Annotated in this window: 44 protein-coding genes (2 of these 44 cut by a window edge); 15 read left to right on the forward strand and 29 right to left on the reverse strand. The window is 63.3% G+C overall.

Annotated features, from left to right (window positions below; all coding sequences use genetic code 11):
* Nucleotides 1–842, forward strand: the 3' portion of a protein-coding gene (locus NKJ46_RS16275) for a GGDEF domain-containing protein (RefSeq protein ID WP_352665953.1). It extends 454 nt beyond the left edge of the window; the window shows 842 of its 1,296 coding nt (coding positions 455–1,296); its start codon lies beyond the left edge, outside the window; it ends in the stop codon at nucleotides 840–842.
* A 27-nt stretch (nucleotides 843–869) separates the two neighbouring features.
* Here NKJ46_RS16275 and NKJ46_RS16280 read toward each other — a convergent pair whose 3' ends face one another.
* The 4 genes from NKJ46_RS16280 to NKJ46_RS16295 all read right to left on the reverse strand — a co-directional run bounded on the left by NKJ46_RS16280 (nucleotide 870) and on the right by NKJ46_RS16295 (nucleotide 4,040).
* Nucleotides 870–1,484, reverse strand: a complete 615-nt coding sequence (locus NKJ46_RS16280; protein ID WP_352564433.1) for a hypothetical protein — start codon at nucleotides 1,482–1,484, stop codon at nucleotides 870–872.
* A gap of 73 nt (nucleotides 1,485–1,557) precedes the next feature.
* On the reverse strand, nucleotides 1,558–2,571 hold the full coding sequence (locus NKJ46_RS16285; protein ID WP_352564431.1) for a ribonuclease T2 family protein: 1,014 nt from the start codon (nucleotides 2,569–2,571) through the stop codon (nucleotides 1,558–1,560).
* A 120-nt stretch (nucleotides 2,572–2,691) separates the two neighbouring features.
* Complete coding sequence (locus tag NKJ46_RS16290; protein ID WP_352665954.1) at nucleotides 2,692–3,141, reverse strand: MarR family winged helix-turn-helix transcriptional regulator; 450 nt, start codon at nucleotides 3,139–3,141, stop codon at nucleotides 2,692–2,694.
* Nucleotides 3,138–4,040, reverse strand: a complete 903-nt coding sequence (locus tag NKJ46_RS16295; RefSeq protein WP_352564428.1) for an alpha/beta fold hydrolase — start codon at nucleotides 4,038–4,040, stop codon at nucleotides 3,138–3,140. Before NKJ46_RS16295 ends, NKJ46_RS16290 begins: the two co-directional genes overlap by 4 nt.
* Nucleotides 4,041–4,186: 146 nt before the next feature.
* On the opposite strand from NKJ46_RS16295, the gene NKJ46_RS16300 reads away from it, so the two are divergent.
* From NKJ46_RS16300 to NKJ46_RS16310, 3 genes are all read left to right on the forward strand, one after another.
* Nucleotides 4,187–5,122, forward strand: a complete 936-nt coding sequence (locus NKJ46_RS16300; RefSeq protein ID WP_352564426.1) for an alpha/beta fold hydrolase — start codon at nucleotides 4,187–4,189, stop codon at nucleotides 5,120–5,122.
* Nucleotides 5,123–5,200: 78 nt separating this feature from the next.
* Nucleotides 5,201–6,376 carry a CaiB/BaiF CoA transferase family protein gene (locus NKJ46_RS16305; protein WP_352505567.1) on the forward strand — a complete coding sequence of 392 codons (1,176 nt, stop codon included), beginning with the start codon at nucleotides 5,201–5,203 and terminating at the stop codon, nucleotides 6,374–6,376.
* Complete coding sequence (locus tag NKJ46_RS16310) at nucleotides 6,373–8,022, forward strand: thiamine pyrophosphate-binding protein (protein ID WP_352564425.1); 1,650 nt, start codon at nucleotides 6,373–6,375, stop codon at nucleotides 8,020–8,022. Before NKJ46_RS16305 ends, NKJ46_RS16310 begins: the two co-directional genes overlap by 4 nt.
* Before the next feature lie 49 nt (nucleotides 8,023–8,071).
* On the opposite strand, the gene NKJ46_RS16315 is transcribed toward NKJ46_RS16310, so the two are convergent.
* The 5 genes from NKJ46_RS16315 to NKJ46_RS16335 all read right to left on the reverse strand — a co-directional run bounded on the left by NKJ46_RS16315 (nucleotide 8,072) and on the right by NKJ46_RS16335 (nucleotide 12,934).
* Nucleotides 8,072–8,515, reverse strand: a complete 444-nt coding sequence (locus tag NKJ46_RS16315) for a CHRD domain-containing protein (protein WP_352564540.1) — start codon at nucleotides 8,513–8,515, stop codon at nucleotides 8,072–8,074.
* Between the two features lie 152 nt (nucleotides 8,516–8,667).
* Nucleotides 8,668–9,639, reverse strand: a complete 972-nt coding sequence (locus NKJ46_RS16320) for an ABC transporter substrate-binding protein (protein WP_352564423.1) — start codon at nucleotides 9,637–9,639, stop codon at nucleotides 8,668–8,670.
* Nucleotides 9,640–9,679: 40 nt separating this feature from the next.
* Nucleotides 9,680–10,816 carry an ABC transporter permease gene (locus tag NKJ46_RS16325; RefSeq protein WP_352564421.1) on the reverse strand — a complete coding sequence of 379 codons (1,137 nt, stop codon included), beginning with the start codon at nucleotides 10,814–10,816 and terminating at the stop codon, nucleotides 9,680–9,682.
* Nucleotides 10,813–11,691, reverse strand: a complete 879-nt coding sequence (locus NKJ46_RS16330; RefSeq protein ID WP_352665955.1) for an ABC transporter permease — start codon at nucleotides 11,689–11,691, stop codon at nucleotides 10,813–10,815. Before NKJ46_RS16330 ends, NKJ46_RS16325 begins: the two co-directional genes overlap by 4 nt.
* Before the next feature lie 451 nt (nucleotides 11,692–12,142).
* A complete protein-coding gene (locus NKJ46_RS16335; RefSeq protein WP_352564417.1) occupies nucleotides 12,143–12,934 on the reverse strand; it encodes an ABC transporter ATP-binding protein in 792 nt (263 codons plus the stop codon).
* Nucleotides 12,935–13,092: 158 nt separating this feature from the next.
* Between NKJ46_RS16335 and NKJ46_RS16340 the strand changes: the two genes are divergently transcribed.
* Nucleotides 13,093–13,497: a cupin domain-containing protein gene (locus tag NKJ46_RS16340; protein WP_023720850.1), complete on the forward strand. Its 405-nt coding sequence runs from the start codon at nucleotides 13,093–13,095 to the stop codon at nucleotides 13,495–13,497.
* Between the two features lie 35 nt (nucleotides 13,498–13,532).
* Here NKJ46_RS16340 and NKJ46_RS16345 read toward each other — a convergent pair whose 3' ends face one another.
* From NKJ46_RS16345 to aptA, 5 genes are all read right to left on the reverse strand, one after another.
* Nucleotides 13,533–13,895 (reverse strand): hypothetical protein, encoded by a 363-nt coding sequence (locus NKJ46_RS16345; RefSeq protein WP_352564415.1) that lies wholly within the window; start codon nucleotides 13,893–13,895, stop codon nucleotides 13,533–13,535.
* Nucleotides 13,896–13,900: 5 nt separating this feature from the next.
* Nucleotides 13,901–15,352 (reverse strand): dihydropyrimidinase, encoded by a 1,452-nt coding sequence (hydA, locus tag NKJ46_RS16350; RefSeq protein WP_352564413.1) that lies wholly within the window; start codon nucleotides 15,350–15,352, stop codon nucleotides 13,901–13,903.
* Nucleotides 15,353–15,416: 64 nt separating this feature from the next.
* Nucleotides 15,417–16,667 (reverse strand): Zn-dependent hydrolase, encoded by a 1,251-nt coding sequence (locus tag NKJ46_RS16355; protein WP_352564411.1) that lies wholly within the window; start codon nucleotides 16,665–16,667, stop codon nucleotides 15,417–15,419.
* Nucleotides 16,668–16,670: 3 nt separating this feature from the next.
* Complete coding sequence (locus tag NKJ46_RS16360) at nucleotides 16,671–17,117, reverse strand: endonuclease domain-containing protein (RefSeq protein ID WP_352564410.1); 447 nt, start codon at nucleotides 17,115–17,117, stop codon at nucleotides 16,671–16,673.
* Between the two features lie 109 nt (nucleotides 17,118–17,226).
* A complete protein-coding gene (gene aptA, locus NKJ46_RS16365; protein ID WP_352465212.1) occupies nucleotides 17,227–18,555 on the reverse strand; it encodes an omega-aminotransferase AptA in 1,329 nt (442 codons plus the stop codon).
* 243 nt (nucleotides 18,556–18,798) lie between these two features.
* Between aptA and NKJ46_RS16370 the strand changes: the two genes are divergently transcribed.
* Nucleotides 18,799–19,440, forward strand: a complete 642-nt coding sequence (locus NKJ46_RS16370) for a TetR family transcriptional regulator C-terminal domain-containing protein (RefSeq protein ID WP_352564406.1) — start codon at nucleotides 18,799–18,801, stop codon at nucleotides 19,438–19,440.
* A 65-nt stretch (nucleotides 19,441–19,505) separates the two neighbouring features.
* Here the strand turns inward: NKJ46_RS16370 and NKJ46_RS16375 are convergent, their stop codons facing one another.
* The gene (locus tag NKJ46_RS16375) at nucleotides 19,506–20,378 is read right to left on the reverse strand and encodes a helix-turn-helix transcriptional regulator (RefSeq protein WP_352665956.1); all 873 of its coding nucleotides are present in this window, start codon (nucleotides 20,376–20,378) and stop codon (nucleotides 19,506–19,508) included.
* Between the two features lie 105 nt (nucleotides 20,379–20,483).
* On the opposite strand from NKJ46_RS16375, the gene NKJ46_RS16380 reads away from it, so the two are divergent.
* Both NKJ46_RS16380 and NKJ46_RS16385 read left to right on the forward strand, forming a co-directional pair.
* Nucleotides 20,484–21,335, forward strand: a complete 852-nt coding sequence (locus NKJ46_RS16380; RefSeq protein ID WP_352564403.1) for an SDR family NAD(P)-dependent oxidoreductase — start codon at nucleotides 20,484–20,486, stop codon at nucleotides 21,333–21,335.
* A complete protein-coding gene (locus tag NKJ46_RS16385; protein WP_352564402.1) occupies nucleotides 21,332–22,054 on the forward strand; it encodes an SDR family oxidoreductase in 723 nt (240 codons plus the stop codon). Before NKJ46_RS16380 ends, NKJ46_RS16385 begins: the two co-directional genes overlap by 4 nt.
* Nucleotides 22,055–22,082: 28 nt before the next feature.
* Here NKJ46_RS16385 and NKJ46_RS16390 read toward each other — a convergent pair whose 3' ends face one another.
* The 5 genes from NKJ46_RS16390 to NKJ46_RS16410 all read right to left on the reverse strand — a co-directional run bounded on the left by NKJ46_RS16390 (nucleotide 22,083) and on the right by NKJ46_RS16410 (nucleotide 26,294).
* Entirely contained in the window at nucleotides 22,083–22,460 is a 378-nt protein-coding gene (locus tag NKJ46_RS16390; RefSeq protein ID WP_352564400.1) for a DoxX family protein, read from the reverse strand.
* A 61-nt stretch (nucleotides 22,461–22,521) separates the two neighbouring features.
* The gene (locus NKJ46_RS16395; RefSeq protein ID WP_352564399.1) at nucleotides 22,522–22,980 is read right to left on the reverse strand and encodes a carboxymuconolactone decarboxylase family protein; all 459 of its coding nucleotides are present in this window, start codon (nucleotides 22,978–22,980) and stop codon (nucleotides 22,522–22,524) included.
* 13 nt (nucleotides 22,981–22,993) lie between these two features.
* On the reverse strand, nucleotides 22,994–23,512 hold the full coding sequence (locus NKJ46_RS16400) for an RrF2 family transcriptional regulator (protein WP_352564397.1): 519 nt from the start codon (nucleotides 23,510–23,512) through the stop codon (nucleotides 22,994–22,996).
* 101 nt (nucleotides 23,513–23,613) lie between these two features.
* A complete protein-coding gene (gene preA, locus NKJ46_RS16405) occupies nucleotides 23,614–24,927 on the reverse strand; it encodes an NAD-dependent dihydropyrimidine dehydrogenase subunit PreA (protein WP_352564395.1) in 1,314 nt (437 codons plus the stop codon).
* A gap of 2 nt (nucleotides 24,928–24,929) precedes the next feature.
* Nucleotides 24,930–26,294 (reverse strand): NAD(P)-dependent oxidoreductase, encoded by a 1,365-nt coding sequence (locus NKJ46_RS16410; RefSeq protein ID WP_352564393.1) that lies wholly within the window; start codon nucleotides 26,292–26,294, stop codon nucleotides 24,930–24,932.
* A gap of 387 nt (nucleotides 26,295–26,681) precedes the next feature.
* Here NKJ46_RS16410 and NKJ46_RS16415 point away from each other — a divergent pair, with 387 nt between their 5' ends.
* Nucleotides 26,682–27,458, forward strand: a complete 777-nt coding sequence (locus NKJ46_RS16415) for a VOC family protein (RefSeq protein WP_352564391.1) — start codon at nucleotides 26,682–26,684, stop codon at nucleotides 27,456–27,458.
* A gap of 117 nt (nucleotides 27,459–27,575) precedes the next feature.
* Here the strand turns inward: NKJ46_RS16415 and NKJ46_RS16420 are convergent, their stop codons facing one another.
* Nucleotides 27,576–28,082: a hypothetical protein gene (locus NKJ46_RS16420; protein WP_352564538.1), complete on the reverse strand. Its 507-nt coding sequence runs from the start codon at nucleotides 28,080–28,082 to the stop codon at nucleotides 27,576–27,578.
* A gap of 180 nt (nucleotides 28,083–28,262) precedes the next feature.
* Here NKJ46_RS16420 and NKJ46_RS16425 point away from each other — a divergent pair, with 180 nt between their 5' ends.
* Nucleotides 28,263–28,655, forward strand: a complete 393-nt coding sequence (locus tag NKJ46_RS16425; protein WP_352564389.1) for a DoxX family protein — start codon at nucleotides 28,263–28,265, stop codon at nucleotides 28,653–28,655.
* A gap of 15 nt (nucleotides 28,656–28,670) precedes the next feature.
* On the opposite strand, the gene NKJ46_RS16430 is transcribed toward NKJ46_RS16425, so the two are convergent.
* Both NKJ46_RS16430 and NKJ46_RS16435 read right to left on the reverse strand, forming a co-directional pair.
* Nucleotides 28,671–31,112 carry a GcvT family protein gene (locus NKJ46_RS16430; protein WP_352665957.1) on the reverse strand — a complete coding sequence of 814 codons (2,442 nt, stop codon included), beginning with the start codon at nucleotides 31,110–31,112 and terminating at the stop codon, nucleotides 28,671–28,673.
* 83 nt (nucleotides 31,113–31,195) lie between these two features.
* Entirely contained in the window at nucleotides 31,196–32,734 is a 1,539-nt protein-coding gene (locus NKJ46_RS16435; protein WP_352564385.1) for a trimethylamine methyltransferase family protein, read from the reverse strand.
* 219 nt (nucleotides 32,735–32,953) lie between these two features.
* On the opposite strand from NKJ46_RS16435, the gene NKJ46_RS16440 reads away from it, so the two are divergent.
* Nucleotides 32,954–33,544, forward strand: coding sequence for a transglycosylase SLT domain-containing protein (locus NKJ46_RS16440; protein WP_352564384.1), 591 nt, complete (start codon nucleotides 32,954–32,956; stop codon nucleotides 33,542–33,544).
* 15 nt (nucleotides 33,545–33,559) lie between these two features.
* Here NKJ46_RS16440 and NKJ46_RS16445 read toward each other — a convergent pair whose 3' ends face one another.
* From NKJ46_RS16445 to NKJ46_RS16470, 6 genes are all read right to left on the reverse strand, one after another.
* Nucleotides 33,560–35,983 carry a dipeptide ABC transporter ATP-binding protein gene (locus tag NKJ46_RS16445; RefSeq protein ID WP_352564382.1) on the reverse strand — a complete coding sequence of 808 codons (2,424 nt, stop codon included), beginning with the start codon at nucleotides 35,981–35,983 and terminating at the stop codon, nucleotides 33,560–33,562.
* Nucleotides 35,984–36,047: 64 nt separating this feature from the next.
* A complete protein-coding gene (locus NKJ46_RS16450; protein WP_352564380.1) occupies nucleotides 36,048–37,205 on the reverse strand; it encodes an ABC transporter permease in 1,158 nt (385 codons plus the stop codon).
* A gap of 11 nt (nucleotides 37,206–37,216) precedes the next feature.
* Complete coding sequence (locus NKJ46_RS16455) at nucleotides 37,217–38,251, reverse strand: ABC transporter permease (protein WP_352564378.1); 1,035 nt, start codon at nucleotides 38,249–38,251, stop codon at nucleotides 37,217–37,219.
* A gap of 221 nt (nucleotides 38,252–38,472) precedes the next feature.
* Nucleotides 38,473–40,125: an ABC transporter substrate-binding protein gene (locus NKJ46_RS16460; RefSeq protein ID WP_352491081.1), complete on the reverse strand. Its 1,653-nt coding sequence runs from the start codon at nucleotides 40,123–40,125 to the stop codon at nucleotides 38,473–38,475.
* Nucleotides 40,126–40,385: 260 nt separating this feature from the next.
* Entirely contained in the window at nucleotides 40,386–46,436 is a 6,051-nt protein-coding gene (locus NKJ46_RS16465) for a translocation/assembly module TamB domain-containing protein (RefSeq protein ID WP_352665958.1), read from the reverse strand.
* Nucleotides 46,436–48,361 (reverse strand): autotransporter assembly complex protein TamA, encoded by a 1,926-nt coding sequence (locus NKJ46_RS16470; protein ID WP_352564374.1) that lies wholly within the window; start codon nucleotides 48,359–48,361, stop codon nucleotides 46,436–46,438. The genes NKJ46_RS16465 and NKJ46_RS16470 overlap by 1 nt, the downstream gene beginning before the upstream one ends.
* A gap of 273 nt (nucleotides 48,362–48,634) precedes the next feature.
* Between NKJ46_RS16470 and NKJ46_RS16475 the strand changes: the two genes are divergently transcribed.
* From NKJ46_RS16475 to NKJ46_RS16490, 4 genes are all read left to right on the forward strand, one after another.
* On the forward strand, nucleotides 48,635–54,115 hold the full coding sequence (locus NKJ46_RS16475) for an alpha-2-macroglobulin family protein (protein ID WP_352564373.1): 5,481 nt from the start codon (nucleotides 48,635–48,637) through the stop codon (nucleotides 54,113–54,115).
* A gap of 217 nt (nucleotides 54,116–54,332) precedes the next feature.
* Nucleotides 54,333–56,423 carry a penicillin-binding protein 1C gene (gene pbpC, locus NKJ46_RS16480; RefSeq protein ID WP_352564371.1) on the forward strand — a complete coding sequence of 697 codons (2,091 nt, stop codon included), beginning with the start codon at nucleotides 54,333–54,335 and terminating at the stop codon, nucleotides 56,421–56,423.
* Nucleotides 56,424–56,597: 174 nt separating this feature from the next.
* A complete protein-coding gene (locus tag NKJ46_RS16485) occupies nucleotides 56,598–57,383 on the forward strand; it encodes a M15 family metallopeptidase (RefSeq protein ID WP_352665959.1) in 786 nt (261 codons plus the stop codon).
* Between the two features lie 216 nt (nucleotides 57,384–57,599).
* Nucleotides 57,600–57,671 carry the 5' end (the start) of a sulfate ABC transporter substrate-binding protein gene (locus NKJ46_RS16490; RefSeq protein ID WP_352665960.1) on the forward strand. The gene runs 957 nt beyond the window's last position, so the window shows 72 of its 1,029 coding nt (coding positions 1–72); the start codon lies at nucleotides 57,600–57,602; its stop codon lies off the right edge, out of view.

The raw sequence follows: 57,671 nt of genomic DNA on the forward strand, positions 1-57,671 counted from the left end.
ATGAAAAGCTCGGCAAATATCTGCGCAAGGCGCTTTTCACCCGAATCCTAGTCTCCGTCGCCTGCGTGCTCACCTTCGATCAGGCAGGTTTTTTCACGGCGCTGCATTTCGTCACCGGTGCGCCGGTGGCGGTGTTCTTCGGCGGCTGGTTCGCCAAGATGGCAGCGGCCCTGATCTACAGCACCATGCTGGTCGCCTATATCAGGTGGTTCGAGGCACGGCAGGTGCCGGCGCCGCGTGGGCTTTCCGACATTTTCGACACGCTGACCTATCGCGAGCGCTATGAAGCGCTGGTCGAGCACGTCGGTCGCGACGGCCTCACCGGCCTGCTGCAAAGGGGTCGCTTCGACAGCGAAGGCGAGGCCTCCGTGGCAACCAGCCTGCGGACCGCCAGGCCGCTCAGCCTGCTGATCATCGATGTCGACCACTTCAAATCGATCAATGACCGCTTCGGCCATGCCGAGGGCGACAAGGTGCTGAAAGCCCTGGCGATTTTGCTTGGCGAACTTGTCGGGACCGAAGATCAACTGTTCAGGATCGGCGGCGAGGAATTCGCCATCCTCGGCTGGCGTCCGCAGCCGCTCGCCAGGCTGCTGGGCGAAACCGTCAGGCAAGCGGTCAAGACGTCCGCAAGCACCAGCCGGTTCGACATCACCGTCAGCGCCGGCATCTCGACGGTCAGCGAGACCACCCGTTGCCTTGCCGATCTCTTCGCGCTCGCCGACCAGCGTCTCTACAAGGCCAAATCGACGGGGCGCGATCGCGTTGTCGGCGAACCGGGCGGCAGCGAAGCAGACGGCCGCAACACATGGACTAGGCCGGAGCGCAGCGCCGGCGCGTAACGCTACTCTGGCCTTTGCTTGGGGCAATCAGGATTGTTTGCGCCGCTGCCATCCGCCGATCGCAACCGAAACCGCCACCAGCGCGATCGCCAGCCATTTCAACGCGGTAATAATCGGGCCGGCTTCGATATCGTAGGCGATGAACAGAAGGATGCCCGGCACCAACAGGCCGCAGAGCACGAGCGTGATCCGGTTGATCTGCCATGACACTTTTGCCGCAAGCGCCTGGTCGCCGGGCACGGCGACAAGCGCGGCCCGCATTGCCTTCGGCGCGACCAGCGCGGCCGAAAGACGCAGCGAAATCGGCAGGCCGATGCCGATGATCAGGAAGGCGCATGCCGCCAGGAGCAGCGAAAACTTGAGCGCACTGGTTTCGGCCGGTACCGGGAACAGCAGCGCCGCCAGCGGCAGGAAGACACAGAAGATCCCGAGCGCGGCAATGGCGATGAAGATCGCCGCGTTGACCAGCGTGAACAATTGGTACGTGCCGCCGCCGACGGGTTTGGCGAGCGTGGTCATGCGCACCCACTCGACTTCGGAGTAGGAAAAGCCCGGCCATTCCATATGGCCGTCGCGGATCGCCGTCATGCCCTTGGCCCAGAACGCCAGCCGCGCCAGCGCGCCGCTCGTCATGCCACTCATCGCCACCCCCTGCGAATGATACCCGCGGGATCATACCATCCCCGGCGCAAAGCGACAGTCGCGTTCGGCCTGTTTACTGGAACCCGACGGCATCGACCGTGCCCTTCGGGCAGCCGGCCTTGGTTGTCGGCGCCGAGGCAAGCAGCAGGGTACCGAGCGAAGCGTTCGAGGCGATCGGGCCGGTCAGGCCGAGCGTCAGCTCGCCGATCAGCCGCCTGCCGTTCGAAGGATCGATCACGCAGGACACGCGGACCCGGTCGCCCGCGCCTTTGCCGAACGCGCTGTCGAAGGTGCTGCGGATCTGATCGGACGTAAGCTGCTTGCCGATGCTTCTGGTGAAGAGATCGCGCACCGGCGAAGCATTCACCGCGCGCATCAGGTTCAAGGCGTCGGCGAAATACTCCTGCTGGCTCTTGCCGTAGCAGGTGCCGTGCTTGATCCATTCATGCCTTTCGAGGGCGGATGCGGTGCCCGGCATCACCTGGTCGAGTTCCGCTCGCGTATTCGGGTCCAGCGTGACCGGCGGCAAATCCCGCCAGTGCGCTGGATCGTCGTTCGCCTTGTCGCTTGCCGCGACCTGGCAATAGAAATTTCCGTTCGGCTGCGGCCACAACCCATGCAAGGTGAAGTGGGTCGCATCGAAACCGGCGGCGGTCTGCGCCCGGCATTCGGTCTTGCTGGATTTGGTCTCGCAGAAAGCCGGCTGCCAGCTCAGCGCGAAGACATATTCCGGCTTTCCGGACGCCGATGGCTTGTTCGGCTCGGCAGGTGCCGGTGCAGCCGGCATCGCCGACGCATTGCCACCCGAAACATGGCCGCAACTGATCTTGACCCAGCGGCGCTCCGGATCGGCGCCCGGCACCCGAATGAGATAGTGCGTGGGCGCGTCCTTGTTGCCGGCCAGCAGATCGTAGCTCTGGCCAGCCGCAGTCGATATGTTGCCGGGGTTCTTGCCGCTCTTGATCGCCTGCGTTGCCGGACAGGCGGAATCGGCGACGAAAGAGCCGGTCATCTTCACATCGGCCCGCGCCGCGCTTGCGCCAGCAAACGCAAGAAACACCGCCCCCCATATCGCCCAAATCCGCATTCCGGCACTCCTCGTGATTCACGCGGCAAGCTAGAAACTTGCGACATGTCAGAATTACGATTTCTTTCGCCGGCCGTAAAAACAATCGCCAGCGCATTGAGACGGCTCTCGCGTAGTCGATCAGGATCCGCCCGCCTCCACCCGTTCTGTCAGGGTGCGCAGCAGATCAAGCGAGGCTTTCAGCGCGTCGGCGTCCATACCCTCCGAAACGCGGTTCGCCCAAACATGCTGGCGTGTGCCGATATTCTTGACCGCTGCCCAGCCGGTATCGGTTATCGACAACAGCTTGGCGCGGCGATGCGCCGGGTTGTCGGCATAGGCAGCAAGCCCCTCCGCAGCCAGTATGTCGGCCAGCCGCTGTACGCTCTGACGGGCGAGGCCCATGTCGCGGGCGATGTCGGCCACGGATTTCGGCTCCTTCAAAACCGCACCCAAAACCTGCCAGCGCGCTGCCGTCAGCCCGGTTGGAGCGGCCAGCCGGTCGGCCGCATCCAGAAAACTGCCGTTCAGCCTGAACACGGCAAGCACCAGATCGGTGAGCACATTTGCGGCTTCGGTCCTGGTCGTCATTTCTGGCCGGCCTCGATGGTCGCGACGAAATTGTTGACGGCTTCGGCTACGACCTCGGGCTTGTCGAGCATCACCCAATGGCCGCTGCCCGCCACGATCTGGCGCGGAATGTCCGTGCGCAGCCGGTAGAGCGCGACTGGAGTGTCACTAGCCTCGGTAGCCAATACGAACATCGGCCCGCGATACGCATTGAGTGCCGGCTCCGAGTTCCATTCGGCCAGTGCCTTGCCGACACCTGCCCTCGCCGCCGGATCGACCACTGCCGCATCGGCCAGAACACGCTGGCGAACAGCCGCGTTAGGGCCGGCAATCGACGTGTAGTAGGCGTTCAGGACATCGCGGCCTTGCGGACCGGCCAGATCGCGGACAAAGCCGTCACGAATCGCCTGCGGCAGCGCACGAGGATCGGTCGCCGGGTCGACGAGCAAGACACCGGCGACCCGGTCGGCATGGCTGGCGGCATAAGCGAGCGCCACGCCACCACCGCCGCTGTGCGCGACAATGAGAAACCGCTTCAGGCCAAACGCGTCGGCCACGGCGCCGACATCCATTGCACGGCCGTCATAGCCATAGTCACCGTCCTGCGCCGGCGCGGAGGCGCCATGGCCGCGAAAATCGAAGGCTACCGCCTCGCGGCCTTCGACGGAGAGCTGCATCACCCGGTCCCAGTGGGAAGCGCGGCTGCAATCTCCATGCAGGAACATGATCGGCAGGCCATTGCCGGCGTTGATCCTATAAGTGGCAAGCTGGCCTTGCGGGCCCGGAACGGTGGACGTCATCATGGTGATCTCCCTGGTTTCCTGACTGAACGCAGCAATCCCTGGCAGCAGGGTGGCCGTCGTAAAGGCGAAGGCCGCCAGCAAGATTGCACGCCGCGAAATGGCCCCGGTGGTTTTCATAGTCATATCCCCAATCTGCTGCTGACCATTTGACAGCATGCTGTCATGCAATCACATTGACAGCATGCTGTCAACTGCGGCCGAATGGGCACCGTCCCTTGACGTCGATCGCTGCGTCGCCCAACAGTCGCCGACGGGAGCGAGACATGCCATTTGACGAGCAGAGGATGCTGGCATCGCCGACCGGCGCCGAGCTCAACCTTTATGTGAAACACGCCATCGGCCAACCGCGCGCAGTCATCCAGATCAATCACGGACTGGCCGAGCACGCCGCGCGCTATGCCCGCTTCGCCGCTTTCCTCGGCGAGCGCGGCTACCAGGTCTACGCGCACGACCACCGTGGCCATGGCGCCACCAAGGCGCCGGACGCGCCACCCGGCAGGTTCGCCGATGCGGATGGCGGCGCCAAGGTCATCGCCGATGTCGCCGCCGTCCACGATCTGATCGCCACGGAACGGCCCGGCCTGCCGGTCATCGTCTTCGGCCATTCCTTGGGCGCGTCGGTCGCACTGAACTTTGTTCTCCGCCACTCGGCGCGCATCCACGCCGCCGCGATCTGGAACGGCAATTTCTCGGCCGGACTGCTCGGCCAAATCGCGCTGGGCATGCTTGGTTGGGAAAAGTTCCGGCTTGGCTCAGACGTGCCGTCGCGCCTGCTGCCCCGGCTGACGTTCCGGGCCTGGGGCAAGGCCGTGCCCAATCACCGGACGCCGTTCGACTGGCTGTCGCGCGATGCCATAGAAGTCGAGAAATACATCGCCGACCCGCTTTGCGGCTGGGATGCGTCGGTGTCGATGTGGCAGGACATCGTCAAGATGACGCTGCATTGCGGCAGCGACAGCAATTTTTCCGGCGTGCGGCGCGACCTGTCCGTCAACCTGGTCGGAGGCGAGCACGATCCGGCCTCGGACGGCGGCAAGGCGGTCAGCCATCTTGCCGGCCGAATGCACATGATGGGCTTTTCGAATCTCGTGTCAAAGGTTTACGCCAAAACCCGCCACGAAAGCCTGAACGAGATCAACCGAGACATCATCATGGAGGATTTTGCCGCCTGGGCCGACCGCGTGCTGAGGGCACAGTGATACTGGCCCATTGCAAGGGCCGTGACAGCGGCGCGCGGGATTGATAGAGGCTGCGCTTTCGATCAACCACGGTGATCCATGACTGAGCCTCCGCTCAAAGGCATCCGCGTCATCGAACTCGCACGTATCCTCGCCGGGCCATGGGCCGGGCAGCTGCTTGCCGACCTCGGCGCCGACGTGATCAAGGTCGAAAGCCCGGACGGCGGCGACGACACCCGCAAATGGGGACCGCCCTTTGTCATCGGCCATGACGGCGAGAACCTTTCGGCCGCTTATTACCATTCCTGCAACCGCGGCAAGCGCTCCATCGCCATCGACTTCTCGACGCCCGAGGGCGCCGAGACGGTGCGCCGGCTGGTCGCGACATCGGACGTGCTGATCGAAAACTTCAAGGTCGGCGGGCTTAAGAAATACGGCCTCGACTATGACAGCCTGAGGAAAATCAACCCACGGCTGATCTATTGCTCGATCACCGGTTTTGGCCAGTCGGGACCGTATGCGCCGCGTGCCGGCTATGATTTCATCATCCAGGGCATGGCCGGCATGATGTCGATCACCGGCGAAGCCGGCCGCGAACCGCAGAAGGCCGGCGTCGCTATTTCAGATGTTTTCACCGGGCTTTATTCGGTCATCGCCATCCAGGCGGCGCTTCGCCATGCCGAGAAGACCGGCGAAGGCCAGCATATCGACATGGCGCTCTACGACACCCAGATCTCGACGCTCGGCAACCAGAACCTCAACTATCTCGTCTCCGGACAGTCGCCGGTGCAGATGGGCAATGCGCATATGAACATCGCGCCCTACGAAGTGGTGCCGGTGAAGAATGGCCACATCATCCTGGCGGTCGGCAATGACGGCCAGTTCGCAAAGTTCTGCGCTGCCGTCGGCCTCGACGAGCTGGCGTCGAACCCTGACTTCGCCACCAATCCCGCCCGCGTCGCCAACCGGGCAAAGTTGCGCGAGCACATGATCGAGGCGCTGAAAGCCTTCGATCGCGACCCGCTGCTGGCCAGGCTCGAAGCCGCCGGAGTGCCGGCCAGCCCGATCAACAACATCGGCCAGATGTTTGCCGACCCCCAGACCATCGCGCGAGGCATGCGGCTCGACCTCGATGACGGCCATGGCAATCTCTTGCCCTCGGTCCGGGCGCCGATGGTCATGTCCGGCACGCCACTGGTCTATGAGCGCCCGTCGCCGCGTCTCGGCGAACACACCGAAGAAATCCTTGCCGAACTGGAGAGGTCAGGAAAATGAAGACCGGCGGACAACTCATCGTCGATGCGCTCGAAGCCAACGGAACGGACCATATCTATTGCGTACCTGGCGAATCCTATCTGGCGGTGCTCGACGCGCTGCATGATTCGCCGATCCGCACTATCGTCTGCCGCCAGGAGGGCGGCGCCGCAATGATGGCCGACTGCCATGGCCGCCTGACCGGCAGGCCCGGCATCTGCTTCGTCACCCGCGGCCCCGGCGCCACCAATGCCTCGGCCGGCATCCACATCGCCATGCAGGATTCGGTCCCCCTCATCCTGTTCATCGGCCAGGTCGCCAGCCACGCCAAGGGGCGCGAGGCCTTCCAGGAGGTCGACTACGTCAGGTTCTTCGGCGATATCGCCAAATGGGTGGTCGAGATCGACGACGCCGCACGCATCCCCGAATTCGTCACACGCGCTTTTTCGGTGGCGACCTCCGGCCGCCCGGGCCCGGTCGTCATCTCGCTGCCCGAGGACATACTGACCAGCCTCGCCGAGGCACCGGAAGCCCAGCATTACACCCCTGTCGAGACGCGGCCTGGCGAAGCCGACCTCGACGCGCTGGACGTGTTGCTCAACAAGGCAAAGCGGCCCTTCGTCATCCTTGGCGGCACGCGCTGGGACGCGCAGGCCGTTGCACAGATGCGGACGATAGCCGAAGCCTGGTCGCTGCCGGTCGGCTGTTCCTTCCGCCGCCAGATGCTGTTCGACCATCTCCACCCGAACTATGCCGGCGATGTCGGCATCGGCATCAATCCCAAAGTAGCAACCGCCATCAAGCAGGCCGACCTTGTACTGCTCATCGGCGGCCGCATGGGCGAGATGCCGTCATCCGACTACACGCTGTTGAAGAGCCCCTACCCCGACCAGACGCTGGTCCATATCCATGCCGACGCCGGCGAGCTCGGCCGCGTCTACCGGCCGGCGCTGGCGATCAATGCCTCGCCTGCCGCTTTCGTCGAAGCCTTTGCCAAACGCAAGCCGGCCGCAACGCCGGTGTGGGCGGCGGAGGCAGCGAAGCTGCACGCCGCCTATCTCGACTGGTCGACGCCTCCGGAGAGCGGCCCCGGCGCCGTGCAGATGGGGCCGATCATGAATTATCTCGAAACGATGCTGCCGGACGACGCCATCCTCACCAACGGTGCCGGCAACTACGCCACCTGGGTACATCGTTACCATCGCTTCCGGCATTTCGGCACGCAGGCAGCACCCACATCCGGCTCGATGGGTTACGGCACGCCGGCGGCGGTCGCCGCCAAGCAGCTTTTCCCCGACCGCGACGTGATTGCCTTCGCCGGCGACGGCTGTTTCCTGATGAACGGCCAGGAATTCGCCACCGCCGTGCAATACGGGCTGCCGATCATCGTCATCGTCGTCAACAATGGCATCTACGGCACCATCCGCATGCATCAGGAGCGCGAATATCCCGGCCGTGTCGTCGCCACGGATTTGACGAATCCGGATTTCGCCGCTCTTGCCCGCGCTTACGGCGGCCATGGCGAGACGGTGGAAAAGACCGCCGACTTCGCCGCGGCCTTCGAGCGAGCGCGGGCCAGCGGCAAGCCGTCGATCATCGAGATCAGGCTCGACCCCGAGGCGATTACGCCGATGCGGACAATGACCCAGATACGGGAAAAGTCATGATCCGGTAGAGGGGCGGTCGCCCGCCCCTCTATCGGCAGAATGACCGGCGCTACATCGCCTTCTCGATTTGACCCCGGATCTCACCGTCGGCGTGGGCCGCGGTGTGGATATTGACGTAATATTTGCCAGCCTCCAGGTCGGTGGCCTGGGCATCGGTCAATGTCGCCGAACCCTTGATCGGGCTCTTCAGCTTGCCTTCGAACGGCACCACCGGGTCGGCGTTTTCACCCTTTGCCGCCGGGCCGTGAATGTGTGCGGCCTTCGCCGGTCCGCTGAGACCGGAATATCTCACGGTCCAGCTAAGTTTCTTGGTGGCGGTGTTGAACCTGAGCGTGGCGGTGCCCTTGCCCTTCGTGGTGACGGGCGGGTTCTGTTGAGCACCATCGAGCGTCGCCGTCATCTTTATAGTTTCGGCCAAGGCCGGTGAAGCAGAGAAGATGGCTGCAGAAATGGCCAGCGCCGAAAGCATCGGCGTGAAGGACTGGATGCGCATGGAAAACCTCCGTTGTGACACCCTTGAGGCGGATGCACTGGCACAACGATTTTGCGAGCGGATGTTTCCGCCGGTAACGTTCATTTTACATCCCACTAAAAGGGGCGGTCGCCCGCCCCTTTTCGTCTTCCAACAGAGCCTGCTTGATAGCTCTATTTGATGGCCTTGTCGGTGATCGCCGTCGTGTAGGCGCCGGTAGGCTCCTTGCTGATGATCTTCTGGTCAAGCAGCGCCTTGGCGGTGCGCTCGTAGGTCGCCGGATCGAGCTTGCCATCGGCATTGTCGATCAGCTTGGCGACTTCGCCCATCATCCGCTTCTGGTGGTTCTCGTCCTGGCCGCCATTGTCCATGACGATGCCGGCCGCCTCGTCGGAATTGTCGACGGCGTATTTCCAACCCTTCATCGAAGCGCGCACAAAACGCACCATCTTGTCCTCGAAGGCCGTATCCTTGAGCTTGTCCTCCAATGCATAGAGCCCGTCTTCGAGCAGATCATTGCCCATGGCGGAATAGTTGAAGACGGTCAGCTCTTCCGGCTTGTAGCCGGCGTCGATGAGCTGCCAGTATTCGTTGTAGGTCATGACCGAAATGCAATCCGCCTGCTTCTGGATCAGCGGCTGCACGTCAAAGCTCTGCTTGAGCACGGTGACGCCGTCCGGCCCGCCATCGGTCTTGAGGCCAAGCTTGTTCATCCAGGCATAGAACGGATACTCGTTGCCGAAGAACCAGACGCCGAGAGTGTGGCCCTTGAAGTCGGCTTCGGTCTTGATCGGGCCGTCCTTCGGGCAGACCAGCTCCATGCCGGCCTTCTTGAACGGCTGGGCGATGTTGACCAGCGGCACGCCCTTCTCGCGCGCAGCCAGCGCACCGCCCATCCAGTCGACGATGACGTCGGCGCCGCCGCCGGCAATAACCTGCTCCGGTGCAATGTCCGGGCCGCCGGGCTTGATGTCGACGTCGAGGCCCTCGGCTTCATAGAAACCCTTGGCCTTGGCGACATAATAGCCGGCGAACTGTGCCTGGGTGACCCATTTCAGCTGCAGCGTCACCTTGTCTGCGGCCATCGCCTGGAACGCGGCAAGCGACATCGCGCCGGCCAGCATCGAAACAACAAGTCTTTTCATGTTTTTACCCTCTGAAGTTAGCGCCCTAAACCCACCGCCCCTATCCACCACGGACAGAGGGATGCCAAAACGTGATTGCTCTCTCGAAAAGAGCGACCACGCCATAAAAGACCGAACCCGCAAGTGCTGCAACTGCGATTTCCGCCCACACCATGTCGATGTTCATCCGCCCGACTTCCGTCGAAATGCGGAATCCCATGCCGACCACCGGCGTGCCGAAGAACTCGGCGACGATGGCGCCGATCAGCGCCAGCGTCGAATTGATCTTCAACGCATTGAAGATGAAGGGTGCCGCCGCCGGCAGCCGCAGCTTGAACAGCGTCTGCCAGTAGCTCGAGGCATAGGTGCGCATCAGGTCGCGCTCCATATGGCCGGAGGCGGCAAGCCCGGCGACGGTGTTCACCAGCATCGGGAAGAAGGTCATGATGATGACCACCGCTGCCTTCGACTGCCAGTCGAAGCCGAACCACATGACCATGATCGGCGCGACACCGATGATCGGCAGCGCCGACACCATATTGCCGATCGGCAGAAGCCCGCGCCGCAGGAACGGCACGCGGTCGGCGGCGATGGCAACGAGGAAGCCGGCGCCGCTGCCCACCACATAGCCGAAGATGACCGCCTTGAAGATGGTCTGCCTGACATCGGCCCCCAGCACCGGCAGCGAGCCGACGATGCGTGCACCGATGGCGCTTGGCGGCGGCAACAGGATGAAGGGAATGCCGGCACCACGCGTCACCGCTTCCCAGATGATCAGGATCCAGGCGCCGAAGATGGCCGGTATGATCAGGCGCAGGGCGGTTGACGCCCAGCGCGAAATCGGGCGAAACGACGACAAGACCGTTACGCAGCGCCAGGCCAAAAACCACGCCGCGACGAGCAGCAGATAGAAGGATGCGCGAGCGCTGCCCTCATTGCCGGTTATGCCGGCGAGCAGCATCCACGCTGCGCCATGCGCGCCAAGGAACAGCAACACCACCCCTATCATCGGTGGAAAGTTGTCGGCCTCGATTGCCACGAGCAGCAAAATGAAAATCAAAACCGTAGTCGCCATGCCGTAACCGGGCGTAGCACTGACGAGCGGCCAAAGAAGCAGCGCGCCGACAAGCAGGACAAGCGCGGCATAACCTTGCCAGGATCGGGGGGTGATTGAGGAAAGGCTCAGGAGCGAGCTCATGCCGGCCTCCCGCCCATGGCGCGGTCGACTAGGCGCCCGGCAATGCCGACCAGCATAACCAGCAGCGCCGCCACCACGGAGCCGGCAACCAGAGCCGACCAGATGTCGATGGTCTGGCTGTAATAGGCGCCGGCGAGCAGTTTGGCGCCGATGCCGGCGACGGCACCGGTCGGCAGCTCGCCGACGATGGCGCCAACCAGGCTGGCGGCCACAGCCACCTTCATCGAGGTGAACAGGAACGGCACCGAAGCCGGCACCCGCAATTTCCAGAAGGTCTGCGAGGGGCTGGCATTATAGGTGTGCATCAGGTCGAGATGGGTGAGCTCGGGCGAGCGAAGCCCCTTCACCATGCCAACCGCCACAGGGAAGAACGACAGATAGGTCGAGATCAGCGCCTTCGGGATAAGCCCGGTGATGTCGACCGCCGCCAGCACGACAATGATCATCGGCGCCACCGCCAGGATCGGAATGGTCTGCGAGGCGATGATCCACGGCATCAGGCTGCGGTCGAGCGTCGCCACATGCACGATGCCGACGGCGATGACGATGCCGAGCGCTGTGCCGAAGGCAAAGCCGAGCAGCGTCGACGACAGCGTTACCCAGGCATTGTAGACCAGGCTCCGGCTTGAGGTGACACTGCGCAAAAAGGTGTTTTCGAAGAAATTCACCGCCACCTGATGCGGCGCCGGCAGCGTCGGCTTCGGCTGCGCCAGCGTCTTGCCGATGAATTCCACAACGCCCGGCGTCTGATTGGCGCGGCGGTCGAGATCGCGCTGGAACGGCGCGTTGAGGATGACCGCCATGACGTACCAGACGACGACCACGCCCAGGAGGATCGAGGTCACCGGAACGAGCTTGTCACGGAAGGAATCCATCTAGAAGGCCTCGCCGGATACGCGCCCTCCTCTCCCCAGCGGGGAGAGGGTGGCCGGAGCGAAGCGGAGGCCGCGTACTTTCGCCCCGGCAATCGTTTCTTTCGTCCTCCAAAGGCGGAGCAGCCGCGAAGCGGCGCATATCGAGAGCGCGGCCAACCACGCTTTCGTCATCCTAGGGCGGAGCAAGGAGCGAAGCGACGCGGCGCAGACCCTAGGATCCATGCCGTTACCTTCCCGCTCCGCAAGGATGCGGAACATTGCTCCCTCTCTGGAGGGAACAGCGCCCGTGGCTTGCCCGGCGCTTATTCTCGACTGTTTGCGCCCTTCGGCCGACGTCGCGGCATGGATCCTAGGGTCTGCGCACGCCGCTTCGCGGCGGCTCCGCCCTAGGATGACGAAGGCGCGGGTGGCCGCTTCGTCGTTAGGCGAAGCCGGAATCCTGTCCTGCGCCTCAATCATCATAGCTGTGTCCCGCCCTCAGCCCGTCGCGCACGCGTGCCGCGATGGCCAGGAACTCCGGCGTCTCGCGGATATCGAGCGGCCGCTTTTTCGGCAGCGTCGATTCTATGACATCGCTGACACGCCCCGGGCGAGGCGACATGACGACAATGCGCGTCGACAGATAGACCGCCTCGGGGATCGAATGGGTGACGAAGCAGATAGTCTTGTTGGTCCGCTCCCAAAGCTCCAGCAGCTGTTCGTTGAGGTGGTCGCGCACGATCTCGTCGAGCGCGCCAAAAGGTTCGTCCATCAACAAAAGGTCGGCGTCGAAGGCGAGCGCCCGCGCGATCGAGGCGCGCTGCTGCATGCCGCCCGAAAGCTGCCAGGGGTATTTCTTCTCGAAGCCGCTGAGGTTGACGAGGTCGAGGGTTCGCTTGATGCGCGCCGCCTGCTCCGCCCTGGACAGGCCCATGATCTCCAGCGGCAGGGCCACATTGCGCTCGATCGTGCGCCATGGATAAAGTGCGGCCGCCTGGAAGACATAGCCATAGGCGCGGCTCTGGCGCGCCTGCTCGGGCGTCATGCCGTTGACGGAGATGGCTCCCGATGTCGGCTTCTCCAGATCGGCGATGACGCGCAGCAACGTCGTCTTGCCGCAGCCGGACGGCCCGATGAAGGACACGAATTCGCCCTTGCCGATGGTCAGGTCGACATTCGACAGCGCCTGCACCGGACCATCATTGGTCTGGAAGGTCAGGCCAAGCTTGCTTGCCGAAACAACGGCTGGCGATGCTCCCGTCATCGGCCGAAGCCTGTCGCTTCCGGCCACTGCCGCGGCCGGAAGCCCATTGATTTTACCCCGATGTTGTTTTCCACTCGACCAGTCCTACTCGCCCCGGTTCTATTCGCCCCGGTCCTACTCGCCCTTACCCCATCAGATAGACGCCCGGAGTTGCCCCGATGTCGCCCAAACCGACTTGCCATCTTATCCGCCCTGAAAGCTCTTATGAAGGCAAGCAGGGCCTGAGCTATTTCGCCGGTATCGCCGCCGAAACAGTCGGGTCGTCCGGCATCTGCATGCATCTGCTGACCATGCCGCCGGGCGCCCGCGCCAAGGCGCATATGCACGAAAACCATGAAACCGCGATCTATGTGCTCTCCGGCGAGGTCCATACCTGGTATGGTGACCGGCTCGAACAGCATATCGTGGTCAAGGCCGGCGATCTTTTCTATATTCCCCCCGGCGTCCCGCATCTGCCGGCCAATCTCAGCGACAGCCCCGCCTCGGCGGTCATTGCCCGCACTGACCCCAACGAACAGGAAAGCGTCGTCCTGCTGCCGGAACTGGACGGGTTGGTCGCCTGAGGCCGGCATCGAGGCAGCGGCCGTCATCGGCACCGTCACGAACATGATTTCAGCGGCCCTATCTCCTCAAGGCCGGGAATGGTCACGAAGAAACCGTCCCCTCCTCTGTTGATGACCTTGACGACATCCGTGGTGGTGCCCTCCTCGCCCTCGGCGAAACAGGTGGAGCTCAACAACAGGGTGCCAGGCGCCGTCGTCAATCGCTGTGCGAACTGGCAGCCGCTGCCATAGGTTTCGATGCCGTCGGCGGTCAGCACAACATAATCGTCGCTGTCCTGATAACCGAGCCGTACACCAGCGCAACCGACCTCATTGCCAAAGGAACCGGCAAGGACGTCAGCCGCCGGCCCGGCGGCAAGGATCACCGCGGCCATCGAGATAATCGCTGTCTGGCTCACCAAGCTCAAACGCCCGTCGCCGGGATGCCCGTCCGTTCCACCTTGCGCGGCGCGGAAATCTCCTTCCAGGTCGACAGTGCCCGGTTAACAGCCGCGTTCGGCTCGCGAGCAACGAACTCGCCATGGCCGGGCTTTGCCTTCACTTCGTTTTCCTCGATCGACAGTTCGCCGCGCGAGAAGACGAAGCGCGGCAGGCCGGTTACCTCAAAACCTTCGAAGACGTTGTAGTCGATCACCGACTGCTGCTTCTTGGCCGTAATCTTCTTCTTGGCGCTGGGGTCCCAGACGAGGATGTCGGCGTCCGCGCCTTCGACGATGGCGCCCTTCTTCGGATACATGTTGAGGATCTTGGCGATGTTGGTCGAGGTCACCGCGACGAACTCGTTCATCGTCAGCCGGCCGGTTTTGACGCCGGTCGTCCACAGCACCGGCAAACGATCTTCGAGCCCGCCCGTGCCGTTCGGAATCTTGGTGAAGTCGCCGACGCCGTTGCGCTTCTGTTTGGTGGTGAAGGCACAATGGTCGGTCGCCACCACTTGCAGCGAGCCGGCCTGCAGGCCGGCCCACAGCGAATCCTGGTGCAATTTGTTGCGGAAGGGCGGGCTCATGACGCGGCGCGCCGCATGGTCCCAGTCCTTGTTGAAATATTCGCTCTCGTCCAGCGTCAGGTGCTGGATCAGCGGCTCGCCGAATACCCGCATGCCCTTCTGGCGCGCCCGGCGGATGGCTTCGTGCGCCTGCTCGCAGGAGACATGCACGACATAGAGCGGCACGCCGGCCATGTCGGCGATCATGATGGCGCGGTTGGTCGCCTCGCCTTCGACTTCCGGCGGCCGCGAATAGGCGTGTCCCTCCGGGCCGCTGTTGCCCGCCGCCAGCAGCTTTTGCGACAGCGCCGCCACCACGTCGCCATTCTCGGCATGGACCAGCGGCAGCGCGCCAAGATCGGCGCAGCGCTGGAACGACGAATAAAGCTCGTCGTCGTCGACCATCAACGCGCCCTTGTAGGCCATGAAATGCTTGAACGAGGTAATGCCCCTGTCGACGACGGTGGCCATCTCGTCGAACACCTGCTTGCCCCACCAGGTGATTGCCATGTGGAAGGAATAGTCGCAGGACGCCTTCGAGGTCTTGTTGTCCCACATCTGCAGGGCCTCGAGCAGAGACTGCTGCGGCGCCGGCAGACAGAAATCGACGACCATCGTCGTGCCGCCGGCAAGGGCGGCGCGTGTACCGCTCTCGAAATCGTCGGCCGAATAGGTGCCCATGAACGGCATTTCGAGATGGGTATGCGGGTCGATGCCGCCCGGCATCACATAGCAGCCGCTGGCGTCGAACTCATGGTCGCCATGCAGGTTCGAACCGATGGCAACGATCTTGCCGTGCTGCATCAGCACATCGGCCTTCCATGTGCGGTCGGCGGTGACGATCGTGCCATTCTTGATGACTTTGGACATTTTCTTGTTCCCTTATTCTCTTCGCGCTTCTTGCGAGCGGCGTTGCGAGGCGGCAGCTACCCCATCATTCGACAATCACCGCCGTGTCGACCACCGCGTGGAACAGCACGTCGGCGCCGGCCGCTGCCCATTCCTTGGTGATTTCCTCGGCCTCGTTGTGGCTGAGACCGTCGACGCAGGGGCACATCACCATTGCGGTGGGTGCGACGCGGTTGATCCAGCAGGCGTCATGGCCGGCGCCGGAGACGATATTGCGATGCGTATAGCCCAGGCGCTCCGCCGCATCCCGCACAGCCTTGACGCAGCCCGCGTCGAAGGTGACCGGGTCGAAATGGCCGACCTGATCGATTTGATATTTGATGTCGAGCGCGTCACAGATCGTGTCGATGCCTTCGCGGATGCGGCCGTCCATAGCGTCCAGCACCTTCTTTTCCGGCGAGCGGATGTCGATGGTGAAGACGGTGCGGCCGGCGATGATGTTGCGCGAGTTCGGATAGACCTCCATATGGCCGACCGCGCCGACGGCGTCGGGTTGGTAGTCCATGGCGATCTCGTGCACCAATTCGATCACCCGCGCCATGCCGAGCCCGGCATTGCGCCGCTTCGGCATCGGCGTCGAACCGGTATGCGCCTCCTTGCCGGTCAGCGTCACCTGCAGCCATTTCAACCCTTGCCCATGGGTGACGACACCAATGTCGATACCCTCGTCCTCGAGGATCGGGCCCTGCTCGATATGCAATTCGAAGAAGGCGTGGATCTTGCGCTCGCCGACTTTCTCGGTCCCCTTCCAGCCGATCCGTTCGAGCTCCTCGCCGAATTTCTTGCCGTCCTTGTCGACATGCGAATAAACGTCGGCCTGATCGAGCACGCCGGCGAAAACGCCGGACGCCATCATGGCCGGCGCAAAGCGCGCGCCTTCCTCGTTGGTCCAGTTGGTGACGACGATCGGGTGCTTTGTCTTGATGCCGAGATCGTTTAGCGAGCGCACGACCTCCAGCCCGCCGAGCACGCCGAGCACGCCGTCATACTTGCCGCCGGTCGGCTGGGTGTCGAGATGGCTGCCGACATAGACCGGCGGCAGGCTGGGATCGGTGCCTTCGCGACGGGCAAACATCGTGCCCATCTCGTCGACGCCCATTTCGAGCCCCGCCTCATCGCACCAGCGCTTGAACAGGTGCCGCCCTTCGCCGTCCTCGTCGGTAACGGTCTGGCGATTGTTGCCGCCGGCAATGCCAGGGCCGATCTTCGCCATCTCCATTATCGAATCCCACAAACGGTCTGAATTGATTCGCAGATTCTCGCCGGGGGCGGCCATATTCTAAAACCTCATCGGTTGCGGCACGCCAGCGTCCCCCTCCCCCTCGAGGGGAGGGTGGCCGCGAAGCGGTCGGGTGGGGTCGGCTGACATGCGCGCGACCTTCTCCTTGACCACCTGTGCGACATGCCAAGCGCTGTTTATGACATCGGGCTCATCGACGCGAAAGATATCGAACCCAAGCGATCGCAGATAGGCATCACGGACGGCGTCGTGCCGTTTGCCCTTCTCCTGTTCGTGCAGATCACCATCGACTTCAACGACCAGCTTTACCGCGAGGCAGGTAAAGTCGACGATGTAAGGCCCGATCGGACACTGGCGGCGGAATTTCATCCCGGCCGATTTCAATTCGCGCAGTTCATACCAAAGCAGCGATTCGCCTTTGGTCGCATGAACCCGAAGCGCGCGCGCCTTTTGGCGCATTTCGAAGCTCACGCGGGTCCGCGGCATCACAGGCACCTACGCGGCCGAAGGTCAGGTTGGCGCGCTGCCGCACCGACCCCACCCGGCCGCTTCGCGGCCACCCTCCCCTCGAGGGGGAGGGAAAGCTGCGCCTGGTTCAATCCACCGCCCTCAGCACTTCGCGCACATGGTCGATCAATTCGTTGATCTGGCCTTTGGTGATGATCAGCGGCGGCGACAGCGCGATGATGTCGCCGGTGGTGCGGATCAATGCACCGCGCTCGAACGCCTTGACAAAGGCCGAGAAAGCCCGCTTCGTCGGCTGGCCGGCGATCGGCGCCAGCTCGATTGCACCGATCAGGCCGATGTTGCGGATGTCGATGACGTTCGGCTCGCCCTTCAGCGAGTGCAGCGCGTCCTCCCAGTACGGCGCCAGTTCCTCGCCGCGCGTCAGCAGCCCCTCTTCCTTGTAGGTGTCGAGCGTGCCCAGCGCCGCCGCGCAGGCGATCGGATTGCCTGAATAGGTGTAGCCGTGGAAGAACTCGATCATGTGCTCGGGCCCGGTCATGAAGGCGTCGTGGATTTCCTTCTTCACGAACACCGCGCCCATCGGGATGACGCCGTTGGAGACGCCCTTCGCCGTGGTCATGATATCCGGCGTGACGCCGAAATAGTCGGCGGCAAACGGCGTACCGAGACGGCCGAAACCGGTGATGACCTCATCGAAAATCAGAAGAATGCCGTGCTTGGTGCAGATCTCGCGCAGCTTCTGCAGATAGCCCTTCGGCGGCAGGATGACGCCGGTGGAACCGGCAACCGGCTCGACGATGACGGCGGCGATGGTCGAGGCGTCGTGCAGTGCGACGATGCGCTCCAGCTCGTTCGCCAGTTCCGCGCCATGCTCGGGCACGCCCTTGGTGAAGGAGTTCTTTTCCGGCAGATGCGTGTGTGGCATGTGATCGACGCCGCCGAGCAGTGTGCCGAACATCTTGCGGTTGGTGACGATGCCGCCGACCGAGATGCCGCCGAAATTGACGCCGTGATAGCCGCGTTCGCGGCCGATCAGACGGGTGCGCGAACCCTCGCCTTTTACGCGGTGATAGGCGATCGCCATCTTCAGCGCGGTCTCGACCGATTCCGATCCGGAATTGGTGAAGAACACATGGTCCATGCCCTTCGGCGCGATATCGACCAGCCGGTTCGCCAGCTCGAACACGATCGGGTGGCCCATCTGGAACGCCGGCGCATAGTCGAGCTCGGCCGCCTGGCTCTGGATCGCCTCGGTGATCTTTGGGCGGCAGTGGCCGGCATTGACACACCACAGGCCGGCGGTGCCGTCGAGAACCTTGCGCCCGTCGCTGGTCGTGTAATGCATGTCCTTGGCCGACACCATCATGCGCGGCGCCTGCTTGAACTGCCGGTTTGCCGTGAACGGCATCCAGAATGCACTGAGATCGTTCGGCGTGACTTTCAGCCGGTTGGACATGACCAAGACTTCCCCTTGTAACCTGTTTCGGTGCGGCTAACGCCTGGTCTTTCCAACACTTGGTCTTTGCTGTGTTTTCGTGCTACGCAAATTTTTGACCGGTTGGACAAACGTTAGCACCGCTCTATCAGCGGTCAAGGGATTACTAGCGGAAATGCGGCTTTCGAAGTGCGCTCCACAGGGCGGAGAAAAACTGGTCCAGAGAATTGGTCCAGACGCTCCTCGCAGCGAAGGTTTTTCGAGGTGACGGGAGCGGTCGAAAGCTCCACTCCTCGCCGCACCCGCATCCAGCTGGAAAAGCGCGAGCTCATCCTCGAAGCGGCGCTCGAAGTCTTTTCGACCAATGGTTTTCGCGGCTCGACCATCGACCAGATCGCCGAAGCCGCCGGCATGTCGAAGCCGAACCTGCTCTATTATTTCCGCCGCAAGGAGGACATCCACAAGACGCTGATGCAGCGGCTTCTCGACACCTGGCTGGCGCCGCTGCGCGAACTCGACGATATCGGCGACCCCTTGACCGAACTGCGCAGCTACATCCGGCGCAAGCTCGAAATGGCGCGCGATTTCCCGCGCGAGAGCCGGCTGTTCGCCAACGAGATCCTGCAGGGCGCGCCGCGCATCATGCCGATGCTGGAAGGCGAGTTGAAGACGCTGGTCGACGAGAAAGCCAATGTCATCAAGGGCTGGATGCGCGCCGGTAAGATTGCCCGCACCGACCCCTGGCACCTGATCTTCTCGATCTGGGCGACGACGCAGCATTATGCCGATTTCGACGTCCAGGTCCGCGCCGTGCTCGGCCCCGACCGCGGTGGCGACGGCCGCTTCGAGGATGCCGCAAGGTTTCTCGAGCAACTGTTCATCGACGGGCTGAAGCCGAAAGGCTGACGACCATGATCCCGAAAAGTGGAAGCCGGTTTTCGGACAAGATCATGGTCAAACAAAGATAGGGTTCACGCGCTGCGCCGCTCGGCCGGAAGCGTCTCCAGCAGCTGTTCGAGCTTGGCGATCGAGTTCTGCTCGGCGAGCGGCGTGTAGACGATCAGCTTCATATCCGAGCCGTCGTCGATCGACAGGCTCATATGCTCGAAAGCCATGGCGCCCGCTATCGGGTGCCGGACATGCTTCACTCCCGATAGGTTGCGGGCCACGTCGCGCAACGGCCACCAGGCGCGAAACTCCGGGCTCGAGCGCGTCATCAGCGCGATCAGCCGCTCGAAATCCGGATCGCCGACATATCTGGCGCTTTCTGCCCGGAATGACGCCAGCACGGCACGCGCCAGTTCCTCCCAGTCGACGAGCAGGCGCCGATGCTGCGGGCTGGTGAAAACCATGTGGACGATGTTACGGGAATCGCCCTCCAGCAAACCATAGTCGCCGAACACGGCTGCCGCGGCAGAGTTCCAGGCCAGCACATCCCAGCGCCGCCCAAGGACATAGGCCGGCTGCAGGACCAGGCTCTGCAGCATGTGCAGCAACGGACTATCGACCTTTTCCGGCGCGTCGACGCGACGCTCCGGCTGCGGTCGGCCGGCAAGGATGAACAGATGCCGCTGCTCGGCCGCGTCCAGGCGCAGCGCCCGGCTGAGTGCGGTCAGCACTTCCACCGACGGCCGAACGTCACGACCTTGCTCCAGCCAGGTGTACCAGGTCGTACCGACGCCGGCGATCATCGCCACCTCCTCGCGCCGCAGCCCGGGCGTGCGCCGGCGCAACCCCGTCGAGATGCCGGTGGCCGAAGGCGTCAGCCTTTCGCGCCGCGAGCGCAGGAAGGCGCCAAGCTCGCGGCGGCGGCTGTCTTCGGCGGAGTGCGTGGTGGAATCCATCGGCGCTATTATAGCAGTATCGATACCAGGATAAAGTTTGAACTGTTTGGCAAGTGGCTGGTGCCCCATCTTTCCGCTCAGAGCGATGAGATGGAGGCTCTGAACATGGAACTGACAGACAAGACAATCCTCATCACCGGGTCGACCGACGGCGTCGGCCGCGTCGTCGCGCAAAGGCTCGGCGCTGGCGGCGCCCGCATCCTGGTGCATGGCCGCGACGCGACAAGGGGCAAGGCGATCGTGGCCGAAATCGAAGCCGCCGGCGGCAAGGCCGAGCTGCTCGTCGCCGATCTCTCCTCCCTGGCGGAAGTCCGCCGCCTCGCGGAGGCCGTGAGCGCAAGGACCAAGCGGCTCGAAATCCTCATCAACAATGCTGGCGTCGGCACCGCCGGTCCCAACTCCAAACGACAAGTCAGTGCCGACGGCTACGAACTGCGCTTTGCTGTCAATTATCTCGCCGGCTTCCTGCTCACCATGGAGCTGCTGCCGCTGCTCAAGGCCAGCGCGCCGGCGCGCATTGTCAACGTCGCCTCGGCCGGCCAGCAGGCGATCGATTTCGACGACGTCATGCTGACCCGCTCCTATGACGGCGTCCGTGCCTACTGCCAGAGCAAGCTGGCGCAGATCATGTTCACCATCGATCTGGCGGAGCAGCTGAACGGCACCAATGTGACCGTCAACAGCTTGCATCCCGCAAGCTACATGAACACCACGATGGTGCGGCAGGCGGGCATCACGCCGTGGAGCTCGGTCGAAACCGGCGCCGAAGCCATCACCAACCTCGCCACATCGCCGGCACTCGAAGGGCGAAGCGGCCTCTATTTCGACGGCCAAAGAGAATCCCGCGCCGATGCGCAAGCCTATGACGCAAAGGCAAGGCAGCAGTTGCGCGAATTGAGCCTCGGCCTTGTCGGGCTCGCACCCGCTTCCGCAACATCGAAGAAGGAAAATTCATGACCGAGAAAACCTATCACACCGTCGTCGTCGGCGGCTCCTCCGGCATCGGCCTCGCCACCGCGAAAGAGCTGCTCGGCCTGGGGATGAAGGTGACGATGACCGGGCGCAACCAGGAAAGGCTCGACAACGCATGGCAAAGCCTTGGCGGTGCGGTCGAAAAAGCTGCCTTCGATGCCGCGAAACCGGACGAGGTTCGCCGGTTCTTCAGCGACCTCGGCCCTTTCGATCACCTGGTGCTGGCCGCCAGCGGCGGCAAGGGGCTCGGCCCGTTCGAAACGCTTGACCTGACCGACATCGGCGGTGGCGTCGACGAGAAGGTCCGGCCACAGCTCTCCTGCCTGCAGGCGGCCTTGCCGACACTGAACAAGAGTGGCTCGGTGACTTTCATCTCGGCGGTGTCGGCGCAATTGTCGGCGCCGGGTGTCGCCGGCATCGCCGCCGTCAACGGCATGCTGCTGACCGTGGTGCCGATCCTGGCAATGGAGCTGAAGCCGTTACGCGTCAATGTCGTGGCACCGGGTGTCATCGACACGCCATGGTGGGATTTTCTGCCCGATGGGCAGCGGCAGGCGGTGTTTGCCGAGTATGCCGGCAAGACGCCGGTCGGCCGTATCGGTCGCGCCGAGGACGTCGCCGAGGCGATTGCGTTCCTGGTTTCGAACAGTTTCGTTACCGGCCAGGTCCTGACCTGTGATGGCGGCTTGCGGTATGCGGCGTAACGCGGCTACCTCGACGCGATGATCGCTGTCAAAGCGATTGCGCGATCAGCGCCAGAAATCCTCCGGTCAGCGCGACGTTGCCGACAAAACCGTTGATGCGGGACGCGCGCTCCGGGCCCTGATGATTCCAGAAGTTATGAAACATCGGCGTGGCAACGATCAGGAACAGGATCAGGCACAGAGCGGCGGCAGCGGTCCAGATGCCCACAATCACCAGTGCTCCGGCGACCATCTGCAGGACTATCCCCAGCCACAGCACCAGCCGTGCCTGCGGCACGCCGCGCGTCGTCATCAATTGGCTCACCAATGCCGCGTTCTGAACGTTGCGCAGGCCGGCAAAGACAAAGGCGCCGCCAAGCAGCAAGCGGGCGGCGAATAGTATCTCACTATCAAAGTTTGAAAACATGCTGTCAGGTCCTTGGGCAGAAAAGAGGCGCGCGGCGCAAGGCTGCGCGCCTGGTCCATGCTCAAGCGGCCAAGACCGCTGGCATCGGATGGATTGCATGGAACGGAACGCAAAGCCGGTTCCAGGTGTTGATCATGCCGAGCGCAACCGAGAGCTTGACCAGTTCCTCTTCCGAGAAATGCTCAAGCGTCCTTGCATAGAGTTCGTCCGACACACCGTTGTCGGCGATCCTGGTCAGCGCGTCGGTCCAGGCGAAGGCTGCGCGTTCGCGCTCCGAAAACAGCGGCGATTCCTTCCAGGCGGAGACCAGATAGAGCCGCTGCTCGCTTTCGCCGTCGCGGCGCGCTTCGCGGCTGTGCATCTCGACGCAATACGAGCAGCCGTTGATCTGCGACGCCCTGAGCTTGATCAGATGCAACAGGCTTTTTTCGAGCCCGCATTCGTCGACTGCCTTGTTGAGCGCCGACACCGCCTTCATGATCTCCGGCGCCGCGCCGAAAAATTGCAGCCTCTGTTTCATCGTCTGTAGCCTTTCATGCTTGCTTGGTTGAACTTGATTTCTGCGGCCGCTGGTGGCGCCCGACGAAGGCGCAGTTGGCCGCGACCGAACGGGGATCGGCATCGGCCGTGTATTCCGCAACGATGTCGGACAGCCGGGCGTCGGCGAGCGCGGCGCGATAGGCACGTTCGGCCTTCAGCATTGCCACGTTGATGCCGCAGGGTTTGACATAGACCGAGGCATCGAGCTTCGCCGGGCCGCGCTGGCGGATTTCGGCGCAGCGGAAGGCCGGTTCGCGCCCCTCGACGGCCAGTACGATATCGAGCAGCGTTATGCGTTCCGCCGGCCGTGCCAGCCGGTAGCCGCCGGACGGCCCCGGCACCGATTCCAGAATGCCCGACGCTGTCAGCGCGTTGAGATGCTTTAGCAGATAGCTCGGCGACAGCCCGAACGCTTCGGCCATGGCAGCACCCGGCAAGGTCGCGGCGCCATCAACGCCGGCAAGCATCGCGGCGCAGTGGATGGCCGCTTCGACGCCTTCGCCCAGCTTCATTTCGCTCTCCCATTCATGGATATAGATTATCGTGGATAGTTTTTATCCGCAATAGGAAAATTAAAAAGCGGCGCCCGTGAACGCCGCTTTTTTTCGCAATGCTACTCCGCCGCCACCTTGGCCATCGGATTGTTCGGATGCGTCGTCCAGTTGGCATAGATCGGCGATACCGGCTTGCCGGTGCGCTGGTCCATCACGCCGGCCGCCAAAGGCTCCATGGTGATGCAGTTCTCGACCGGACAGACATTGACGCAGAGATTGCAGCCGACGCATTCGGCCTCGATCACTTCGAAATGCCTGACGCCGTCGACCATGCTGGTGATCGCCTGGTGCGAGGTGTCCTCGCAGGCGATGTGGCAGCGGCCGCATTTTATGCAGGCGTCCTGGTCGATGCGCGCCTTGGCGATGTAATTGAGGTTGAGGTACTGCCAGTCGGTGACGTTGGGCGTTGCGCGGCCGATGATGTCGTCGAGCGAGGCATGGCCCTTCTCGTCCATCCAGTTTTCCAGGCCGGCGATCATCTCCTGCACGATCTTGAAGCCATAGGTCATCGCCGCAGTGCACACCTGCACATTGCCGGCGCCGAGCGCCATGAACTCGGCGGCGTCACGCCAGGTGGTGATGCCGCCGATGCCGGAGATCGGCAGGCCATGCGTTTCAGGGTCGCGCGCGATCTCGGCCACCATGTTCATGGCGATCGGCTTCACCGCCGGACCGCAATAGCCGCCATGCGAACCCTTGCCGTCGATCGTCGGCTCCGGTGCGAAACTATCGAGATTGACGCCGGTGATCGAATTGATGGTGTTGATCAGCGACACCGCATCGGTGCCGCCGGCAAGGGCAGCGCGTGCCGGCTTGCGTATGTCGGTGATGTTCGGCGTCAGCTTGGTGATCACCGGCATACGGGTGTTGGCCTTGCACCAGCGCACCACCATTTCGATGTATTCCGGCACCTGGCCGACGGCGGCACCCATGCCGCGTTCCGACATGCCGTGCGGGCAGCCGAAATTGAGCTCTATGCCGTCGGCGCCGGTCTCCTCGACCACCGGCAGGATCGCCTTCCAGGCATGCTCCTCGCACGGCACCATCAGCGAGACGACGATCGCCCGGTCGGGCCAGTCCATCTTGACCTGCTTGATCTCGCGCAGATTGACCTGCAGGTCGCGGTCGGTAATCAACTCGATGTTGTTCAGGCCAAGCAGGCGACGATCTGCGCCCCAGATGGCGCCATAGCGTGGCCCGTTGACGTTGACCACCGGTGGGCCCTCTTCGCCCAGCGTCTTCCAGACGACACCGCCCCAGCCGGCCTTGAAGGCGCGGATGACGTTGTAGGCCTTGTCGGTCGGCGGCGCCGACGCCAGCCAGAACGGGTTCGGCGATTTGATGCCGACGAAATTATTGCGGATGTCTGCCATGCTCATGCCCTCCCGTTCGAGGTCAATGCCCGATGAATGCCTTCCGCAGCATCGCGGCCTTGCGCGACGGCCGAGACTGTCAGGTCGTCGCCGCCAAAGATGCAGTCGCCGCCGGCCCAGACGTTTGGCAGCGAGGTGCGGCCTTCGGCGTCGACCTTGATGCGGCCGGCTTCCAGCGCGATCTCCGCACCGCTGCCGTTGAGCGCAGCTGGGACAAAGCTCTGGCCGATCGCCTTGAACACTTGGTCGGCAGTCAGCGTCAGCCGCTCGCCGGTGCCGACGAGCCTGTCGCCGTCCATCGCGGTGTATTCGAGCTCGATCGCCGACACCTTGCCAGCGTCGGCAATGACCCGCTTCGGCTGCAACCAGTGCCGGATGATGACGCCGTTGGCGGCAGCCAGATCCTGCTCGAATTCGGAAGCATTCATGTGCTCAGGGCCGCGCCGATAGCAGATCGTCACCTCTTCGGCTCCGAGCAGCTTCGATTGCACCGCCGCGTCGATCGCCGTCATGCCGCCGCCGATGACGACAACACGCCGGCCGACCGGCAGGCTGGCCAGATCACTGGCCTGACGAAGCTCGGCAATGAACTCGACGGCATTGGTGACGCCTTGCGCCTCCTCGCCATCCGCTCGCAAGGCATTGACGCCGGCAAGCCCCATGCCGAGGAACACCGCATCGTAATTCCTGGTCAGGTCCGACAGCTGGTAGTCACGGCCGAGCGCCTTGCCGTTCTGGATGTCGATGCCGCCGATGGAGGTGACATAGTCGACTTCGGCCTGGGCGAAATTGTCGACGCTCTTATAGGCCGCGATACCGTACTCATTGAGGCCGCCGGGCTTCGGGCGGGCTTCCAGGATGGTCACGTCGTGACCGTGGCGGGCAAGCCGATGCGCGGCCGCAAGCCCGGCCGGTCCGGCGCCGACCACGGCGACCGTCTTGCCGGTCGGTTCGGAGCGCTTGTAGAACTGCTTGTTTTCGGCCATCGCGACATCGGTGGCGTAGCGCTGAAGGCGACCAATCTGCACCGGCTTGCCTTCTGCCACCTCGCGCACGCAGACCTCTTCGCACAGCGTCTCGGTCGGGCAGACGCGGGCGCACATGCCGCCCAAAATGTTCTGATCGAAAATAGTCTTGGCTGAGCCGATCGGATTGCCCGTCGAAATCTGGCGAATGAACAGCGGGATGTCGATCGAAGTCGGGCATGCATTCATGCACGGCGCGTCATAGCAGAAATAGCAGCGGTCGGACTCGACCAGCGCCTCGTGATGATCGAGCGGTGGATGCAGGTCGGCAAAATTATCGGCATATTGCTCCGGCGAGAGCCGCCCGCCGGCAATGCCTTGCTTGAACTGGCCTTCTGGCATCGTCAGTTCCCCATGTTCTTGTTTTGGGGAAGGCTAGCACGTTTTATTTTTTTATCAATTGGTCAATTTTCGCCGCAACCCGCTGAAAACCTTCAAAAAACATGATTATAATAGTCATGTTTTCCAAACGGCCATGCGTCACGAAGCAGGTACGGATTGGCTCTCTCGATGGCACAGCGCGACAAGTTCGGAAGTGAGCGAGATCCCGGCGCATGGATCAACAACCCCTCGTTGACTGCAAGCAAGATCGAAAACCGCAGGGCGCACAACCCGGTAACATTTCCAATTCGCCGCCATCTTTTTTGGTTGGCTGTCGGATTTTCGTCGTGAAGATCGTCCTAGAATGGATCGCGCATGATCGATGTACAAACCGCAAGGAGCACGACAATGCCACAGTCCCCCATGCCTTTCTTCTGGTACGAGCTGATGACCACCGATCTCGACGCCGCCGAGGCGTTTTACACCTCCGTGGTGGGCTGGAGGGGGCAGCCTTTCGAAGGGGCCCAGGGCATGCCGCGCTATATCGTCATGAATGTCGGCGAGCGCGGCGTCGGCGGGCTGATGACGCTGCCCGAGGACGCGCGCAAGATGGGCATGCCGCCGGCTTGGATCGGTTATATCCTCACCAGGGACGTCGATGCCGCAACGGCGTCCCTCAAGAAGGCTGGTGGCGCGGTTCACCGCGAGCCCGACGACATTCCTGGCGTCGGCCGCTTCGCCGTCGTTGCCGACCCGCAAGGCGCGATGTTCAACTTCCTGCAGCCCAGCGGCCCCGACCAGCCGCCGCTGCCGTTGACGACACCCGGCAACGTCGGCTGGCATGAGCTCTACACGTCAGACTGGAAGGCGGCGTTCGATTTCTATTCCAGCCAGTTCGGCTGGGAGAAGGGCGACGCCATGGACATGGGTCCGATGGGCGTCTACCAGCTTTTCGCCTTCGGCGCCGAGCCTGTTGGCGGCATGATGAACAAGCCCGAGCAGATCCCGGTGCCGGTCTGGCAGTTCTATTTCAACGTGCCCGGCATCGACGCGGCAGCCAAGCGCGTCACCGACAATGGCGGCAAGATCCTGATGGGTCCGATGGAGGTCCCCGGCGGCAGCTGGATCGTGCAGTGCACAGACCCACAAGGCGCCCATTTCGCGCTAATGGCACCGGTGCGGTAGCAACGTCGCGTCGCGATTGGCGAAACCGGCAGCAAAAACCGATCTCCCCCCTCGTGGGGGAGATGTCCGGCAGGACAGAGAGGGGCGCTGTCCCTCCAATCTAACGCTCTTTGAGAACTATTCCGGCGTCAGCACGGAAACTTTGAGATCGGGCTTCTTGGCGCCGCTGAGCTGGATGGTCGCCCGGCCGGCGGCTAGCTTGAAGCGCACGCTCTTGCGGATCCCCGGACAGGTTTTTATACCACTGGAAGCCGCCGACTTCACGGCTTTACCGTCCTGAACGACATCGATCCAGGCCTCATCAGACAGGCTGATCTGGAGTTTTCCCTCCGGGGGCACGGCCACGCTCGCCGTCGCGCCGAATGTACCGGCTGCCGGCGCGCGTTCCGGCGGAACGGTGAAGCTGATCGTGCCGACCGGCGCCAACGCCACATCTGCAGCCTCGCCGACCGAAAGGTCAGCGCCGGACTGCGCGGCGGGCGCCGCCGCAAACAGGGCCTCCTCGCGCGTCACTGGCCATTTGAAAGCAGCACAGCCGGCGTCGTCGGCCATGGCGACGCTGGTGCCTGCAAGGATGGCGAATAGGCTGACGACGACTTTTCTCATGGCAAACGGAACCCACATGGTTTGGAGTGTCTGGATCTCAGTACAACTATAGCGGTTTAAATACAACCCTGGAGAGAAAAATATTGAAAGGACGAGGAACATTTCCATCACTGATTGTTGATGGCGGGCCATGCGAAGTGAATGGTCCCCTGCCGGGCGATAATCTATGGCCGGTTCGGGGGTGAAATGGAGTCTTAGATGAAGCTTTTCGACGGCCTTGCCAGATATCAGCCGCAGGCTCTGGCCGCATTGCGCATCATGACGGCACTGCAATTCATCGAACATGGTACGCAAAAGCTGTTCAATTTTCCCGCCGGCGACCATGCCGGTACATTGACCGGGCTGACGCTGACCGCTGGCCTCCTCGAATTCGTGGGCGGCATTCTCTTGGCGCCTGGGCGCTTCGCCCGGCCGGTCGCCTTCCTCCTGGCTGGCGAGATGGCGATCGCCTATTTCATGGCGCACATGCCGCGCGACTTCTTCCCCATCAACAATGGCGGCGATTCGGCGATCTCGTTCTGCTTCATTTTCCTCTATCTGGTGTTTGCCGGTCCGGGTGCCCTGGCCCTCGACAACCGGCGCAACAGCTGAGGCGTCGGCGCGTCTTCACCCACGCATCCGCTCGAAATTCGCGTCGAACAGCGGGATCGGCTGCATGCGCGCAGCGTGGCGTTTGCCCAGAATCTCGATCTCGAAGCCTTCAACTTCGTCGGCAATCTCTTTCGGCACATAGCCGATGGCGACGGATTTTTTCGAATGATGTGCGTAGCCGCCCGACGTGACCCAGCCGCGCACGGCACCGCCAAACCAGATTGGCTCGTCGCCGATGACGTCGGCATCGACAGTATCGACGACAAAGGCCCGCAGCCGCAGTCTGCCGCCGTGCTTGCGCTCCGCCAATGCGGCCTGCTTGCCAATAAAATCGGCCTGCTTGCCATAGGCAACGAAGCGGTCGAGCCCAGCCTCCAGCGGCCCGTAGATCGGCCGGTATTCGCGCGCCCATGAGCCGTAATTCTTCTCCAGCCGCAGCGCATTGAGGGCGCGCGAGCCGAACAGGCCGATGCCGAATTCCTCGCCCGCCGCCATCAGCGCCTGATAGGCGGTGCGCTGATATTCCGGCGCCACCCAGATTTCGTAGCCGAGATCGCCGGTGTAGCTGACGCGCCCGACCAGGCACGGCGCCATGCCGATGTCCATCCTGCTGATGGCCATGAACGGAAAAGCCGCGTTCGACACGTCAGATCGTGTGACCTTTTCAAGAAGCTTCCGCGCGCTCGGCCCGGCGATCGACGAGCCGGTGAGTTTTGCGCCGAGCGCCTCGATGCTGACAGAGCCGTCCTTCGGCAGATGCGCTTCGAACCAGCGCATATGGTACTGCTCGGCGACGCCGGAGCCGGCCAGGAACCAATCGCCATTTTCAGAATTTAGGCTGCTGAGATTGGCCAGCGTGAAATCGCCGATCAGCCTGCCGTCTTCCTTCAGCATCGGCGCCAGCGTCATGCGGCCGGGGCTTGGCAACTTGCAGGCAAGCAGGCGGTCGAGCCAGGCTGCAGCGCCCTCGCCGGTTACCCTGTATTTGGCGAATGACGAGATTTCCGAGAGACCAACGCCCTGCCGAACCGTCTCCACTTCTCTCGCCACATGCTCGAAATCGTTCGAGCGGCGCCAGGAGAATTCGTCCTTGACGCCTTCGGGCGCGTACCACAGCGGCACTTCCAGCCCATAGGCGACCCCCCATTGCGCGCCCTTGACCGACAACAGGTCGTAGACCGGTGTCGTCCTGAGTGGCCGTCCGGCCGGTAGTTCCTCGTTCGGGAAGCGGATCGAAAACCGCCGCGAATAGTTTTCGCGCACCTTGGCGTTGGTGTAGGCCATCGTCGCCCAGTCACCGTAACGCGACACATCCATCGCCCAGATATCGGCGCCGGGATCGCCCTCAATCATCCAGTTCGACAACGCCAGGCCGACGCCGCCTCCCTGCGAGAACCCCGCCATGACACCACAGGCCACCCAGAATCCCGGCAGGCCGCGCACCGGCCCGACCAGCGGATTGCCGTCCGGCGCGAAGGTGAAGGGACCGTTGATGATCTGCTTGATGCCGGTGTTCTGGAAGGCCGGGAAATGCCGGAACCCGACCTCCAGCGACGGCGCGATCCGGTCGATGTCGGGTTCGAGCAGCTCGTGGCCGAAATTCCACGGCGTCTGGAACTCGGACCATGGCTTGTTGGCCTTTTCGTAAGTGCCCATCAGCATGCCGCCGCGCTCCTGGCGCAGATAGAGCTCGCCGTCGAAATCGACCGCGTGGATGATCTCCGTGCCGGTCTTCTGGTTCCAGGCGGCGACTTCCGGCATGTCTTCGGTGATCAGGTACATGTGCTCCATCGCCAGCACCGGCAGCTCCAGCCCGACCATGCGGCCGACCTCGCGCGCCCACAGGCCGCCGGCGTTGACGACATGCTCGGCCACCACCTCGCCCTTGTTGGTAATGACGCGCCACAGTCCGTCGGCGCGTCGCACGATGTCCTCGACCTTGGTGAAGCGCTCGACCTCGGCACCAAGCTTCCTCGCCGCCTTGGCGTAGGCGTGGGTAACGCCGGACGGGTCGAGATGACCGTCCTCCTTGTTGCGCACAGCACCAACGAACTGCTTGGGATCGAGCAGCGGCATCAGCTCGGCCGCCTCATCAGGCGATATCTCCTCGAGGTCGATGCCGAGATAGCGACCCTTGGCGACGACGCCGCGCAGCCAGTCGAGCCGCGCCTCGGTCGCCGCCAGCAAGACGCCGCCGGTCAGATGCACGCCAGTCGCCTGGCCGGACAGCTCCTCGATCTCCTTGTAGAGCGAGATCGTGTATTTCTGCAGCTTGGCGACGTTGGGGTCGCCATTGATCGTGTGCATGCCGCCGGCCGCGTGCCAGGTCGAGCCGGAGGTCAATTCATCGCGCTCCAGAAGCACTATGTCGGTCCAGCCGTGACGGGCCAGATGGAACAGCACGGAGCACCCGACAACGCCACCGCCGATAACCACGACCTTTGCATGCGATTTCATGGGATTCTCGTCATTTCAAAGAGTTGGTTGGGTTTCATGATTCTGTAGGAGAAGAGAATGAATCCAAACAAGAAGAGCGGCGCTTAAGGCTCGCTTTGCCCGATCGCTTCCTTGCGCTTGGCCACATACGCCTCCAGCGCCTCGCGCCTGGAGATTTCCATCACCGGCTCGACATAGTCCTCTAGCGCCTTCTTCCACAGCCTCGTCGCACGCGCCGTGGCGTCGAGCCCACCGGCCTCCTCCCAGGCCTCGTAGTTCTGCCAGTTGGACAGAATCGGCTGGTAGAAGGCCGTGGCGTAGCGCTCCAGCGTGTGTGGCTCGCCGAAAAAGTGGCCGCCGGTCGGAACCGCACCCAGAGCCTCGACGGCAAGCTCGGCCTCGTTGACTTCGATCGGGCGCAAAAACTCCATCATGTGCTGGATCATCTCGACGTCGATGATGAACTTTTCGAACGACGCTGTCAGTCCGCCCTCCTGCCAGCCGGCGGCATGGTAGACGAGGTTGCCATGGCCGAGCACCGCGCCCCACAGCGCCATCAGCGTCTCATAGGCGCCTTGCGCGTCGGCGGCGTTGGAAGCCGAGCCCGGCGTCGTCCGGTAAGGCAGCCTGTAACGCCGCGCCAACTGTCCGGACGCGATATTCGCCTTGGTGTTTTCAGGCGTGCCGAACGCGGGCGCTCCCGATTTCATATCGACATTGGAGGTGAAGGCGCCATACATCACCGGCGCGCCGGGGCGGACGAGCTGCGTCAGCACCACGCCGAACAGCGCCTCGGCATTCTGCTGGGCGAGCGCGCCGGCAAGCGTCACCGGGCTCATCGCCCCCATCAGCGTGAACGGCGTTACCGCCACCGACTGGCCGAACTCGGCCATCGTCATCAGCCCCTCGGCCATCATCTCATCGAAGCGGCGCGGCGAGTTGACCGAAATGATCGTGGTGACGCCGGGATCGTCGCGCATCTCGTCAAGCGTCAGTCCGCGCGCGATTGCCATCATTTCGATGCCGTCGAGCGCCCTGCCGCGGCCGATAGCCGAGACGTGAAAGCTTTTGTCGGTCAGCGTCAGATTGGCGAAATAGGTGTCGAGGTGGCGGGAATTCGCCGGCAGTTCCATCGGCGCGCAGACCTGGTTGCCTAGCATGTGGATGCAGTTGAAATGCTGCGCCAGCCGGACGAGATCGGAATAATCGCGCAAATTGCCGGCACGGCGGCCGCGCTCCATGTCGTGCACATTCGGCGGCCCGGCGACGAGCGTGAAGTTGATGGTATTGCCGCCGAGGTGGACGGCATGGGCGGGATTGCGCGGCGTCAGCGTATAGCTGGACTGCGTCGTCTTCAGCGCTTCCTCAATCATGGCGCGATCGATGCGGACGTTCATCGTGGCATGATCGACCTTGGCCCCGGCCTTCTCGAACAGCGACAGCGCCCGCGGGCTCATCACCTCGATGCCGAAATTCTCAAGAATGTGCGTCGACGCCTGGTGGATCGCCTCGATCTGGTCGGCCGAGAGCATCGCCATCGGCGGATAAGGGTTTGTCACCCGCCTGAGCGGCAGTTGCGGGATGGCGGTCGGTCCCCTGTTGCTGGTTCGCTCGGCGCCGCGCTTGCGTCTTGGTTCGCTCATGCGGCGCATCAAAGCGCTGGCGCGAAGATCGAGCTGTCAAGAATCCGCCACCTGCGGGCGTGATTTTAGCCAAGGCGCCATTCCGGGAATTTCATATCGGTAAAAGCGACAACAAACGTTCGGAATGTTCATACTTCCTCAGCGCCAGCCAAAACGGCCGACGAGCCGTTAAGAAACGCCGCAAGATTCCTTTTATGTTTTCAGCCTAATGCTCTTCCGATGCGTAGGTCGAGTTTTAGTAAAATTGTAGCGATTGCCGTGCCGCTGACGCTTTCGGCCTGCGCGACGCCGCCGAACCACATCAACGATGTCTGTGCCGTTTTCGACCAGAATGACGGCTGGTTCGACAATTGGCAGGCGGCGGCACAACGCGCCGAGCAGAAATACGGTGTGCCGGTTCCCGTGCTGATGGCGACGGTGCGCAAGGAATCCGGCTTCAAGAGCAACGCCAGGCCGCCGCGCACCAAGCTGCTGGGCTTCATTCCCTGGAAACATATCTCCAGTGCAACCGGCTTCTCGCAGGCGCTCGACGGGACCTGGGCGCAATACCAGAACGAGACCGGCAGCTGGGCGGCGCGCCGCACCAGGTTTGCCGATGCCGTCGATTTTGTCGGCTGGTATCATTCCAAGACCGCCGACACACTCGGCGTCGCCCGCAACGACACTTACAATCTGTATCTCGCCTACTATCTCGGCTGGAACGCCTATAAGCGCGGTAATCGCGGCGACGCTGACGTGCAGCGCTATGCGCACGCCACCGAGCAGATGGCCCAGGACTACGCCGCGCAGCTACGGCAATGCGCGCCCTAGCGTACTAGCGGCATTTCAGCCGCCCTTGGGTTTGCGCGGCCTGCGCGGAGCGTCCTCTGCCTGCCGTCCATCACCGACCGTCGGCGGCGTGATTGGTGCCACCGCGCTATCGGCAGGGCTTGAGGTCCCGCCGGTCTCTGAAACCTCGTCGCGAATCTCGTGACTTCGGGCTTTGGCGACCGCTTCGGCATTCTCCACTGCCTGGCCCTCGGCATCGGCTTCAACGCTGCCAGTCTTCCCATGCGGGCGCTTGGGCGGATCTCCGGCAAAGCCCGGGCCAACACCGTGGTTTGCATCCTCGGGCACGCCCTCATTCGCGGCGTGCTCCTTGTCGAATTTGATCACCGGCTCCATTTTCGCCAGCACGTCGTCGGACAGCCAGCACAGGCTCATATGGCCGTCGCCGAGATTTTTGACTGGCGGCACCGTAGTTTCGCAAAGATTGTCCGGCACCAGTTTCTTGTAGCCGCAGCGCGTCTGGAACGGACATCCCGAGGGCGGGTTCATCGCTGACGGAATGTCGCCTTCCAGCACGATGTGCCTTTTCACCACGCTGGTATCGGCAATCGGGATCGCCGACAGCAGCGCCTCGGTGTAGGGGTGATAGGGCGGCGAAAATATCTGGTCGGTCGTGCCTTGCTCGACGATATAGCCGAGATACATGACGACGACGCGGTCGGCGATGTAGCGCACCACCGACAGATCGTGGCTGATGAACAGCATCGTCGTCTTGTTCTTGCGCTGGATGTCCATCAAAAGCTCGGTCACCGCCGCCTGGACCGACACATCCAATGCCGAGACCGGCTCGTCGGCCACCACCACCTTGGCGTCGCCGGCAAAGGCGCGCGCCACGCCGATGCGCTGTTTCTGGCCACCTGAAAGCTGGCGCGGCTTGCGTGTCTCGAATGCTCTGGGCAGCTTCACCAGGTCTAGCAATTCCAGCATCCGCTTGCGCCGGTCGGCCACCGTGTTGCCGACATTGAACTTTTCCAGCGTGCGAATGATCTGCGAACCGACCGAATGGCTGGGATTGAGTGTGTCGAACGGATTTTGAAACACCATCTGGATCGACGATACCGTGTCGACGCTGCGCTTCTCGATCCCGGTCGACTGGATCTCCTTGTTGCCGAGCTTGACGCGGCCGGAACTTGCCGTTTCGAGGCCGAGCAGCACCTTGGCCAGGGTCGATTTTCCGCAGCCGGATTCGCCAACGATAGCGACGGTCTCGGATTCGCGCGCCATGAACGAGATCGTCTCATTGGCCTTGACGACACGGCCCTCGCTCGAGCCGAACACTTCGCTGCCGCCGACCTTGTAGTACTTCCTGAGGTCTTCGATTTGGAGCACCGGCGCACCGGGCACCACCCGCTCGTTCACCTTCTTGGCGCCGGGTGGCAGCGCCTCCCAGTCGATCTCGTTGAAGCGCACACAGCGCGAGAAATGCCCGTCATGGCCTTCGACCGCGATCATCGGAATTTCGGCGGCGTTGCAGACGCCCTCGACGAAATGGTGGCAGCGCGGGCCGAAATTGCAGCCCTTCGGCCGCTCGTGCGGTAGCGGCAACTGACCCGGGATGGATATTAGCGGCCGCGAATTCTTGTCGGCGCCCGGCAATGGGATCGAGCGGAACAGGCCTTGCGTGTAGGGATGGCGCATCCGGTCGAAGACGTCCTTGATCTTGCCCGTCTCCACCGCTTCGCCCGAATACATCACCGTGATGCGGTCGCAGGTCTCCAGGATCAGGCCCAGATTGTGCGACACGAAGATCATCGAGGTGCCGAACTTCTCGCCCAGCCCCTTGACCAGGTCGACGATACCGGCCTCAACCGTCACGTCGAGCGCTGTCGTCGGCTCGTCGAGCAGAAGCAGCGCCGGCTTCGACAGCAGCGCCATGGCAATGACGATGCGCTGCTGCTGGCCGCCGGAAAGCTGGTGCGGGTAGGAACGCATCATGCGCTCGGGATCCGGCAGCTTCACCGCGCGCACCATTTCCAAAGCGCGTTTGTAAGCTTCGTCCTTCGACACCTTGTCGTGGATCAGCGGCACTTCCATCAGCTGCTGGCCGACCTTCATCGCGGGGTTGAGGCTGGCCATTGGCTCCTGGTAGATCATGGCGATCTTGTTGCCGCGGATAGCGCGCAGTTCCTCGTCGGACAGTTCTCCCATGTCCTTGCCCTGGAACTTGATCTTTCCGCCGACGATCTTTCCGATGTTGGAGAGGTCACGCATGATACCGAGCGACACGGTCGACTTGCCGCAGCCGGATTCGCCGACAATACCCATCGCCTCGCCAGGCATGACCGTGCAGGAAAAATCCATGACGGCCGGGATCTCGCCCTTGCGGGTGAAGAAGGAGATCGACAGGTTCTCGATCTCGATGATCGGCCCATTGGTCGGCCCATTGGTCGGCTTGGCGGGATTTCGAACTGCCTCATTCATGGGTCGCTCCAATCCTTGTTCTTCAGGCATGTCGGGCCGAACCCGGCATCGATCTTTCCCGGTATCAATCTTTCATCGACTGTTCGCGCAGCGAATCCGCCAGGAGGTTGAGGCCGAGCACGAACGACATCAATGCGATCGTCGGCGGCAGCGCCGGGTGGATGAAGGAGCGCAGCAGCCGGCTGGCATCCTTGATCGCCGTGCCCCAGTCCGGACTTTCCGGCGCCAGTCCCAGCCCGAAATAGCCGAGTGTGCCGAGCAGGATCGTAGTGTAGCCGATGCGCAGGCAGGCGTCGACGATCAGCGGCCCGCGCGCATTGGGCAATATCTCCCACAGCATGATGTACCAGGGCGATTCACCCCGCGTCTGCGCCGCCGCAACATAGTCGCGCGTTTTGATGTCCATGACCAGGCCGCGCACGATGCGGAACACGCCCGGGCTGGAGGCGAACACCACCGCCACGAAGATGTTGAGCTGGTTGGGATCGATATGGATGATCTTGAACGGATCGGCATCGAAGACAAGGCCGGCATAGATCCAGCCGCCAACCACCAACGTCAGGCCAAGCAGGATATAGAGGCGGTCGGGTCGGTTCTTGTAGCGCGTCCAGAACAGCACGCTGAAGAAGATGATCGGAAATAGGAAGAACAGCCCGGCCATCGCGTAGGGGATCGGCGTGTCCATGATGCCCGGCGTCACCAGCAGGTAGAACAGCAGGATCACCGGGAAGGCCAGCACAAGGTTGGCGAGGAAGGACAGCACCGTATCGATCTTGCCGCCATAATAGCCGGCCGGCAGGCCGAGCGTTATGCCGACCATCAGTGCAAAACCGGTCGCCGCCGGCGCGATGATCAGCACGATCTGGCTGCCATAGACCATGCGGGAGAACACGTCGCGGGCGAGCTTGTCGCCGCCGAAATAATATACAAGTTTCGACGCCGGCTCGATCGCGCCCGGCAGCGCGTCCTTCATGATCGGCACTTGGGCGAGCGGATCGAAGGGCGAGATGGTCGACGCGAAGATCGCCGTAAACAGCCAGAACAGGCAGATGCCGACGCCAACGATGCCGACGCCGCTGTCGAAAAGCTGGCCGTAAAGGCCTAGCTTCTTCTTGTAGCCGAAGCTCGTCCCCATCACCAGGGCGAGAGCGATCCAGACCGGCCAGAAGCGGGTAAGCACGCCGAGTACGACGTTGAAGGCGCTGAGATATTCGACCTGCATCCGCCGGTCTCCTATTGAACTCTGATGCGCGGATTGAGGAACGCGTAGCCGACATCGGAGATGAGCTGTGTGATCAGGACGATAAACACCGAGACCAGCGAGCAGCCGAGCAGAAGATCGATGTCGTTGTTGCCGGCGGCCTCGACCAGCGTGTAGCCGAACCCCTGGTAGCGGAACATCACCTCGACGATGACGACGCCGGTGAGCAGCCAGGGAAACTGTAGCATGATGACCGTGAACGGTGCGATCAGCGCGTTGCGCAGAGCGTGCTTTATCACCACGCTGCCGAAGGAGAGGCCCTTGAGCCGGGCGGTGCGGATATACTGTTGCGTCATCACCTCGACCATCGAGGCTCGGGTCATGCGGGCGATGTAGCCGATGCCGTAGATCGCCAGCGTCATCACCGGCAAGGTGAAATTGTAGAAGGTGATGCCCTGGCTGGCCGAGGCCGCCGAACCGTTCAGTACGCCGAGCCAGGAGGCGAAGATGACGGTGAAGATGACGCCCGAAACATATTCGGGCGTCGCCGTCGAGGCGATCGAAGCCACCGACAATGTACGGTCGGTGCGTGAGCCCTCGCGCATGCCGGCGAGGATGCCAATCAAAAGCGAGATCGGCACCATTACGGCCAGCACGCAGAGCATCAGGATGCCGGTGGCACTGAGCGCCGGAAAGAGTTTCGAAGCGACCGTCGTCTTGAACTTGGTCGAGCAACCGAAATCGCCTTGCAGGATGCCGGAGAATGTCGGCACGACCGGATCGTTGCAGAAGGAGAAACGCTGCGCCGGCTTGCCGGTCGCCGGGTCGGTAACCGGCTGCTTGGGCACCACACCCAGCCATTGGCCATAGCGGACAAAGAAATTCTGCCGATAGCCATGGTTGACCAGCCAAGCTTCAAGCTGCTCGGCCGAGGTGTGCATTTCGGTCTGGCTGATCGCCAGCTTTTTCAGATTGGGCCCGAGATTGACCAGGAAAAAGACGATCATCGTCAGACACAGCATCGTCAATGCCATGGTGCCGAGACGCCTGATTACGAAAGAAAGCATGGCGGTCCCCTGCCGGTCGGGTTGGGGGTTCGAACCGGTTTGCAAGCCGTGCCCTGCCGTCAGCGGCAGAACAAGCCTTCAGACCAGTCCCAGATGCAATACCCTTTTTATTGCAGACCCAGGCCGAAGAGTCCGCAACTTTTTGCTGCGCCGACTTCCGGTCCAAGGACCATGCAAAGAGCGAGGGAAAGGGGCGAGACGCCCCTTTCCGGATCGTCCGGTCAGGCCTGTTCGAGCCAGACCTTGCCGTAGTCACGCTCGAAGGTCGGGTGCATCTTGTAGTTCTGCACCGCCTTGACCGAATGGCTGTAGAGCTTGCGCCAATAAGGCTGGATGATAATGCCGGAATCCTGCAGGATCTGCTCGATATCCTTCATCATTTCCTTGCGCTTGGCGGCGTCGGCAACTGCCAGCGCAGCGTTGAGCTTGGCGTCCCACTCCGGATTCGACCAGGCCGTCTCGTTCCAGGCTTCACCTGTGCGATAGCCGATCGCCAGAACCTGGACGCCGAGCGGCCGCATGTTCCAGTTGGTCATCGACAGCGGATACTTCGTCCAGTCGTTCCAGAACGTCGAACCCGGCAGCACCGTACGCTTCACCTTGATGCCGGCGTCGCGCATCTGCGCGGCGATCGCATCGCCTGTGTTCTTGTGCCAATCCTCGTCGACCGTGATCAGCTCGTGCTCGAAATCGGCCTGGCCGGCTTCCGCCATCAGCGCCTTTGCCTTGGCCGGGTCGCGAGCAACCTTCGGCAATTCGTAGTATTCCGGATGGATCGGGGCGACATGGTGGTTTTCGGCAACCGTGCCGGCATTGCCGTAGCCGAGCTGGAGGACGACATTGTTGTCGACTGCGAGCTGCAGGGCGTTGCGAACCTTCTGGTCGCCGTAAGGCTTGTTGGTCACATTGGTGCGACAGACGATCGTCGACGCGGTGACGATCTCCGACTTCACCAGGTCCATGCCGTCGAGGATCGACACATAGTCGGCTGACGTTTCGAAATTGGTATGGACTTCGCCAGCTTCGAAAGCGCTGACCATCGCCGCCGGATCGGTGCCGTAGTCGATGAACTCGATGCCGTCGAGGAAGACGTCACCATCCCACCATTTGTTGTCTTCGCGGCGCTTGTAGACCACTTTCTGGCCGACATCGTAGGAGACGAGCTCGAACGGCCCGGTGCCGATCGGGCAGGACTTGAAGTCGCCGCCTTTTTCGTCGAACGTCTTGTGGACAATGAGGCCGGGATAGTCGCACACGTTGGGAATGAGGGCGATATCCGGCTTGCTGAGCGTCAGCTTGATCGTGTGGTCATCGACCTTGGTCACCGCGCTCTCATCCAGCTTGTCGTCCTTGACCAGAGAACCGAGGCGACCGGGCATGGAATTGCCTTCGGCCTTCTTGTCGGCCCAACGCTTGAGGTTGAAGATGACGTCGTCTGCGGTGAACGGATCGCCGTTGTTCCAGGTGACGCCCTTGCGCACATGCAGCGTGTATTCGGTAGCGTCGTCATTCACGTCCCAGCTCTCCAGCAGATAGGGGCGGAATGTATATTCGGTTGTATATTTGACCAGCGGCTCGAGCGCCTGACGCTCGGCATTGGCGATTTCCGACCAGTCGGACTTGCGCGGATCCTTCGGATCCTTGATCCATTGCGCGACCTTCAATACGCCGCCTTTCTTGCCCTGGACCTCTTCCGCCCTGGCCGGCGTCGGGTCTGCAAGGCCAAGCATGCCATAGGCCATCGCCGTCGACGCGCCGAAGACGCTGGCGAGAGCCAGAAATTCGCGACGATCCATCTTGCCTGCCTTGGCGTCTTCGGCCATGGCTAGGATGTGATCGGGAACGCGGTCGCCGTTACTCTTGTAGATCGTCATGACTAACTCCCATTGTTGGCTTTCTGCCTTTTAACATTCCGCATTCGCGCCATGATGTCAAAGACGGCGCGGATTGGGAACATGCTAAGGAATGTGCAACTTTGAAAGCAGGGCGGTTCGCGCGATAACGACAGTCTTGGCGCAAATTTGCTACTGCGCCAGGGATTTCGTCCGAAATCTCAACGGGCGATTAAACTGGGACATTCGCCGCTGCGCCGCTCGTTCTTCGGAGACCAACTGTCCTGCGCGAACGGCCTGTTTCAATATTCTCGTTCGTAGAAAACACCGCCTTTGGCTTCGCCGGCGTCGGTTGCCTCACCACGCAGCTTGACGCCGCGCCCAACGTCGAGATCGACGGTTGCCTTGCCCGAACCCGGCCTATCGCCCTTCTGGATCGTCACGTAGGTGCGGTCGTTGAGATACTTGCCCGCCGAGACGGCGGTGCCGCCCTGTTCGTCGGTGATTACGTCGAGATCGTCGACGCCGATCGCGCTGCGCAGGTTCTGCAGCAGGGAGGTCGAGCCGCCGACGCCGGCCAGTTGTCCGGCAGCCTCGGCAAGCTGCGCGATCTGCAGCGGCGACAGGTTCGACATCGAACGGCCGAAGATCAGCTGCGCCAGCACCTCGTCCTCCGGCAGCGCAGGTACCGAGGAGAAGCTGAATTTCGGGTTGTTCGCCTCGCCCGACACCACGATGGTCACGGTGGCGCTGGTCGTCTTCGATTGCGCCGTAAGGTTGAGGTAGGGCACCAGAGAGCCGGAGAAGCCGACTGTGCCTTCGGTGAAGGTCAGCCGCTTGGCAAGGATCGTCAGCCGCCCGCGCCGCAAGGTGAAGGTGCCGATCGCCTGGGGTGACGATGCCGGACCGGTCAGCCGCAGCGAACCGCCGAGCTCGGCGTCGACACCCCTGCCCTGGATGAAGATCTGGCTCGGCGCATTGACCGTGACGTCGAGGTTGAGGCCGCTGCCTCCACTGCCGTTGCTTGCTGCGGCCGGGCGCAACGCCTTGTCCTGCGCACGCACGGCGGCCGGCGCATTCTTGTGCTTGACGTTGAGCTCGGCCAGCGAACCGGGCAGCTTTTCGGGTACGGTGATGACGGTCTTGGCCAGATTGACGGTACCGGAAATCACCGGCGCGGAGGTGAGCGGTCCCTTGACGGTCAGGTCGCCGCCAAGATTGGCGGTGACCACCTTGCCGTCGGTATAGCGGCCGTCGACGAGCTTGATCGACAGATCGGCCGGAAAGCCCTTAGCCGGATCGATGCCGACGGTGCCGCTGGCCGAAAGGCTGCCGCGCGTCGACGGCGTGCCGGTCAGGCGATTGATCCTTGCCACGCCGCCACCGATGGCGACGTCGGCAGTGATGTCGTTGATCGCAAGCCCCGAGCGCGCGTCGAGCAGGCGGGCGCCTGACGTGCGGACTGTGCCTGAGATCACCGGCGACGTCGCCGGGCCGCGCACCTGCAGATCGACGTCGGCCGTGCCGCTCAAGGACAGGCCTTGTGCGGCGAGTGTCCTGGTGAGAAAGGCGAACGGCACCTTGCCGGAAAAATTGAGATCAAGGGTGGGCGCGCCTGATGTCGTCATCGTGCCGCCGCCCTTGAGGCCGAGGCCAGCGGCATCGCTCATGTTGGCGTCGAACGTCAGTCTGTTGCCCGAATACGTACCTGAGGATGAAACGCCCATGCCGCCGAAACCTGCACCACGGGTCTGCGACGTCTGAACGCCTGCGGCGTCAATCTTGAAGGCAACGGCCGGATTGGCCGGCACGCCCGTCACCTTCACAGTGCCCGAGATGGAACCGGCGGCATCGAGGCCCGGCGAAAAACTGTTGGCTATCGAGATCGGTACGCGCGCCAGCGTCGCGTTGAGGTCGAGCGCTTGCCCAGCCTTGCCCGTGACCGTCGCCGTGCCGCCGCCGAGGTTGAGCACCAGCCTGTCGAGGCTGGTCACTCCATTAGCGATGTTGATGGTCGAGGCCTGGGCGATGGCCGCCTTGATGCCGCGGATGGTCGCCTCGCCGGAGGCAAGTTCGACCGTCGTCGTACCCTTGACTGCCTTGACCCGGCCGGCGGCCTTCAGCGGAATATCCTTGACGGAGGCGCCACCGGAAAAGCCGGTCCATTCGCCGTCGCGCTTGAGATCGACGTTGACGCCCCGAATAGCCGTGCCGCCGGAAGTTACGCTCTCGGCACGGATTTTGCCCGAGATCACCGGTGCCGCCAGATAGTTGGCGATCAGCGCATCGATGCTCACGGCCTTGGCCGAGACATCGCCGCGCGAGATCGAGGCCGTTGTCGCCTTGACGGCGACCTGTGGCACGGTGCCCGCCTTGGAGAAGGCGATCGTGCCGCGTACATCGCCATCGGCCTTTTCCAGTGCCAGGGCCGCAAGCGGACCGATATCGGGCAGGTCGAGTGCCACGGTGCCGGCTGGCACAAAGGCATCGTCGAGCGCCAGGTCGCCGGAGACACGGTTCTTGCCGAGCGACAGCAAAAGCCCGTTGATGGCGCGTTTGCCGTCCGATGTCGCCAGCACAGCGCTGCCCTGCAGCGGTTGGCCGCCGACATTTCCGGTGAGTTGCACATTCGCAGCCGGGTTGGCGGCATCAGCCTTGCCGGTGGCGGTGAGCTTCAGCCCGGTGATCTCGCGTGCGGCCACCGAAAGCTTGTCGCTGTTGACAGTCAGCGACAGATCCGGCGCGGTGCTGGCGCCTTGCGCATTCAGCGCGAAAGAAATGGCGCCTTGAGCGTCCTTGGATAGCAGCGAGACGTCGCCCAGCGCGCCTTTGACGTCGGCGCTGAGCTTGTTGTCGGCAAGGCTCGCCTGCCCGCCTGCCGTCAGCGAACCAGACGACAGCCTGACTGTGTTGGCGATGACATTGCCGTTGGCGTCACGCTTCAGCGCGGCACTGAATTGCGTTCGCTCGGCGAGCACGCCACGCACCGCCCCCGGCAGTGCCGCCGAGGCGGCGTCCGCCTTGACATTGAGGTCGATGGCGCCGTCGGCCAGCGAGACCCGCCCGTTGAAGCCGCTGTTCAACGCGTCGCTGGTCACCGTGCCGCTATCGACGACGATGGCATCGGCGGCAAGGCTGCCGGCGAGTTTGGCGGTGACCTTGCCGGCGATCAGCGGCGCGATGGTCGGATTGTCGAGGCCGATTTTTTCAGCGATCACCGAGCCGGAGATCGGCCCGCTCCGGGCTTTCACGTCGAAGCGGTCGGAGTGCAGCGCAAGCGTGATGCCCTCGATCTTAGCTAGATTGGTGGCGGCCGATGGCAGCGTCGCGGAGATGTCGAGCTTCGGCTGGGTGCCCTGCCCGGCCGCCTTCAACGACAGTGCCTGCAGCTCGAGCTTGATCGGGCTCGCCTTGCTGCCGAGCGACAGCGGCAGACTCGGGCCGGTGGATGCGAGGTCGAACGAGAAATCGCTGGCGCCATTCGGATTGATGGTGCCGGCTGCCTTGCCGGAGATTTTCTCGCCGGCAAGCGTCGCCTGCTCGATGGCGAGGCCGCTGGCCGACGAGAAATGGCCTGCCGCATCGAGATTGAGCGGCCCGAGCCCAGCCTGCCGGGTCTGGCTGGTTTCGGCGCCGCTGAGCCGGGCGTTGAAGCGAATATCTGGGGCAGCCGACGATCCCGTGACCTGCGCGGTGCCGCTGAGCGCGCCCACGGCATCGAGGCCTGGTGAAAAATCATTGGCAAGTGCTGCCGGCAGCGCCGACAAGGTGGCAGCGAGATCGAGCGTCTGGCCAGCCGTACCCGACACAGCAACCGAACCGCCGCCGACACCGAGCGCCAGTTTCTCTATGCTCACCATGCCATTGGCGATTGTTAGCGCCGATGGCTGCGCGATAGCTGTCTTGATGCCGCGGATGGTCGCCTCGCCCGAGGCAAGCTCGATGCTGGTGGTGCCGTTCGCCACCCTGACCCGCCCGGACGCGCTGGCCGGAATGCTGGCGACCGTGGCGCCGCCGGTAAAGCCGGTCCAGTCGCCATTGCGCTTCAGGTCGACATCGATGCCGCTGATCACCGTGATTCCGGAGGTGATCGAGTCGGCCTTGATCTTGCCGGAGATTGCCGGTGCACTGAGATAATTGGCGACCAGCGCGTTGACAGCGATTGTCTTTGCCGCCAGTTCGCCGCGCGAGACCGCGGTGCTCGTCGCATCGATCGCGACCGTCGGCGCTCCGTCGTCGTTCGCAAAGCGGATGGTGCCGCGCACGTCGCCGGCTACCGTTTGGCCGGCAAGTCTGGCCAGCGGAGCAATATCGGCGGCATCGAGGGTCAACGTGCCGAGCGGCAGCAGGTTGTCGTCGAGCCCGAGGTCGCCGGAGACCCTGTTGTCGGCCAACGAGACGGCAAGTCCATTGATGGAGCGCTTGCCGTCGGTTGTTACCAGCGATGCCTTGAGGTCGAGCGGCTGGTCGTCGACCGAGCCGGTCAGCGAGACATCGGCGGCGGGACTGGCGATATCGGCCTTGCCGCTCGCACTCAGCTTGATCTGCTTCACAGCATGACCGGACGCCGTCAGGCTGTCGCTGTTGGCCGAAACCGAGAAATTCGGTGCGCTGCGCGCGCCGCTTGCGGTCAGCGCGAAACCGACCGCGCCGCCGACCTTGGCGCCGACCAGCGGCGACAGCACCGACACGTCGCCCAGCGTGCCTTTGATATCGGCCCGGATATCGGTGCCCTGCGCACTGGCGGTGCCGCTGGCGCTAAGCGTGCCTGAGGTGAGTTGCAATGCGTTGGCGGCGAACGCACCATCCGGGTCGCGTGTCGCGGTTGCGGAAAACTGCACGCGCTGGCCGAGAACCGAGCTGATCTGGGGCGGCAGCGCCGTCGAGGCCGCGTCGGCATTCATTTTGAGCGTCATCGACAGATCGGCAAGCGCTACTGTGGCCGTCACGGACGCATTGAGGGCGTCGCTGCGCAGCGTGCCTTCGTCGACGACGACCTGTTCCTTGCTGACCGAGCCGGCGAGACCGGCGCTGACCCTGCCCGTTACCAGCGGCGCCAAGGTCGCGACGTCGGTGTTCAGGCCGGCCGCCGTCAGCTTGATGGTGACGGGCCCGCTACGGTTCTGGATGTCGAAGCCGTCGGAATGCACTTGCCCGATCAGGTCGTCCACCCGCGTGCCGCCCGCCACCACCGAGACCAGCGACGCGCCGATATCCACCATCGGCGCCTTGCCATCGCCGAAAGCGCGGGCCGTGGCATCCTTGATCGCCACGGTTATCGGCTGCGCCTCGCTGCCGAGGCTGAGCACGATCGGCGGCCCCTTTGCGGCGAGCTTCACCGAAAGGTCGCTGGTGCCGTTCGGATCGACAATGCCAGCGGCGGTAGCGTGGATGGCGCCGCTGTCGATATTGGCGCGCTCGACATCGACGCCGCCGGCCGCGGTCGCTGTGCCGGCGAGGTCGAAGCTGGTCTTGCCGGCAAACAGCGGTTTCAGGGTTTCGGGCAGGAAGCGCTCGAATTCGCCATCGCCATTGGCCTCGACATAATGACCCTTGTCGGTGAGTTGATGGCGACCGGTAAGCTGGGTGACGATCCGGCCGTCGACAACGAAGGTCCCGATGCCATTCCAGTTGGCGAGCGGTCCGGTGCCGGAAACGACAATGTTGACCGGCGGCGCGCCCGGCAGGTTGAGCAGGTTGGCGATGATGCCGCCGGCCGGCTCGGATGCCTTAAGGTCGAGATCGAGTTTGTTGTCGGCCGGCGCGAAATGGGCTTTGGCGTCGACCATGCCTTGCTTGCCGTCATGGCGAACGATCTTGAGGTTGGTCTCGATCGCCAACGGTGAGGCGTCCGCCTTGAGTGCCCCCTTGGCTGCAAGTTCGGCGACACCGCTGCCGGCCAGAGCCTGCCCGAGCGCGATTTCGGGAAGGTCGAGTTGCCTGACGTCGATGGAAACCGGCAGCGTCGTCGCTCCGCCTTGGCTCGGCTGTGTACTGGCCACCGGCAGCCTTGCCAACTCGATACGCTCTGCCCCGATGCGATCGGCGCTGAAGCTCTTCGACAGGAGTGCCAGCGGCGACCAGTCGACGGCCACCTTGCGTGCCACCATCCAGGCGCCTTCGCGATCCTCCAGAACGACATGATCGACCCTCAGCGCGCCCGACCAGATGCCGTCGATGCCGACGACAGTGACCTTGCGATCACCGGTCGAGGCCATGGTCGAGATGATGCCGGCAAGGTTTTCGCGGCCGCCCTCGGTTTTGGTCAACACGACGAGCGCCCCCACCGCCGCTGCCGCGACGATGAGCAGCGTGTAGAAAAGGATACGGAGGATGCGCTTGAATATTGCCATCAGAATGCCTGGCCGATGCCGGCATAAATGCCGAAATGAGGATCGTCGGGGCCGCGGTTGAGCGGCACTGCCGCGTCGATGCGCAGCGGCCCGAACGCCGTCAGATAGCGCAAGCCTACACCCGCGCCGACCTTCATGTCTGAAAAATCGGGGACCTGCCTGGTCGACACCGTGCCGGCATCGACGAACGGCACGACGCCGATCTTGTCGGTGACGGCGATGCGCATTTCGACCGAGGTCTCGAAGAAGGAAAGCCCGCCGATCGGCTCTCCGTTGCTGTCCTTCGGGCCTATGCCTTGATAGGCATAGCCGCGCACCGAACCGCCGCCGCCTGAGTAGAAGCGTCGATCTGCCGGAACATCTTGAAGACCGGCGCCGATGATCGAGCCGATGGCGACACGTTCGGCGAAAACGAATTTCGAGGCCGAATCGAGCGACTGGTAGGCCGACCCCTCGCCCTTCAGCTTGACGAACGCAGCCCCGCTCAAAATGTCGTAGCTCGGCTCGCCATAGGCCAGCACCCTGAAGCCGCGGGTCGGATTGAGCTTGCTGTCGCGATTATCGTAGACATATTGCAGTGGAATGCTGGCGATCAGATAGGTGTGCTTGCCGAAAGCGTCGTGGATCCTCGAATAGTCCAGCGCGACTTGCGCGGAAACCGTCTGCTTCTTGTCGAGTTCGTAGGATAGGCCGGTGCTGCCCTTGACCGAGAAATGGTCGTAGGCGTCGGGGTGCTCCAAAACGGTATTGACGCTGGCAATGAATTTCGACGCCGGCCCGACGACGCCCGGCTTTTCGAACATGACGCCGGCATTGTAATTGAGCTGGGTCAAGTCGTTGCTGCCGATGCCGCTGATCTTGCCGTCGATGCGCAGCTTTTCGGCGCGGCCAAACAGATTGCGGTGCCCCCAATAGCCTTCGAGGCCCAGCCCTTCGGTATTTGAGAAGCTGCCGCCAATGCCGAAATAGCGTGGCTTGCGTTCGCTGACCTCGACACCGATCGGGATATTGCCCTCGGCGTCGAGCGCGTCGGCTTCCTTCACCGTCACGCTGTTGAAGACCTCGAGCCCGAGCAGCCGGTCGCGCGCATCGTCGATCTCATCGGGCGAATACTGGCGGCCGCGCTTCAGGCCGGTCATATATTCGGTGAAGTCGCGGTCGACCTTTTCGGTGCCCTCGACAGTGGTGTCGCCATAGCCGGCGACCGGCCCGGCCGCGACGGTGAGCGTCACGTCGAGCGTCGAACCGGCGTGCTCGGCGACGATCTCGCGGCCCGTCACCTTGGCCAGCGGCCTGCCTTCTTGCTTGAGTGCCCGCACGATCGCCGCCTCGGCCTTGAGCACGGCGCCCGAACTGGCGTCACCCCCGGCGATCAGGCCGAAATCGGCACTTGCCAGCCCCGCCGCATCGCCTTTCAGCCTGATGTTGCCAAGCGTGAATTTCGGCCCGGCCGCTATGCTGATCACCACCGGTATCGGCTGCGGACCCGAAAACTCGGCATCGGGCGGCAGATCGTCGAGCGGCTTGCCCTGAATAGTGATGGTGACGACACCCTCGTAGCGGGCGTCCGCGTAGAGCGCGGCGACAAGTTGCTCACGGTCGCTGCGCGCCTTGGCCAGCAGGCCGAGAGAACCGGATACCGGGTGTTCCTCGTCGGCCTTCAGCGCCGAGGCGTTTTCGAGCTTCTCGACGAGATCCTTGTCGGCGTCCGGCGCCTCGATCGTCACCGCATAGCGCAGCGGGTCGACGATATCGGCATCTTCGTCTTTGGATCCCCACAGCTTGATGCCGAAAATCTCGAAGGCTGCCGCACTTCCGGTTTCGGCAACAAGTGCCGTCGAGCACAACAATGCGAAAAGCAGGGCGCGCGAAAGCGCGCGCCGTGGCGCGGTTCCTCCCGACATCTGCCTTTCATACGCCGGCATTACGCTCCTAGCCTAACCCGCAAACCTAAAATTGGAATGAAGTTCTGAAGCACTCGTAAAGGGGCCACAATCCAATTGCTGAAATAGACAGGGCTTGGAACTCACACCTTCTGCGTCGCCGCAAGAAAGCGTGATCCCCTGTCCTATGGAGCTACTACCGGTCATCGGCCGGAAAGCAAACCGTTGGCAGGCGGATCCTGCCGCGTCCTGATGTTGACAAGCGCGACTGAAGCTTGAACATTTCTGGACGTAAGCACTTGTCTGGAGGGGTTTATGGCAATGCGCGCGGCTCGTGGTCTATCGATTCTTTTCCTTCTCTTTTTTGCCTGGAGCGGTGTCGCGCAAGCGGCCGAAGCCCGGCGGGTGGTGACATCGGACAATTCCGATTATTTCGGTTTCGATCTCAGATCCGACCAGAATGTCAGCCTCGACCAGTGCAAGACCACCTGCCTCGGCGACCCGGCCTGCCGCGCCTTCACCTACAACCTCAAGGCCAAATGGTGCTTCCTTAAATCCGATTACAATTCGTTGAAACCCTTCGGCGGCGCCGTCGCCGGCAAGGTCGTCAACATCGATGGCGATCCCGACATCGGCGCGCCACCCGAACTCGCCTTCTTCCCCAACTGGATGGCCGACCAGGCCCAGCAGTACCGCAACAAGCTCACTAGCCCGACCTACGTCAAGCCGACCGAGGGGCTGACGGCGCTGAGGGCCGCCGCCGAACAGTCGGCGCTGACGGGCGATCATCGCTCGGCCATGAACAAATACGAGGCGGCGGTTTCGGTGTTGCCTGATGATGGCCAGCTCTGGCTCGAGCTGGCGCGCGAAACGCTTGCCGTCCATCCGACCGCCAACAGTTCGGAGCCGTCGACGCTGCCGGCGAACGCCACTTCCGCCGCCTTCAACGCCTACAAATTGCTGCGCACCACAAAGACGCGCGCCGACGTGCTGGCCCTGCTCGGGGACGGCCTTGATCGCCGCGATCTCTACAGGCCGGCCCTGCAGGCCTACGAGGCGAGTCTCGCTCTCGTCAATTCGCCGGGAGTCAGGGCCGCCTACCAGGATCTCAAGGCCCGCAAGGGCTTCCGCGTCATCGATCATACCGTCGATGCCGACACCAGCGCGCCACGCATCTGCGCGCAGTTCTCCGAGGAACTGGTCAAGACCGGCGTCGATTACTCGCAGTTCGTTACCGTCGACAACGCCGCTCCCAAGGGCGTCGACGCCAAGGACAAGCAGATCTGCGTCGAAGGGCTCGAGCACGGCCAACATTATGACGTGACCTTCCGCGCCGGTCTGCCGGCCGCCATTGGCGAGGTCACCGCGGCACCGGTGGTTCTGTCGATCTACGTGCAGGACCGCGCGCCTTCGGCCCGCTTCACCGGCGACAGCTTCGTGCTGCCCGCCGGCGCACGCCGCGGCATACCGGTCGTCACCGTCAACATGAATGCCGCCGAAATGAAGCTCTTCCGCATCGGCGACCGCTCGCTGGCCCAGCTTCTGTCGGGATATCAGTTCCTGCGCCAACTCGACGGCTACGATATTTCGAACATCTCCGAACAGATGGGCGAGCCGGTCTGGCAAGGCCAGCTCGACATCGCCAACGACCTCAACAAGGAAGTCACCACCTCCTTCCCCATCGACGAGGCGTTGCCGAAGCGCAAGCCCGGCGTCTATGTGCTGACCGCACAAGCCGTCGACGATCGCAGCGACGACTATGATTCGCACGCCACGCAATGGTTCGTCGTCTCCGATATCGGCCTGTCGACCTATACCGGACAGGATGGGCTGAATGTCTTTGCCCGTTCGCTCGCAACCGCCAGACCGATCGCCGGCGCCGAGCTGACGCTGCTGGCCAGAAACAATGAAATCCTCGGCACCGCGACCACCGACGCGGAAGGGCGGGCGGTGTTCAATCCCGGCCTGACGCGCGGCGACAGCGGCATGGCCCCGGCCGTGCTGATGGCCAAACAGGGCGACGACGATTTCGTCTTCCTCGATATGGGCCGGGCCGGCTTCGACCTGTCCGACCGTGGCGTCGCCGGACGGCCGGCACCTGGCGCGCTCGACGTCTATGCCTGGACCGAGCGCGGCATCTACCGCGCCGGCGAAGATGTCCATGTCGCGGCCCTTGCCCGCGACAGTGCCGCCAAGGCGGTCGAGAATCTGCCGCTGACCTTCATCTTCTCGCGGCCCGACGGCGTCGAGGACCGCCGCATCGTCAGCGATGGCGCATCGGCCGGCGGTCACGCGGTCGACCTGCCGCTGGAACCCAACGCCATGCGCGGCACCTGGACGGTGGCGATCCATACCGATCCCAAGCAGGCGGCAGTCGCCAGCCAGATGTTCCTGGTCGAGGACTTCGTACCGGATCGCATCGAGTTCGACCTGTCCTCCGACAAGCAGGAGATCGCCCAGGGCGAGACCGCCAACATCACCGTCGACGGCCGCTTTCTCTACGGCGCGCCGGCGGCGGGCCTCGCGCTCGAAGGCGAATTGACGCTGTCGACCGGCCGCGACTGGGACCGCTTCAAGGGCTATTCCTTCGGTCTGGCCGACGAACAGTCGGCCGAACCGACGGTGACGCCCTTCACCGGCCTGCCGGTGGTCGGCGAGGACGGCAAGGCGACCTTCCCGGTTTCCGTCGATCAATTGCCATCCACCACCAAGCTGGTCGATGCAAAGGTCACGGTCAGGATGCGTGAAACCGGCGGCCGTGCGATCGAGCGCTCGCTGAACATCGGCATACGCCCGCAGGGCCACATGATCGGCATCCGCCCGGATTTCGACGACGACGAGGTGCCGCAAGGCGGCACGGCCAAGTTCAGCCTGATCGCTGTCGACCCAGACGGCAAGCGTGAGGCGCTGAAGGGCGCGCAGTGGTCGCTGGTCAAGGTGGAGCGTAGCTACCAGTGGTACCGCTCGAGCAACTCCTGGAACTATGAGCCGGTCACCTTCACCAAGGCGGTGGCCAACGGCCAGGTCGACCTGAGCACCGATGGCGAGGCGACGGTGTCGCTGCCGGTCGACTGGGGCCGCTACCGGCTCGAGATCGAGACAGCGGATCCGGAAGGCCCGGCCACCAGTTACGAGTTCGACGCCGGCTGGTATGTCAGTTCCACCACCACCGAAACGCCCGACGGCCTCGAGATCGCCCTCGACAAGGATACCTATGCGGCGGGTGAAGTGGCCAAGCTCAAAGTGTCGCCGCACTTTGCCGGCGAGCTGCTCGTCACCATCGGCGCCGACAAGCTCCTGAAGACCGTCACCGCCAGCGTGCCGGCCGGCGGCAGCACCGTCGATATCCCGGTCGGCGACGACTGGGGTGCCGGCGCCTACGTCACGGCAACGCTGTTCAGGCCGGGCGATGCGCAAGAGACACGCATGCCGGCGCGCGCCATCGGCGTCAAATGGCTGAAGCTCGATCCCGGCTCGCGCAAGCTTGCCGTCAGCCTGGCGCCGCCGGACAAGACCATGCCGCGCCAGCAGCTGTCGATCCCGGTCGCCGTTGCCGGCGTGCAGCCCGGCACCAACGCCTATGTCATGATCGCGGCCGTCGACGTCGGCATCCTCAACCTGACCAACTACAAGGTGCCGGATCCGGAGAACTGGTTCTTCGGCCAGCGCATGCTCGGTCTCGAGGTTCGCGACATCTATGGCCGGCTGATCGACGGCTCGCTGGGCACAACCGGTAAGCTGCGCACCGGCGGCGATGGCGCCAACATGCAATCGCAAGGCAGTCCGCCGACCGAAAAGCTGGTCGCCTTCTTCTCCGGCCCGGTCCAGCTCGATGCCGACGGCAAGGCGCGGATCGACTTCGACATTCCGCAGTTCAACGGCACCGTGCGCGTCATGGCCGTCGCCTGGACCAAGGAGGCCGTCGGCCATGCCCAGTCCGACGTCATCGTGCGCGATCCGGTGGTGATCACCGCCGGCCTGCCGCGCTTCCTGGCGCCCGGCGATTCCGCCGTCATGCGGCTCGACGTCTCCGACACCGACGGCCCCGCTGGCGACTACAAGCTGACCATCGACACGACGGGCGACCTGTCTACCGGCAGTGCCGCCTTGCCTGAAAAGCTGACGCTGGCCAAAGGCAAGCGGCAGACACTGACCGTACCATTGATTGCGCAGACTGCGGGCAACGCCTCGATCACCATCAAGCTTGCGCATGCCGACGGCACCGCCGTCGAGCAGACGCTCTATGTGCCGGTGCGCCCGGCGCAACTGCCGGTGACCACCCGCATGGTCGTCGACCTCAAGGGCAATGGCGGCGCGCTGCGCGTCGACAAGGAACTGCTGGCGGCAAGCCTGCTCGATGGCGCTTCGGTCAGCGTCGGGGTTTCGCAGGCGGCTGCCTTCGATGTGCCGTCGCTGCTGATGACGCTCGACCGCTATCCCTATGGTTGCGCCGAACAGACCACCAGCCGCGCCATGCCGCTTCTCTACGTCAACGAGATGGCTTCCGGCATCGGCATGGCCAGCGACCCCGATCTGCATGGCCGCGTCCAGGACGCCATCTACAAGGTGCTGAGCTACCAGGCCTCGGCCGGCAGCTTCGGCCTGTGGGGTCCGGGTTCCGGCGATCTGTGGCTCGACGCCTATGTCACCGATTTCCTGACCCGAGCACGCGAGCAGAAATACGACGTGCCGGCTCTGGCGATGAACCAGGCGCTGAGCAATCTGCAGAACGCGATCGGCTACGATCAGGACGTCCAGGATCGCGGCAGCGAGATCGCCTATGCGCTTTATGTGCTTGCCCGCAACAAGAAGGCCTCGGTCGGCGATCTGCGTTATTATGCCGACACCCAGCTCGAAGCCTTTACCAGCCCGATGGCCGTTGCCCAATTGGCGGCGTCTCTCGCGCTCTACGATGACACCCAGCGCTCGGAGGCAACCTTCCAGGCCGCGCTGCAGCTGGCCAAGTCGACGCCCGAGTATGACTATTACCGGTCCGACTATGGCTCGCCACTGCGTGACGGCGCGGCGATCCTGGCGCTTGCCGCGGAAAGCAAGCCGGTGCCGACCATCGTGCCGGCGCTGATCCAACTGGTGACCAGGGAACGCGCCGACGCCAGGTGGACCAGCACGCAGGACGAGTCCTGGATGCTGCTGGCGGCCCGCGCGCTGAAGGCCGGCAATGATTCGATCGCGCTGACCGTCAACGGCGCACCGCACGCCGGCGGTTATTCGGACCAGATCGCCGGCAGCGACCTGGCCGACAGTCCGCTGACCATCGTTAATACCGGCAGAAATCCGCTGCAGGCGGTCGTCACCACCGTGGCCTCGCCGATCCAGCCTCTGCCGGCCGGCGGCAATGGCTTTACCATCAGCCGTACCTACTACAGGCTCGACGGCACAGAGGCCAACGTGACGGAGGTCAAGCAGAACGAACGCTATGTCGTCGTGCTCAAGGTTTACGAGCAGAACACCTGGCCTTCGCGCCTGCTGATCACCGACCTGTTGCCGGCCGGCTTCGAGATCGACAATCCGGGCCTGGTTTCCAGCGCCCAATTGACGAACTTCTCCTGGCTGGCGCAGACCGATGCCGCCCATCTCGAATTCCGCGACGACCGTTTCGTTGCGGCATTCAATCCGAACGACGGCGACGGCGACCGCAATATCACGCTCGCCTACGTCGTGCGCGCGGTGACGCCGGGCACCTACGCCCACCCGGCAGCAACGATCGAGGACATGTACCGGCCGCAATATTCGGCCCGCACCGCCACCGGCATGATGGAGGTCAAGGCGCCGTAAAGGCACCGTTGGTGACGATCATGAACAGAACGCTGGTGCTGCCCCTCATCCGCCTGCCGGCACCTTCTCCCCGTACAGTGACGGGGAGAAGGGGACTGTCGCGATCGTCGGCACCTGTTTTTCAACGTTGGAAACTGGCGAAAGCCTCGATGCAGGCTCCTTTCTCCCCGTCACTATACGGGGAGAAATGCCCGGCAGGGCAATGAGGGGCAGCGCCATGTTCTCAAGAAAGCTCCTTCACCGCACCGCCATCGCAAGCATCTCCTTCGCCGGTCTCGCTGCAATCACCGCCGCCGCCCTCTGGCAGCTCGACCGCGCTTTTCCGCCGCCGCTGCCGATTGCGCTGACGGTCTCGACCGAAGTGCAGGACCGTGACGGCCAGCTGTTGCGCGCCTTCGCCACGCCGGACGGCTACTGGCGGCTCGCTACCAGCCTGGACCAGGTCGACAAGCAGTTCGTAGACATGCTGGTCACCTATGAGGACAAGCGCTTCTGGGATCATCAAGGCGTCGACGTGCTGGCACTGGCGCGTGCCGCCGGCCAGTTCGCGACCAGCGGCCATATCGTCTCCGGTGGTTCGACGCTGTCGATGCAGCTCGCGCGGCTGATCGAACCGCGCGACAGCCGCAGCCTCGGCTCGAAGATCAAGCAGATGCTGCGCGCCGTCCAGATCGAACGGCGGCTTTCCAAGCGCGAGATCCTGGAACGCTATCTGACGCTGGCGCCCTATGGCGGCAATCTCGAAGGTGTGCGCGCCGCTTCGCTCGCCTATTTCGGCAAGGAGCCGAAGCGGCTGACGGTCTCGGAGGCGGCCCTGCTCGTCGCGTTGCCGCAATTGCCGGAAAAGCGGCGCCCCGACCGCAACCTCGACGTCGCCCATGCGGCCCGCGACCGCGTGCTGACCCGCATGGTCTCGGCGGGCCTGCTCGGCGAACGCGAGGCCGCGCGAGCCGCGCTCGACGATGTGTCGGGGCTGCGGCGCACCTTGCCGGCACTCGCTGCCCATGCGGCCTATGCGATGCTGCCCAAGGCAATCCCCGGCCAGAAGCTGCAACTGACGATCCGCAAGAGTGTTCAGGAAGGGCTGGAGCAGGTGGCCAAGGATGCCGCCGCCAGGCTCGGCCCTCGCCTCTCGGTGGCCATGGTGCTGGCCGATTCCCGCACCGGCGATATCCTTGGCGAGGTCGGCTCCGCCGATTTCTTCGATGCCAGCCGTTCGGGCTGGATCGACATGACCAAAGTCGTTCGCTCGCCTGGCTCGACGCTGAAGCCGTTCATCTACGGCCTCGCCTTCGAACAAGGCCTGGTGGCGCAGGAGACGCTGATCGAGGACAGCCCAGCCGATTTCTCCGGTTACCGGCCGAAGAACTTCGACATGGGCTATCAGGGCGATGTCAGCATCAGGCAGGCGCTGCAATTGTCGCTCAACGTGCCGGCGATCCGCGTGCTCGACGCGGTCGGCCCGGCTCGGCTGATGGCGCGCTTTCGCCAGGCCGATGTGACCCCTATCCTACCCGTCAACGAAGCGCCCGGCCTGGCGATCGGCCTCGGCGGCGTCGGGGTGACGCTGCGCGACCTGGTTCAGCTCTATACCGGGCTTGCCAATGGCGGCAAGGCACACACGCTGCATGACGGCACCGAGCCGGCGAATGCCGAACGCTCAACCACCACCATCCTCGATGATCAGGCGACCTGGCAGATCACCGACATCCTGTCGGGCGTCAAGCCGCCCCAGGGTGCCGCCCAACGCGGCATCGCTTACAAGACCGGCACCTCCTACGGCTATCGCGACGCCTGGTCGGTCGGCTTCGACGGCCGCTATGTGCTCGGCGTGTGGGTCGGCCGCCCCGACGCCGGCGCGGTGCCCGGCCTGTCCGGCTACATCTCGGCAGCGCCCATCCTGTTCGAAGGCTTTGTCCGTTCCGGCCTGGCCGCCGTGCCGCTGCCAAGCCAGCCGTCCGGCGTCCGGCGTCCGAAGCGCGAGGAGCTGCCGGTGACGCTGACGCGCTTCGGCGTCGGCACCGATGGGCTGGTGCAGGCGACGCCGACCGAACCTGCGCCAACCATCATCTTTCCGCCCGACGGTGCCCGCGTCGATCTCGACACTTCCTCGGCCGACGCCTCGCCGCTGGTTCTCAAGCTGCAAGGCGGCCGCGCACCATTCCGCTGGTTGGCCAACGGCAAGCCGCTGGTCGGCATCGACCGGCGGCGCACCGCGACCTGGCAGCCGGACGGCGCCGGCTATTCGACCCTGACCGTGATCGACGCGGCGGGACGCGCGGCCAGCGTGAAGGTTTTTGTTGAATAGACGGCGCCAAGCGATTAACTGAATTGGTTTTCCATAGGTCGGCGGATAGCAGGATATTCACCCATGCCTGTTCCGAGGCACCCCCCTCTGGCCTGCCGGCCATCTCCCCCGCAAGGGGGGAGATCGGATGTCTCCATCGTTTTCGCCAATCACCAAGGTTGGAGAGCAAGCGAGGTGGCGGAGCTGCCAATCTCTCCCCTTGCGGGGGAGATGGCCGGCAGGCCAGAGGGGGGTGTGCCGAAGCGCGCCCTGCAAAAGATTGCCGCGGTCCTTGCCACGTTGTTCGCAATCATCCTCTCCGCCTCCGCCGCTGACCTCCCGGCCGGTTTCGTCCGCCTTGCGGACATCGACCCGACGATCCGGCAGGATATCCGCTATGCCGGCCTCGAAAATTTCCTGCATCGCAAGGTAAGCGGTTACGATGCGCCGGTATGCGTCCTCACTAGGCAAGCGGCGCAAGCGCTTTCGGGAGTGCAGAAAGTGATTGCTGCCGAAAGGCTGACGCTGGTCGTGTTCGACTGCTACCGCGCTGCACGGGCTGTCACCGACATGGGTGAATGGACAAAAACGGGCGGGCCACCGGACCCGCAATGGTACCCGAAGATCAAGCGCAAGGATCTCATCGCCAAGGGCTATATCGGCGAACTGTCCACCCATTCGCGCGGATCGACGGTCGATGTCGCGATCGCGCCAGCCGATCGCAAGAGCGCTCCGAAACCGGCCTGCGGCGCGACCGATGCCGACACGCTCGATTTCGGCACGGGTTTCGACTGTTTCGATCCGGCGAGCGAAACGGCTCACCGACCGATAGCCAGTGGAGCGGCGGCAAACCGCAAAAAACTTGTCGAGGCGATGCGCGCCGGCGGCTTCAAGAATTACGCGCGCGAATGGTGGCACTTCACGCTGGAGAACGAGCCGTTTCCAAGGGAGCGCTTCAACTTTCCCGTTACCGCCGAATAGCCAGCCGAACCTTCGGACGCGACGCAGCCATTGCCGAAGAGCTGGCCGTCTCTAGTTAATCGCGTCGGGAGCGCGGTCGGTCCATGCGGGGAAAATAGTTCCTCGCATCGCCGAAACTAGGCGAAAAATTGCTTCAATGAGCCAAAAAAGGCAACATTGAATGCATCTAAATTCTATCAATTCGGTAGATTTGGCGCGAGTTCAACGGAGGCGGAAATGACCAAACCTCATTTCAGGAAACTGCTCGGCGCACTGGTCGCCACATCTGTCCAGTTCGGCACGCTCGGT

This window comes from Mesorhizobium sp. M0166, assembly GCF_040322255.1.
GTDB lineage: Bacteria > Pseudomonadota > Alphaproteobacteria > Rhizobiales > Rhizobiaceae > Mesorhizobium.

Bases quoted from the DNA above. Each gene is read 5' to 3' on its own strand.
- NKJ46_RS16340 (WP_023720850.1), top strand. From the start codon at position 13,093: ATGTCGCCCAAACCGACTTGCCATCTTATCCGCCCTGAAAGCTCTTAT.
- NKJ46_RS16450 (WP_352564380.1), bottom strand. From the start codon at position 37,205: ATGCAGGTCGAATATCTCAGCGCCTTCAACGTCGTACTCGGCGTGCTT.
- NKJ46_RS16425 (WP_352564389.1), top strand. From the start codon at position 28,263: ATGAAGCTTTTCGACGGCCTTGCCAGATATCAGCCGCAGGCTCTGGCC.
- NKJ46_RS16335 (WP_352564417.1), bottom strand. From the start codon at position 12,934: ATGACGGGAGCATCGCCAGCCGTTGTTTCGGCAAGCAAGCTTGGCCTG.
- NKJ46_RS16465 (WP_352665958.1), bottom strand. From the start codon at position 46,436: ATGGCAATATTCAAGCGCATCCTCCGTATCCTTTTCTACACGCTGCTC.
- NKJ46_RS16375 (WP_352665956.1), bottom strand. From the start codon at position 20,378: ATGGATTCCACCACGCACTCCGCCGAAGACAGCCGCCGCCGCGAGCTT.
- NKJ46_RS16325 (WP_352564421.1), bottom strand. From the start codon at position 10,816: ATGAGCTCGCTCCTGAGCCTTTCCTCAATCACCCCCCGATCCTGGCAA.
- NKJ46_RS16385 (WP_352564402.1), top strand. From the start codon at position 21,332: ATGACCGAGAAAACCTATCACACCGTCGTCGTCGGCGGCTCCTCCGGC.
- NKJ46_RS16310 (WP_352564425.1), top strand. From the start codon at position 6,373: ATGAAGACCGGCGGACAACTCATCGTCGATGCGCTCGAAGCCAACGGA.
- NKJ46_RS16395 (WP_352564399.1), bottom strand. From the start codon at position 22,980: ATGAAACAGAGGCTGCAATTTTTCGGCGCGGCGCCGGAGATCATGAAG.
- NKJ46_RS16470 (WP_352564374.1), bottom strand. From the start codon at position 48,361: ATGCCGGCGTATGAAAGGCAGATGTCGGGAGGAACCGCGCCACGGCGC.
- hydA (WP_352564413.1), bottom strand. From the start codon at position 15,352: ATGTCCAAAGTCATCAAGAATGGCACGATCGTCACCGCCGACCGCACA.
- NKJ46_RS16430 (WP_352665957.1), bottom strand. From the start codon at position 31,112: ATGAAATCGCATGCAAAGGTCGTGGTTATCGGCGGTGGCGTTGTCGGG.
- NKJ46_RS16410 (WP_352564393.1), bottom strand. From the start codon at position 26,294: ATGCCAGAAGGCCAGTTCAAGCAAGGCATTGCCGGCGGGCGGCTCTCG.
- NKJ46_RS16455 (WP_352564378.1), bottom strand. From the start codon at position 38,251: ATGCTTTCTTTCGTAATCAGGCGTCTCGGCACCATGGCATTGACGATG.
- NKJ46_RS16460 (WP_352491081.1), bottom strand. From the start codon at position 40,125: ATGACGATCTACAAGAGTAACGGCGACCGCGTTCCCGATCACATCCTA.
- NKJ46_RS16300 (WP_352564426.1), top strand. From the start codon at position 4,187: ATGCCATTTGACGAGCAGAGGATGCTGGCATCGCCGACCGGCGCCGAG.
- NKJ46_RS16280 (WP_352564433.1), bottom strand. From the start codon at position 1,484: ATGAGTGGCATGACGAGCGGCGCGCTGGCGCGGCTGGCGTTCTGGGCC.
- NKJ46_RS16400 (WP_352564397.1), bottom strand. From the start codon at position 23,512: ATGAAGCTGGGCGAAGGCGTCGAAGCGGCCATCCACTGCGCCGCGATG.
- NKJ46_RS16415 (WP_352564391.1), top strand. From the start codon at position 26,682: ATGCCACAGTCCCCCATGCCTTTCTTCTGGTACGAGCTGATGACCACC.
- NKJ46_RS16305 (WP_352505567.1), top strand. From the start codon at position 5,201: ATGACTGAGCCTCCGCTCAAAGGCATCCGCGTCATCGAACTCGCACGT.
- aptA (WP_352465212.1), bottom strand. From the start codon at position 18,555: ATGTCCAACCGGCTGAAAGTCACGCCGAACGATCTCAGTGCATTCTGG.
- NKJ46_RS16355 (WP_352564411.1), bottom strand. From the start codon at position 16,667: ATGGCCGCCCCCGGCGAGAATCTGCGAATCAATTCAGACCGTTTGTGG.
- NKJ46_RS16440 (WP_352564384.1), top strand. From the start codon at position 32,954: ATGCGTAGGTCGAGTTTTAGTAAAATTGTAGCGATTGCCGTGCCGCTG.
- NKJ46_RS16475 (WP_352564373.1), top strand. From the start codon at position 48,635: ATGGCAATGCGCGCGGCTCGTGGTCTATCGATTCTTTTCCTTCTCTTT.
- NKJ46_RS16390 (WP_352564400.1), bottom strand. From the start codon at position 22,460: ATGTTTTCAAACTTTGATAGTGAGATACTATTCGCCGCCCGCTTGCTG.
- NKJ46_RS16295 (WP_352564428.1), bottom strand. From the start codon at position 4,040: ATGAAAACCACCGGGGCCATTTCGCGGCGTGCAATCTTGCTGGCGGCC.
- preA (WP_352564395.1), bottom strand. From the start codon at position 24,927: ATGGCAGACATCCGCAATAATTTCGTCGGCATCAAATCGCCGAACCCG.
- NKJ46_RS16360 (WP_352564410.1), bottom strand. From the start codon at position 17,117: ATGCCGCGGACCCGCGTGAGCTTCGAAATGCGCCAAAAGGCGCGCGCG.
- NKJ46_RS16320 (WP_352564423.1), bottom strand. From the start codon at position 9,639: ATGAAAAGACTTGTTGTTTCGATGCTGGCCGGCGCGATGTCGCTTGCC.
- NKJ46_RS16445 (WP_352564382.1), bottom strand. From the start codon at position 35,983: ATGAATGAGGCAGTTCGAAATCCCGCCAAGCCGACCAATGGGCCGACC.
- NKJ46_RS16285 (WP_352564431.1), bottom strand. From the start codon at position 2,571: ATGCGGATTTGGGCGATATGGGGGGCGGTGTTTCTTGCGTTTGCTGGC.
- NKJ46_RS16315 (WP_352564540.1), bottom strand. From the start codon at position 8,515: ATGCGCATCCAGTCCTTCACGCCGATGCTTTCGGCGCTGGCCATTTCT.
- NKJ46_RS16290 (WP_352665954.1), bottom strand. From the start codon at position 3,141: ATGACGACCAGGACCGAAGCCGCAAATGTGCTCACCGATCTGGTGCTT.
- NKJ46_RS16435 (WP_352564385.1), bottom strand. From the start codon at position 32,734: ATGAGCGAACCAAGACGCAAGCGCGGCGCCGAGCGAACCAGCAACAGG.
- pbpC (WP_352564371.1), top strand. From the start codon at position 54,333: ATGTTCTCAAGAAAGCTCCTTCACCGCACCGCCATCGCAAGCATCTCC.
- NKJ46_RS16420 (WP_352564538.1), bottom strand. From the start codon at position 28,082: ATGTGGGTTCCGTTTGCCATGAGAAAAGTCGTCGTCAGCCTATTCGCC.
- NKJ46_RS16330 (WP_352665955.1), bottom strand. From the start codon at position 11,691: ATGGATTCCTTCCGTGACAAGCTCGTTCCGGTGACCTCGATCCTCCTG.
- NKJ46_RS16380 (WP_352564403.1), top strand. From the start codon at position 20,484: ATGGAACTGACAGACAAGACAATCCTCATCACCGGGTCGACCGACGGC.